44 protein-coding genes and 1 tRNA gene (2 of these 45 running past the window's edge) are annotated in these 57,671 nt (G+C 62.6%); 28 read left to right on the plus strand and 17 right to left on the minus strand.

What is annotated here, in order from left to right; all coding sequences use genetic code 11:
* Nucleotides 1–286 carry the beginning of an ROK family transcriptional regulator gene (locus tag NKI41_RS15390; protein WP_352470950.1) on the minus strand. The gene continues 944 nt to the left of window position 1, outside the view, so the window shows 286 of its 1,230 coding nt (coding positions 1–286); its start codon is at nt 284–286; the stop codon falls past the left edge of the window.
* A 267-nt stretch (nt 287–553) separates the two neighbouring features.
* On the opposite strand from NKI41_RS15390, the gene NKI41_RS15395 reads away from it, so the two are divergent.
* From NKI41_RS15395 to bglA, 10 genes are all read left to right on the plus strand, one after another.
* Entirely contained in the window at nt 554–1,531 is a 978-nt protein-coding gene (locus NKI41_RS15395; protein WP_502893787.1) for a sugar ABC transporter substrate-binding protein, read from the plus strand.
* A gap of 154 nt (nt 1,532–1,685) precedes the next feature.
* Nucleotides 1,686–2,747 carry an ABC transporter permease gene (locus tag NKI41_RS15400; protein ID WP_352503463.1) on the plus strand — a complete coding sequence of 354 codons (1,062 nt, stop codon included), beginning with the start codon at nt 1,686–1,688 and terminating at the stop codon, nt 2,745–2,747.
* Nucleotides 2,748–2,749: 2 nt separating this feature from the next.
* The gene (locus NKI41_RS15405; protein WP_352470952.1) at nt 2,750–3,532 is read left to right on the plus strand and encodes an ATP-binding cassette domain-containing protein; all 783 of its coding nucleotides are present in this window, start codon (nt 2,750–2,752) and stop codon (nt 3,530–3,532) included.
* A gap of 175 nt (nt 3,533–3,707) precedes the next feature.
* On the plus strand, nt 3,708–6,176 hold the full coding sequence (locus NKI41_RS15410) for a glycogen/starch/alpha-glucan phosphorylase (protein WP_352470953.1): 2,469 nt from the start codon (nt 3,708–3,710) through the stop codon (nt 6,174–6,176).
* 146 nt (nt 6,177–6,322) lie between these two features.
* Entirely contained in the window at nt 6,323–8,536 is a 2,214-nt protein-coding gene (gene glgB, locus NKI41_RS15415; RefSeq protein ID WP_352683813.1) for a 1,4-alpha-glucan branching protein GlgB, read from the plus strand.
* A 35-nt stretch (nt 8,537–8,571) separates the two neighbouring features.
* Complete coding sequence (gene glgC / locus NKI41_RS15420; protein WP_352470955.1) at nt 8,572–9,837, plus strand: glucose-1-phosphate adenylyltransferase; 1,266 nt, start codon at nt 8,572–8,574, stop codon at nt 9,835–9,837.
* A 3-nt stretch (nt 9,838–9,840) separates the two neighbouring features.
* Complete coding sequence (gene glgA, locus NKI41_RS15425) at nt 9,841–11,286, plus strand: glycogen synthase GlgA (protein ID WP_352470956.1); 1,446 nt, start codon at nt 9,841–9,843, stop codon at nt 11,284–11,286.
* Between the two features lie 3 nt (nt 11,287–11,289).
* Complete coding sequence (locus NKI41_RS15430; RefSeq protein ID WP_352490796.1) at nt 11,290–12,918, plus strand: alpha-D-glucose phosphate-specific phosphoglucomutase; 1,629 nt, start codon at nt 11,290–11,292, stop codon at nt 12,916–12,918.
* Nucleotides 12,918–14,951 carry a glycogen debranching protein GlgX gene (gene glgX, locus NKI41_RS15435; protein WP_352683816.1) on the plus strand — a complete coding sequence of 678 codons (2,034 nt, stop codon included), beginning with the start codon at nt 12,918–12,920 and terminating at the stop codon, nt 14,949–14,951. Before NKI41_RS15430 ends, glgX begins: the two co-directional genes overlap by 1 nt.
* Nucleotides 14,941–16,569: a beta-galactosidase BglA gene (gene bglA, locus NKI41_RS15440; RefSeq protein ID WP_352683818.1), complete on the plus strand. Its 1,629-nt coding sequence runs from the start codon at nt 14,941–14,943 to the stop codon at nt 16,567–16,569. The genes glgX and bglA overlap by 11 nt, the downstream gene beginning before the upstream one ends.
* 16 nt (nt 16,570–16,585) lie before the next feature.
* Here bglA and NKI41_RS15445 read toward each other — a convergent pair whose 3' ends face one another.
* Entirely contained in the window at nt 16,586–18,325 is a 1,740-nt protein-coding gene (locus tag NKI41_RS15445; RefSeq protein WP_352614960.1) for a pilus assembly protein TadG-related protein, read from the minus strand.
* Nucleotides 18,326–18,371: 46 nt separating this feature from the next.
* Entirely contained in the window at nt 18,372–18,851 is a 480-nt protein-coding gene (locus tag NKI41_RS15450; protein WP_084641571.1) for a TadE family protein, read from the minus strand.
* Nucleotides 18,852–19,232: 381 nt separating this feature from the next.
* Between NKI41_RS15450 and NKI41_RS15455 the strand changes: the two genes are divergently transcribed.
* From NKI41_RS15455 to NKI41_RS15470, 4 genes are all read left to right on the plus strand, one after another.
* A complete protein-coding gene (locus NKI41_RS15455) occupies nt 19,233–20,825 on the plus strand; it encodes a peptide ABC transporter substrate-binding protein (RefSeq protein ID WP_352614906.1) in 1,593 nt (530 codons plus the stop codon).
* 166 nt (nt 20,826–20,991) lie between these two features.
* Entirely contained in the window at nt 20,992–21,915 is a 924-nt protein-coding gene (locus NKI41_RS15460; RefSeq protein ID WP_352470962.1) for an ABC transporter permease subunit, read from the plus strand.
* The gene (locus tag NKI41_RS15465) at nt 21,908–23,026 is read left to right on the plus strand and encodes an ABC transporter permease (RefSeq protein WP_352614908.1); all 1,119 of its coding nucleotides are present in this window, start codon (nt 21,908–21,910) and stop codon (nt 23,024–23,026) included. The genes NKI41_RS15460 and NKI41_RS15465 overlap by 8 nt, the downstream gene beginning before the upstream one ends.
* Nucleotide 23,027: 1 nt before the next feature.
* Entirely contained in the window at nt 23,028–24,647 is a 1,620-nt protein-coding gene (locus tag NKI41_RS15470) for an ABC transporter ATP-binding protein (RefSeq protein ID WP_352683819.1), read from the plus strand.
* On the opposite strand, the gene NKI41_RS15475 is transcribed toward NKI41_RS15470, so the two are convergent.
* Together NKI41_RS15475 and NKI41_RS15480 are read right to left on the minus strand one after the other, a co-directional pair.
* Complete coding sequence (locus NKI41_RS15475) at nt 24,622–25,698, minus strand: site-specific integrase (protein WP_352683821.1); 1,077 nt, start codon at nt 25,696–25,698, stop codon at nt 24,622–24,624. The genes NKI41_RS15470 and NKI41_RS15475 overlap by 26 nt on opposite strands.
* A gap of 450 nt (nt 25,699–26,148) precedes the next feature.
* Nucleotides 26,149–26,225, minus strand: a tRNA-Pro gene (locus tag NKI41_RS15480).
* A 205-nt stretch (nt 26,226–26,430) separates the two neighbouring features.
* Between NKI41_RS15480 and NKI41_RS15485 the strand changes: the two genes are divergently transcribed.
* Together NKI41_RS15485 and NKI41_RS15490 are read left to right on the plus strand one after the other, a co-directional pair.
* Nucleotides 26,431–27,945: a phosphomannomutase/phosphoglucomutase gene (locus tag NKI41_RS15485; RefSeq protein ID WP_502901209.1), complete on the plus strand. Its 1,515-nt coding sequence runs from the start codon at nt 26,431–26,433 to the stop codon at nt 27,943–27,945.
* A 17-nt stretch (nt 27,946–27,962) separates the two neighbouring features.
* Entirely contained in the window at nt 27,963–30,233 is a 2,271-nt protein-coding gene (locus tag NKI41_RS15490) for an AGE family epimerase/isomerase (RefSeq protein ID WP_352614914.1), read from the plus strand.
* Here NKI41_RS15490 and betB read toward each other — a convergent pair.
* From betB to betI, 5 genes are read right to left on the minus strand one after another with little or no spacing between them, the layout of a single operon-like run.
* Complete coding sequence (gene betB, locus NKI41_RS15495; protein ID WP_352540730.1) at nt 30,197–31,660, minus strand: betaine-aldehyde dehydrogenase; 1,464 nt, start codon at nt 31,658–31,660, stop codon at nt 30,197–30,199. The two genes, NKI41_RS15490 and betB, sit on opposite strands and share 37 nt — an antisense overlap.
* A gap of 59 nt (nt 31,661–31,719) precedes the next feature.
* Nucleotides 31,720–33,372, minus strand: a complete 1,653-nt coding sequence (gene betA, locus NKI41_RS15500; RefSeq protein WP_352470968.1) for a choline dehydrogenase — start codon at nt 33,370–33,372, stop codon at nt 31,720–31,722.
* A 3-nt stretch (nt 33,373–33,375) separates the two neighbouring features.
* Nucleotides 33,376–34,383, minus strand: a complete 1,008-nt coding sequence (locus NKI41_RS15505; protein WP_502901210.1) for a threonine/serine dehydratase family protein — start codon at nt 34,381–34,383, stop codon at nt 33,376–33,378.
* Nucleotides 34,383–35,912: a choline-sulfatase gene (betC, locus tag NKI41_RS15510; protein ID WP_352470970.1), complete on the minus strand. Its 1,530-nt coding sequence runs from the start codon at nt 35,910–35,912 to the stop codon at nt 34,383–34,385. The genes NKI41_RS15505 and betC overlap by 1 nt, the downstream gene beginning before the upstream one ends.
* Nucleotides 35,909–36,499 (minus strand): transcriptional regulator BetI, encoded by a 591-nt coding sequence (gene betI, locus NKI41_RS15515; RefSeq protein ID WP_352454288.1) that lies wholly within the window; start codon nt 36,497–36,499, stop codon nt 35,909–35,911. The genes betC and betI overlap by 4 nt, the downstream gene beginning before the upstream one ends.
* 226 nt (nt 36,500–36,725) lie before the next feature.
* On the opposite strand from betI, the gene NKI41_RS15520 reads away from it, so the two are divergent.
* Both NKI41_RS15520 and NKI41_RS15525 read left to right on the plus strand, forming a co-directional pair.
* Entirely contained in the window at nt 36,726–37,892 is a 1,167-nt protein-coding gene (locus NKI41_RS15520; protein ID WP_352540731.1) for an acetyl-CoA acetyltransferase, read from the plus strand.
* Nucleotides 37,893–37,918: 26 nt separating this feature from the next.
* Entirely contained in the window at nt 37,919–38,923 is a 1,005-nt protein-coding gene (locus NKI41_RS15525) for an asparaginase (protein ID WP_352470972.1), read from the plus strand.
* On the opposite strand, the gene NKI41_RS15530 is transcribed toward NKI41_RS15525, so the two are convergent.
* Together NKI41_RS15530 and NKI41_RS15535 are read right to left on the minus strand one after the other, a co-directional pair.
* Complete coding sequence (locus NKI41_RS15530) at nt 38,916–40,292, minus strand: TIGR03808 family TAT-translocated repetitive protein (RefSeq protein ID WP_352470973.1); 1,377 nt, start codon at nt 40,290–40,292, stop codon at nt 38,916–38,918. The genes NKI41_RS15525 and NKI41_RS15530 overlap by 8 nt on opposite strands.
* A 92-nt stretch (nt 40,293–40,384) precedes the next feature.
* Nucleotides 40,385–41,170, minus strand: coding sequence for a TetR/AcrR family transcriptional regulator (locus tag NKI41_RS15535; RefSeq protein WP_352470974.1), 786 nt, complete (start codon nt 41,168–41,170; stop codon nt 40,385–40,387).
* Between NKI41_RS15535 and NKI41_RS15540 the strand changes: the two genes are divergently transcribed.
* Nucleotides 41,132–42,010: a class I SAM-dependent methyltransferase gene (locus tag NKI41_RS15540; protein ID WP_352540732.1), complete on the plus strand. Its 879-nt coding sequence runs from the start codon at nt 41,132–41,134 to the stop codon at nt 42,008–42,010. The two genes, NKI41_RS15535 and NKI41_RS15540, sit on opposite strands and share 39 nt — an antisense overlap.
* Before the next feature lie 142 nt (nt 42,011–42,152).
* Complete coding sequence (locus tag NKI41_RS15545) at nt 42,153–42,626, plus strand: GreA/GreB family elongation factor (protein ID WP_352683824.1); 474 nt, start codon at nt 42,153–42,155, stop codon at nt 42,624–42,626.
* Here the strand turns inward: NKI41_RS15545 and NKI41_RS15550 are convergent.
* The 4 genes from NKI41_RS15550 to NKI41_RS15565 form a co-directional block, all read right to left on the minus strand.
* Entirely contained in the window at nt 42,623–43,012 is a 390-nt protein-coding gene (locus NKI41_RS15550; protein ID WP_352683826.1) for a type II toxin-antitoxin system death-on-curing family toxin, read from the minus strand. The two genes, NKI41_RS15545 and NKI41_RS15550, sit on opposite strands and share 4 nt — an antisense overlap.
* Nucleotides 43,009–43,230 carry an AbrB/MazE/SpoVT family DNA-binding domain-containing protein gene (locus NKI41_RS15555; RefSeq protein ID WP_352470978.1) on the minus strand — a complete coding sequence of 74 codons (222 nt, stop codon included), beginning with the start codon at nt 43,228–43,230 and terminating at the stop codon, nt 43,009–43,011. Before NKI41_RS15555 ends, NKI41_RS15550 begins: the two co-directional genes overlap by 4 nt.
* A 73-nt stretch (nt 43,231–43,303) precedes the next feature.
* Nucleotides 43,304–45,427 carry a methylmalonyl-CoA mutase gene (gene scpA, locus NKI41_RS15560; RefSeq protein WP_352683828.1) on the minus strand — a complete coding sequence of 708 codons (2,124 nt, stop codon included), beginning with the start codon at nt 45,425–45,427 and terminating at the stop codon, nt 43,304–43,306.
* Complete coding sequence (locus NKI41_RS15565; protein WP_352683830.1) at nt 45,424–46,866, minus strand: methylmalonyl-CoA mutase subunit beta; 1,443 nt, start codon at nt 46,864–46,866, stop codon at nt 45,424–45,426. Before NKI41_RS15565 ends, scpA begins: the two co-directional genes overlap by 4 nt.
* A gap of 277 nt (nt 46,867–47,143) precedes the next feature.
* Here NKI41_RS15565 and NKI41_RS15570 point away from each other — a divergent pair, with 277 nt between their 5' ends.
* Nucleotides 47,144–48,676 carry a helicase HerA-like C-terminal domain-containing protein gene (locus tag NKI41_RS15570; protein WP_352470981.1) on the plus strand — a complete coding sequence of 511 codons (1,533 nt, stop codon included), beginning with the start codon at nt 47,144–47,146 and terminating at the stop codon, nt 48,674–48,676.
* 154 nt (nt 48,677–48,830) lie between these two features.
* On the opposite strand, the gene NKI41_RS15575 is transcribed toward NKI41_RS15570, so the two are convergent.
* Entirely contained in the window at nt 48,831–51,692 is a 2,862-nt protein-coding gene (locus tag NKI41_RS15575) for an ATP-binding protein (protein ID WP_352470982.1), read from the minus strand.
* Nucleotides 51,693–51,899: 207 nt separating this feature from the next.
* On the opposite strand from NKI41_RS15575, the gene NKI41_RS15580 reads away from it, so the two are divergent.
* The 7 genes from NKI41_RS15580 to NKI41_RS15610 form a co-directional block, all read left to right on the plus strand.
* Complete coding sequence (locus NKI41_RS15580; RefSeq protein WP_502901211.1) at nt 51,900–53,219, plus strand: epoxide hydrolase family protein; 1,320 nt, start codon at nt 51,900–51,902, stop codon at nt 53,217–53,219.
* A gap of 131 nt (nt 53,220–53,350) precedes the next feature.
* The gene (locus NKI41_RS15585) at nt 53,351–53,887 is read left to right on the plus strand and encodes a hypothetical protein (protein ID WP_352471106.1); all 537 of its coding nucleotides are present in this window, start codon (nt 53,351–53,353) and stop codon (nt 53,885–53,887) included.
* A gap of 47 nt (nt 53,888–53,934) precedes the next feature.
* On the plus strand, nt 53,935–54,582 hold the full coding sequence (locus NKI41_RS15590; protein ID WP_352501766.1) for a cysteine hydrolase family protein: 648 nt from the start codon (nt 53,935–53,937) through the stop codon (nt 54,580–54,582).
* A 222-nt stretch (nt 54,583–54,804) separates the two neighbouring features.
* Nucleotides 54,805–55,461 (plus strand): VOC family protein, encoded by a 657-nt coding sequence (locus NKI41_RS15595; protein WP_502896488.1) that lies wholly within the window; start codon nt 54,805–54,807, stop codon nt 55,459–55,461.
* 91 nt (nt 55,462–55,552) lie between these two features.
* A complete protein-coding gene (locus NKI41_RS15600; protein ID WP_352683835.1) occupies nt 55,553–56,305 on the plus strand; it encodes an SDR family oxidoreductase in 753 nt (250 codons plus the stop codon).
* 46 nt (nt 56,306–56,351) lie between these two features.
* Nucleotides 56,352–57,413 carry an alpha/beta fold hydrolase gene (locus tag NKI41_RS15605; protein WP_352470986.1) on the plus strand — a complete coding sequence of 354 codons (1,062 nt, stop codon included), beginning with the start codon at nt 56,352–56,354 and terminating at the stop codon, nt 57,411–57,413.
* 55 nt (nt 57,414–57,468) lie between these two features.
* Nucleotides 57,469–57,671: the beginning of an Ohr family peroxiredoxin gene (locus NKI41_RS15610; RefSeq protein ID WP_352470987.1), read on the plus strand. 217 nt of this gene lie beyond the right edge of the window; only the first 203 of its 420 coding nucleotides appear in the window; the start codon lies at nt 57,469–57,471; its stop codon lies off the right edge, out of view.

Below are 57,671 nucleotides of genomic sequence, written 5' to 3' on the forward strand. Positions count from 1 at the left end.
CGGGATTGAGCGCCATGGGTATCGAGGGCTGGCCGATCTTGCCGCGCAACGGCGCCTGGCGGACGAGCAGGTCGTCCTCCTCCAGCTCGCGCATGATGACCGACACTGTCTGCGCCGAAAGGCCGGTCATACGTGCGATGTCGGATTTGGCCAGGCTGCCGTGCTGGCGCACCAGCGACAGCACCAGCCGCTCATTGTGGTCCCGCATGCCGCTTTGGTTGGTGCCGCGGTGCAGGCGGCTTTCGGCCGCATCGGGCGAGCCGTGCCTCGTAATGCCGGTCTCCACCCTGTTCCTCCCGTCGTTTCCCCTCAATGCTTTTGGTCTAGAGTGAGTGAACAATCCTGCGTTGTCAATAATAAATAAGAGTGATTTAATTATTGACAGTGCTGCCGGACTGGTGTCTCTTGAGGTCGGCGCCGACACTGGGAGATTTCGTCGGACGCGCTGCAGATGCCGGTTGGCCGGCATCCTAAATGGTTCCATGGGAGGAAAATCGTGACCACGTCAAAACTGTTGAAATCCACCGTGTTTGCCGCGGCCGGACTGAGCCTGATGGCCTTTGCGTCGACGGCATCGGCCGCCGGGGTCGGCGCCTGCTTGATCACCAAGACCGACACCAATCCCTTCTTCGTCAAGATGAAGGAAGGTGCGGCGGCCAAGGCCAAGGAGCTTGGCGTCGATCTCAAGACTTACGCCGGCAAGATCGACGGCGACAGCGAGAGCCAGGTGGCTGCAATCGAGAGCTGTATCGCCGACGGGGCCAAGGGTATCCTCATCACCGCGTCCGACACCAAGGGTATCGTGCCGACCGTGAAGAAAGCGCGGGACGCCGGGCTGTTGGTGATCGCGCTCGACACCCCGCTTGATCCGATCGATGCGGCTGACGCGACCTTCGCGACCGACAATCTGGAAGCCGGCAAGCTGATCGGCGCATGGGCCGCCGCGACGCTTGGCGATAAGGCCAAGGATGCCAAGATCGGCTTCCTCGACCTGACGCCGTCGCAGCCCACGGTGGATGTGCTGCGCGACCAGGGTTTCATGATGGGCTACGGCATAGACGTGAAGGACCCCAACAAGATCGGCGACGAGGACGATCCGCGCATCGTTGGCCACGACGTGACGAACGGCAATGAAGAGGGTGGTCGCAAGGCGATGGAGAACCTTCTGCAGAAGGATAACACCATCAACGTCATCCACACCATCAACGAGCCCGCAGCTGTCGGCGCCTACCAGGCGCTGAAGGCCGTCGGTCTCGAAAGCCAGGTGCTGATCGTCTCGGTCGACGGTGGCTGCCCCGGCGTGAAATCGGTGACCGAAGGCGTGATCGGCGCTACCTCGCAGCAATATCCGCTGCAAATGGCGGCGCTCGGCATCGAGGCGATCGCCACTTTCGCCAAGGACGGGACGAAGCCGAAGCCGACCGAAGGCAAGAACTTCTTCGATACCGGCGTCAATCTTGTCACCGACAAGCCCGCCAACGGTGTGAAGTCCATCGACACCAAGGAAGGCCTCGCCAAGTGCTGGGGTTGAGCCTGGCCTGACCGGCAACAGATCGCGATCGGCCGGGGCTTGATCCCCGGCCGCTCCGGGTGGACGATGTGCCGATCTAAACGCAAATAGTGCCGGCGGCAGACCGGAAGGCGTGGATGGCGTCGGCGGTTGGCCGAAGCCCAGGGGAGGAAACATGGCTCAAGCACAAGAATTCGAAAAAGTTCTATCGAGCAGCGACACAAGCGTCGCCGCGTTCGACGACCATAAATCGGCCGTCAAGCGTGCCCAGCATTTCCTGCATTCCACGCCGGCAGCGGTGCCGCTTATCGTGTTGGTTCTGGCTATCATTATTTTTGGTATCACCATCGGCGGGCGTTTTTTTTCATCCTATACGCTGACGCTGATCCTTCAGCAGATCGCCATTGTCGGCATTCTGGGCGCCGCACAGACGCTGGTGATCCTGACTGCCGGCATCGACCTGTCGATTGGCGTGATCATGGTGATTTCGGCTGTGATCATGGGCAATTGCGCGGTCAGCTACGGTATGCCGGCCGTGCTCGCGGTGGCGATCGGGCTTCTCGCCGGTGGCGCGTGCGGCCTGCTCAACGGTGTGCTGGTCGCCTACATGAAGCTACCGCCCTTCATCGTGACGCTCGGCACCTGGAACATTGTCATGGCCACCAACTTCATCTATTCGGCCAATGAGACGATCCGCGACACCGACGTCGACGTCCAGGCGCCTCTGCTGCACCTGTTTGCCCTGAGCTTTAAGGTCGGCACGGCCGTGCTGACGCTTGGCGTCATTGCCATGGTCGTTCTCGTGTTGGTCCTCTGGTACGTGCTCAACCACACCGCATGGGGCCGCCATGTCTACGCGGTCGGCGACGATCAGGAGGCTGCGAAACTGTCGGGCATCCAGACGAAGAAGGTGCTGATGACCGTCTATGCCCTTGCCGGGCTGATCGCCGCCTTCGCAGCTTGGGTCTCCATCGGCCGCAATGGCTCGATCTCTCCTTCCGCCGCTGTCACCGACTACAATCTTCAGGCCATCACCGCGACGGTGATCGGCGGTATTTCTCTGTTCGGCGGGCGCGGCTCGATCCTCGGCACGCTGTTCGGCGCCATGATCGTCGGCGTCGTCTCGATGGGCCTCAACATGCTGGGCGCCGATCCGCAGTGGAAGGTGCTGCTCACCGGCGTGCTGATCATCGGCGCCGTGGCGATCGATCAATGGATCAGAAAGGTTTCGGCATAGCCATGACCCAGGAACCCATCCTCATCGCGCGCGGTCTGGTCAAGCGCTATGGCCGCGTCACCGCCCTCGACAACGCCGATTTCGACCTCTATCCGGGCGAAATCCTTGCCGTCATTGGCGACAACGGCGCCGGCAAGTCGTCGCTTATCAAGGCGATTTCCGGCGCGGTCGTGCCCGACGAAGGTGAGATACGACTTGAAGGCAAGCCCGTTGCGTTCAAGTCGCCGATGGAGGCACGGGAGGCCGGCATCGAAACAGTCTATCAGAACCTGGCTCTGTCGCCGGCGCTGTCCATCGCCGACAACATGTTCCTCGGCCGGGAGATCCGCAAGCCGGGGTTCCTCGGCGAATGGCTGCGCATGCTCGACCGCCCGGCGATGGAAAAGCGCGCCCGCGACAAGCTCACGGAGCTTGGCCTGATGACCATCCAGAACATCAGCCAGGCCGTGGAAACGCTTTCCGGCGGCCAGCGTCAGGGCGTGGCGGTGGCGCGCGCCGCCGCCTTTGGCAGCCGGGTGGTGATCATGGATGAGCCGACGGCGGCACTTGGCGTCAAAGAGAGCCGCCGCGTCCTCGAACTGATTCTCGACGTGAAGAAGCGAGGCCTGCCGATCGTGCTGATTTCACACAACATGCCGCATGTCTTCGAGGTGGCGGACCGCATCCACATTCACCGGCTCGGCCGTCGCCTGTGCGTCATCGATCCGAAGCAGTATACGATGTCCGACGCGGTCGCCTTCATGACGGGCGCCAAGGTGCCGCCGGAAGCGGCGCTGGCGGCTTGAGCAAGAACTTGAGGCCCATCGCCAAGGGTCCCAAATGCGCTGTTTCCAAATGCCAAATTGCCGCAGGGCAACCCGGCTTGCGATCACCTGAATCGATTGAACATCCGGTGGGATGCACTAGCATTGGCAGAGATGGTGAAAGCCGCATGATCCTGGCAACGTCACGAGAGGCAGCATGACGCGCGCGATGACAACCGAAGCTCCTCTGCCCACGCTCAAAAACCCGGATCCCAAGACGCTCGCCGAGGAAGTCTTGCAAGCCCTCAAATACAGGCTCGGCAAGGGCACCAACGTTGCAACCCAGTACGATTGGCTCACCGCCTCGATCAAGGTTGTACGCGACCGCATAGTCGATCACTGGATGCAGGCGACCCAAGAGGCCTACGCCCAGCAGGAAAAGCGCGTCTATTACCTGTCGCTGGAATTCCTCATCGGCCGCCTGATGCGCGATGCCTTCTCCAATCTCGGCCTGATGGACAATATGCGCGAGGCGCTTTCGTCGCTTGGCGTCGACCTCGACATCATTGCAGCGCTCGAACCGGACGCTGCCCTTGGTAATGGCGGGCTTGGCCGGCTCGCCGCCTGCTTCATGGAAAGCATGGCGACCGTCAATATACCCGCGCATGGCTACGGCATCCGCTACGCCAACGGCATGTTCCGGCAGGAGGTCCATGACGGCTGGCAGGTGGAGCTGCCCGAGACGTGGCTCGATCACGGCAATCCCTGGGAGTTCGAGCGCCGCGAACGCTCCTTCGAGGTCGGTTTCGGCGGCTCGGTGGAATCGATCACCTCGAAGGACGGCCGGCTCGAGCGGCACGTCTGGAAGCCGACCGAACATGTTCTGGCCGTTGCCTACGATACGCCAGTGGTTGGCTGGCGGGCCAACCGCGTCAACACGCTGCGTCTGTGGTCCGGCATGCCGGTCGACCCGATCCTGCTCGACAAGTTCAATGCCGGCGATCACATCGGTGCGCTCGCCGAAAGCAACAAGGCCGATGCGTTGTCGCGCGTCCTTTACCCGGCCGATTCCCACAAGGCCGGCCAGGAGTTGCGGCTCAGGCAGGAGTATTTCTTCTCCACCGCCTCGCTGCAGGACATCGTCCAGCGTCATCTCAGCCAGTATGGCGACCTGCAATCGCTGCCCGACAAGGCGGCGATCCATCTTAACGACACCCATCCGGCCATCGCCGTCCCCGAGTTGATGCGCCTGTTGATGGATGTCCACGGCATGGATTTCGACCAGGCCTGGAGCATCACCAAGCGCACCTTCGGCTACACCAACCACACGCTCCTTCCCGAAGCGTTGGAAAGCTGGCCCGTGCCGCTGTTCGAGCGGCTGTTGCCGCGCCACATGCAGATCGTCTACGCCATCAACGCCGAGGTGCTGCTCGAGGCGCGCGCCTCCGACCAGTTCTCGGACGAGCAGATCAGCCGCATCTCGCTGATCCAGGAAAATGGCGATCGCCGCGTGCGTATGGGCAATCTGGCCTTTGTCGGCTCGCACTCGATCAACGGCGTCTCGGCACTGCATACGGAATTGATGAAGGAGACGGTGTTTGCCGACCTCCACAGGCTCTACCCGGATCGCATCAACAACAAGACCAACGGGATCACACCGCGGCGCTGGCTGATACAGTGCAATCCCGGCCTCACTGCACTCACCCGAGAGGCGATTGGCGATGGCTTCCTCGACGACATCGACGAGATAAACCGGCTTGATCCTCTTGCCGAGGACGCCGCCTTCCGCGACAAGTTCGCCGCCGTCAAACGGGCGAACAAGACGAGGCTTGCCAATCTCGTTGCAGACCGGCTCGGCATCAAGGTCGACCCGTCGGCGCTGTTCGACATCCAGGTCAAGCGCATCCACGAATACAAGCGCCAGCTCTTGAACATTCTCGAAGCGGTCGCGCTTTACGACCAGATCCGCTCGCATCCGGAGCGCGACTGGATGCCTCGCGTCAAATTCTTTGGCGGCAAGGCGGCGCCCAGCTATCACAACGCCAAGCTGATCATCAAACTTGCCAATGACGTCGCCCGAGTCATCAACCGCGACCCGGCGGTACGCGGCTTGCTGAAAGTGGTATTCGTGCCGAACTACAATGTCAGCCTGGCCGAGATCATGATGCCGGCCGCCGATCTGTCGGAGCAGATATCGACCGCCGGCATGGAAGCGTCCGGCACCGGCAACATGAAGTTCGCGCTGAACGGCGCGCTGACCATCGGCACGCTCGACGGCGCCAATGTCGAGATCAAGGAATGTGTGGGCGACAACAACATCTTCATCTTCGGGCTGACCACAGAGGAAGTCGCCGAGCGGCGCAACAATGGTTACGATCCGCGCGCTGTGATCGAGGGATCGCCTGAATTGGCGCAGGCGCTTGCCGCGGTTTCGTCCGGGGTTTTTTCACCTGATGATCCGGACCGTTATCGCGACCTGATCAACGGCCTTTACCAGAGCGACTGGTTCATGGTCGCCGCGGATTTCGATGCCTACGCCGCCACCCAGCGCGACGTCGATGCCGTCTGGCGCAACAGCCCGGACTGGTACGCCAGAGCGATCCGCAATGTCGCGCGCGTCGGCTGGTTCTCGTCCGATCGAACGATTCGCCAATATGCGAAAGACATCTGGCACGTGCCCGCCTGATGTGATTGCATGAGACCAGGAACAATGTGGCCCTAGTGGAGTGATTTGACCCTCGCATCCCTTGGAGGGTAAGGCGGCATGGCGACTGTCGAACTCAAAACTTCACTAGAAACATACACTTGGTGCCCGGGGAGGGTCACTGCCTGATGAGCAAGCCGCGCGCGACCGTTGCGACAAGCGGGCCGGACGGACTGGCGCCAGCCGACGATGTCGCGGCGATTGTCGCCGGCACGCACGGCGATCCGTTTGCCGTGCTTGGCGTGCATGAGGCGGGGAAGGGCTTTGTCGCCCGCTGCTTCGTCCCTCATGCCGAGTTCGTCACCGCCTATACGCTGACCGGCAAGAAGGCCGGCGAGCTGTCGAGACACGACGACCGCGGTTTCTTCGAAGGCAAATTGTCGCTGCGCAAACGCCAGCCGCTGCGCTATCACGCCAGGAATTCCGGCGGTGACTGGTGGCTGACCGATCCATATTCCTTCGGTCCCGTGCTCGGCCCGCTGGACGATTATTACATCGCCGAAGGGTCGCATCTCAGGCTGTTCGACAAGCTCGGCGCCCATCTCATCGACCATGAGGGTGCATCGGGTGTGCATTTTGCGGTGTGGGCGCCCAATGCAAGGCGTGTCTCGGTGGTCGGCGACTTCAACGAGTGGGACGGCCGCAGGCATACCATGCGCATCCGCCGCGACACCGGCATCTGGGAGCTGTTCATTCCCGACATCGGCGCTGGCCGCCCGTATAAGTATGAAATCATCGGGCCGGATGGCGTGAGATTGCCGCTCAAAGCCGATCCGTTTGCCTTCAAGTCCGAACTGCGCCCGGCCACCGCCTCGGTTACGGCACTGCCGCCGGCGCATGAATGGGGTGACGAGGCGCACCGGAACTACTGGCGCAATGCCGACCACAGGCGCGAAGCCGTATCGATCTACGAGGTCCATGCCGGGTCATGGCGGCTTCACGACGACGGCAGCTTCCTGTCGTGGGATGAGCTCGCCGACAGGCTGATCCCTTACGTGGTCGAGACCGGTTTTACCCACATCGAATTCATGCCGATCTCCGAACACCCTTATGACCCGTCCTGGGGCTACCAGACGACGGGTCTTTATGCGCCGACTGCCCGCTTTGGCGATCCGGACGGTTTTGCCCGCTTCGTCGACGGCGCCCACCGTGCAGGCATCGGCGTCATCCTTGACTGGGTGCCGGCGCATTTCCCGGTTGACGAACACGGTCTGGCAAAGTTCGACGGTACCGCGCTCTACGAACATGCCGATCCGCGCAAGGGCTTCCATCCCGACTGGAACACAGCGATCTACAATTTCGGCCGTCGCGAAGTGATTTCGTTCCTGGTCAACAATGCGCTGTTCTGGGCCGAGAAATATCACGTCGACGGACTGCGCGTCGATGCGGTCGCCTCGATGCTTTATCTCGATTATTCGCGCAAGGCCGGTGAATGGATTCCCAACGAGAAGGGCGGGCGAGAGAACCTCGAAGCGGTCAGCTTCCTGCAGCGGATGAACAAGGAGGTCTACGGCCACCATCCAGGTGTGATGACCATCGCCGAGGAATCGACCTCGTGGCCGAAAGTCTCGCAGCCGGTGCATGAAGGCGGACTGGGCTTCGGTTTCAAGTGGAACATGGGTTTCATGCATGACACTTTGGAGTATTTCTCCAAGGAGCCGATCTTCCGCAAGCATCACCACAACGACATCACCTTCGGCCTGGTCTACGCTTTCAGCGAGAATTTTGTGCTGCCGCTGTCCCATGACGAGGTGGTGCACGGCAAAGGCACGCTGCTCAACAAGATGGCCGGCGACGACTGGCAGAAATTCGCGACGCTGCGGGCCTACTGCGCCTTCATGTGGGGTTATCCTGGCAAGAAGCTGTTGTTCATGGGCCAGGAGTTCGCACAGCGCCGCGAGTGGAGCGAGGCGCGCGCGCTCGACTGGAACCTGCTCGATTTCCGGTTCCACCGTGGCGTCTGGCAGACGGTGCGCGATCTCAACTATCTCTACCGCTCGCGCCCCGCGCTGCATGCCCGCGACTGCGAGCCGGAGGGCTTTTCCTGGCTGATCGTCGACGACAGCGCGAACTCGGTCTTTGCCTGGCTGCGCAGCGCGCCGGGCGGCAACCCGGTCGCCGTCATTTCCAACTTCACGCCGGTGCCGCGCGACAATTACCGCGTGCCGTTGCCGCAGGCCGGAAAATGGCGCGAGATCATCAACACCGATGCCACGGATTATGGCGGTTCCGGCAAGGGCAATAGCGGCGTCGTCGAGGCTCGGGCGGAAGGGGGAGGGATTTCGGCGACGATGCTTTTGCCGCCGCTGTCGACGATCATGCTCGAATTCGTCCCGGACTGAGCTATGTCTGGAGCATCTAACCTGGGAGGATAGGAATGGCTGAAATAAAACGAACACAGCCGCTGGCACGCGACGCCATGGCTTATGTGCTGGCAGGCGGCCGTGGCAGCCGGCTCAAGGAACTGACCGACCGCCGCGCCAAGCCGGCGGTCTATTTTGGCGGCAAGACCCGCATCATCGATTTCGCGCTGTCCAATGCGCTCAATTCCGGTATCCGCCGCCTCGGCGTCGCCACCCAGTACAAGGCGCATTCGCTGATCCGCCATCTGCAGCGCGGCTGGAACTTCCTGCGGCCCGAGCGCAACGAGAGTTTCGACATCCTGCCGGCCAGTCAGCGTGTGTCGGAAACGCAATGGTATGAGGGCACCGCCGACGCCGTGTACCAGAACATCGACATCATCGAGGCCTACGGGCCGGAATACATGGTCATCCTGGCCGGCGACCACATCTACAAGATGGACTACGAAATGATGCTGCGCCAGCATGTCGAGGCCGGCGCCGACGTCACCGTCGGCTGCCTCGAAGTGCCACGCATGGAAGCCACGGGCTTCGGCGTCATGCATGTCGATCCCAAGGACACCATCATCTCCTTCATCGAAAAGCCCGCCGATCCGCCGGGCATTCCCGACAAACCGGATTTCGCGCTGGCCTCGATGGGCATCTATGTGTTCAAGACCAAATTCCTGATGGAGCAATTGCGTCGCGATGCGGCGGAGCCCGGCTCGAGCCGGGACTTCGGCAAGGACATCATCCCCTACATCGTCGAGCACGGAAAGGCGATCGCCCATCGTTTTGCCAAATCCTGCGTGCGCTCGACCGCCGAGAACGAGGCCTATTGGCGCGACGTCGGCACGGTCGACGCCTATTGGGAGGCCAATATCGACCTGACCGACATCACGCCGGAACTCGACCTTTACGACCGCGATTGGCCGATCTGGACCTATGCCGAGTTGAAGCCGCCGGCAAAGTTCGTGCATGACGAGGATGGCCGCCGCGGGTCGGCCGTGTCGTCTCTCGTGTCGGGCGATTGCATCGTTTCGGGCGCTTCGCTGAAGCGAAGCCTGATCTTCACCGGCGCGCGCATAAATTCCTATTCGACGCTGGAGGAGGTCGTCATGCTGCCGGACGTCCATGTCGGCCGCAGCGCCAGGCTGAAGCGCGTGGTCATCGATCACGGCGTCAGGATTCCGGAGGGTCTGGTGGTCGGCGAGGATCCCGTCCTCGACGCCAAGCGTTTCCGCGTTTCGGAAAAAGGCATCTGCCTGGTCACGCAGGACATGATCAACAGGCTGGGATCGTAGTGCATGCAGGTTCTGTCGGTGGCGCCCGAGATCTTTCCGCTGGTCAAGACGGGCGGGCTCGCCGACGTGACCGGCGCCTTGCCCGTGGCATTGGCCGGCAAGGGCGTCACCATGCGCACGCTCGTCCCCGGCTATCCTCAGGTGATGGGCGCCTTCAGGAAAAAGAAGCCGGTTCAGCAATATCCATTGCTGCAGGGCGGCAAGGCTTCGGTGTATGCCGCCCAGATCGCCGGGCTCGACCTGTTCGTGCTTGACGCGCCGCATCTTTTCGACCGTCCCGGCGGCCCATACGGCAACGCGACAGGCGCCGACTGGCCGGACAATTGGCGGCGGTTCGCGGCCTTGAGCCAGGTAGGCGGTGATATTGCCGGCGGCGCGATCTCGGGCTACCTGCCCGATATCGTCCATGCCCATGACTGGCAGTCGGCAATGACGCTTGCCTACATGCGCTACGGCAAGGCGGTCGGCACGCCGTCGATGATCACCGTGCACAACCTAGCCTTCCAAGGCCAGTTCGGCGCCGGCATCTTTGGCGAGCTTGGCCTGCCGGCGGCGGCGATGGCGCTCGACGGCGTCGAATATTACGGCGGCGTCGGCTTCCTCAAGGCCGGCCTGCAGGCGGCGTGGGCGATCACCACGGTCAGCCCGACCTATGCGCAGGAAATCCGCTTGCCCGAATTCGGCATGGGCCTCGACGGCCTGATCAACATGCGCTCCGTCGATCTCCATGGCATCGTCAACGGCATCGATACCGAGATCTGGAACCCGGAAACCGACAAGCATCTGGTCTCCAACTACACCGCAAAGACGCTCAAGGCGCGAATGCCCAACAAGGCCGCGGTCGAGGACCGTTTCAGCCTCGATCGCGATGATAGCCCGATCGTCTGCGTCGTCAGCCGGCTGACCTGGCAAAAGGGCATGGACATACTGGCTGCGGCCATCGACGGCATCGTTGCAAGAGGTGCACGGCTGGCGATCCTCGGCTCCGGCGACGCTGGGCTGGAAGGCGCGTTGCTTGCCGCCGCAGCCCGCCATCGCGGCCGCATCGGCGTCGTCGTCGGCTATGACGAGGGACTCTCCCACACCATGCAGGGCGGCTGCGACGCAATCATTATCCCATCGCGCTTCGAACCTTGCGGGCTGACACAGCTTTACGGCCTGCGCTATGGCTGCGTGCCGGTCGTCGCGCGCACCGGCGGCCTTGCCGACACGATCATCGATGCCAACGAAGCCGCCATCTCTGCCGGCGTGGCGACCGGTTTCCAGTTTGCGCCCGCCAATGCCGGCGCCTTGCTGCACGCCGTCCGCCGCCTTGTCGAGGCGCATGCCAATCCCGCAGTGTGGACGTCGATGCAGCGGCAAGGCATGAAGGCCGACGTTTCGTGGGACAAAAGCGCCGAAAAATATGTCCAACACTATCGCTTGCTGCTTTCGAAAAGGGCTGCCTGACTGATGATCCGCACCGTCGCCACCAAACCCTATCCCGACCAGAAGCCCGGCACGTCCGGGCTGCGTAAAAAGGTCCCCGTGTTCCAGCAGGAGCACTATGCCGAGAACTTCATCCAGTCGATCTTCGACGCGCTGGACGGGTTCGAGGGCAAAACCCTGGTGATCGGCGGCGACGGCCGCTTCTATAACCGCGAGGTCATCCAGAAGGCCATCGCCATGGCCGCGGCAAACGGCTTCGGCAAGGTGATGGTCGGGCAGGGCGGCATCTTGTCGACGCCGGCCGCTTCGCATGTCATCCGCAAATACAAGACCTTTGGCGGCATCATCCTGTCGGCCAGCCACAATCCGGGTGGCCCGCATGAGGATTTCGGCATCAAGTACAATGCCGGCAATGGCGGCCCGGCGCCGGAAAAGCTGACCGATGCGATCTTCGAAAAAACCAAGGCGATTTCAAGCTTCAAGATCGCCGATATCGGGCAGGTCGACATCGACACGATCGGCACGGTCAAGACGGGGGACATGACCGTCGAAATCATCGATCCTGTCGCCGACTATGCCGAACTGATGGAAAGCCTGTTCGATTTCGACGCATTGCGGGCGCTGTTCAGGTCGGGCTTCCGCATGCGCTTCGACGCCATGCATGCGGTGACCGGCCCCTACGCCAAGGAGATCCTCGAAAACCGGCTCGGCGCGCCCAACGGCACCGCCCGCAATTTCATTCCGCTGCCGGATTTCGGCGGCCATCATCCCGATCCCAATCTGGTGCACGCAAAACACCTCTACGACGAGATGATGGGGCCGGATGCGCCAGACTTTGGCGCCGCCTCGGATGGCGACGGCGACCGCAACCTGATTATCGGCAAGGGAATTTTCATCACCCCGTCGGATTCGGTGGCGATGCTCGCCGCCAACGCCCATCTGGCGCCGGGCTACAAGGCGGGGCTGAAAGGCATCGCCCGCTCGATGCCGACCAGCGGTGCTGCCGACCGGGTCGCCGAAAAGCTCGGCATCGGGATCTACGAGACGCCGACCGGCTGGAAATTTTTCGGCAATCTGCTCGATGCCGGCATGGCAACGATCTGTGGCGAGGAGAGTGCGGGGACCGGCTCCAACCATGTCCGCGAAAAGGACGGCCTGTGGGCTGTGCTTTTATGGCTCAACATCCTTGCCGTTCGCGGCGAAAGCGCCAAGCAGATCGTCACCCAGCATTGGACGGCCTATGGCCGTAACTATTATTCGCGCCACGACTACGAGGAGGTCGAGACCGATCGTGCCAACGCGCTTGTTGGCGAGTTGCGCGCCAAGCTCGGCTCGCTGCCTGGCACCCGCGTCCGCGGCATGACGATCGCCAGCGCTGATGATTTCGCCTATCACGATCCGGTCGACGGCTCGGTCAGCGAGAACCAGGGCATCAGGGTGCTGTTCGAAGGCGGCTCACGCGTCGTCTTCCGCCTGTCCGGCACCGGCACCTCGGGCGCGACGCTGCGGCTTTATGTCGAGCGCTACGAGCCGGACAAGAACCGCCACGATCTCGACACCCAGGAGGCGCTTGCCGATCTGATCGCGGCGGCCGACGACATTGCCGGGATTCGCAGCCATACCGGCCGCGCCAAGCCGAGCGTCATCACCTGATGTCGTCGGGACTATCCGCCGGCTATCGTCCGCGATTTGGCGGGCTTGCCGGGGAGGGCGGTATCCGCTTCGCCGCATGGTCCTCGTCGGCTCGGCGCATCTGGGTTTCGATTTTCGACGAACACGGCAACCGCGAAGTCGACCGGCTGGAACTCCAGTCGGAAGACGAGGGCGTCCATGCACTTTTTGTTGCCGGTCTCGCCGCCGGGACCCGATACGGGTTCCGCGCCGATGGCGACTACGCGCCGGAACACGGTCTCTGGTTCGATCCCGACAAGCTGCTGGCCGATCCCTATGCCGTCGAGATCGACAGGCCCTATGCCTATGACGGCCGGCTCGCCGCGCGCCGAGGCGAGGGGGCCGACACTGCGCCGCTGATGCCGAAAGCCATCGCCGGCGCCTTGCCGGAACCCTTGCCCGCCTTGCCGCCGCTGTTTCGGCCCGGCGGCCTTATCTACGAAGTGCCGGTACGCGCCTTCACAAAGCTGCATCCCGACATTCCCGAGAAGCAACGCGGCACCATTGCAGCGCTCGCTCACCCCCTCGTTGTCGAGCATCTGCAAAAACTCGGCGTGGCAGCCATTGAGTTGATGCCGGTGACTGCATCGATCGACGAACGGCATTTACCGCCGTTCGGTCTGCGCAACGCCTGGGGTTATAATCCCGTGACCTTCATGGCGCTCGATCCGCGACTGGCGCCCGGCGGTCTGGCCGAGTTGCGCGGAACGGTCGCCGCGCTGCGCGAGGCCGGCATCGGCACCATTCTCGACCTGGTGTTCAACCACACCGGCGAAAGCGACCGGCTCGGCCCGACATTGTCGCTGCGCGGGCTCGACAGCCGCGCCTATTATCGGCACGAGCCGGACGGCGCTCTGGTCAATGACACCGGAACCGGCAATACGCTCGCCTGCGAGCATCCGGTCGTCCGGGAAATGGTCCTCCACACGCTTCGCCACTTTGTCCAGCGCGCCGGTGTCGACGGATTCCGCTTCGACCTGGCGCCGATCCTCGGCCGCGTCGACGGCGTTTTCGACGCCGATGCGCCGCTGCTGAACGCCATTCGCAACGACCCTGTTCTTGGCGACCGGGTGCTGATCGCCGAGCCTTGGGATATCGGACCGGATGGCTATCAGCTCGGCAATTTTCCGCCGCCCTTCCTCGAATGGAACGACAAATACCGCGACGATATCCGCCGCTTCTGGCGCGGCGACGGCGGCATGATCGGTGCCCTGGCGACGCGGCTTGCCGGTTCGTCCGACGTCTTTGCCAAAGCAGGCCAGACAACGAGCCGCAGCATCAACTTCATCGCCGCGCATGACGGCATGACGCTGGCCGATATCGTCGCTTATGGGCACAAGCACAACGAGGCCAATGGCGAACTGAACCGCGATGGTCACGACGACAACCTGTCCTGGAACGATGGCGTCGAGGGCGAGACCAGCGACCAGTCAATCGTTACGGCCCGTTTCGATGACCAGCGCGCGCTGCTGGCGACGCTCTTTGCCTCGCGCGGCACGATCATGCTGACGGCCGGCGACGAGTTCGGCCGCACGCAGCGCGGCAACAACAACGCCTACGCGCAGGACAATGACATCACCTGGCTCGACTGGGCCGGGCGCGACCTGGCGCTCGAGCATCATACGGCTCTGCTCGCCAGGATGCGTCGCGCCGTGCCGGCGCTCTTGGACACAGCATTCCTGACCGGAGAACAGCCTGCGGGTTCGGAAATCCCAGACGTAGCCTGGCTGACGGAAACCGGCGTGCCGTTCGAAGAGGCAGCCTGGGACGATGCCAGGCGGCACCGGCTGGTCATGGTTCTCGGTAGCGGTGAGAACAGTCGCCTTGCGGTGGTCATCAATGGCGACCGCCGGGCCTGCATGTTCACGCTGCCGGAACGGGCGGGTTTTCATTGGCGCCCAGCTATCGAACCGGATAGTAGCGATATCTCGCGGCCGGTGCCTGGGCGAACAGTCCTGTTCATGATCGAAAGCAGGACAGCGTGTGCGGGCGCAGGGGAGAGCCATGATGGCTGACAATGCCGAATGGTGGCGCGGCTGCGTCATCTACCAGATCTACCCGCGCTCCTTCCAGGACACGACAGGCGACGGCAGCGGCGATCTCAGCGGCATCACCTCGAGGCTGGCCCATGTCGCATCGCTCGGTGCCGACGCCGTTTGGCTGTCGCCTTTTTTCAAGTCGCCAATGGCCGATATGGGTTACGACGTTTCGGATTACTGCGCCGTCGATCCGATGTTCGGCACATTAGAGGATTTCGACGCACTGATTGCGGAGGCGCACCGGCTCGGCCTGAAGGTGATCATCGATCAGGTCTTGTCGCATTCGTCGGATCGGCACGAATGGTTCGTCGAAAGCCGCACGAGCCATGACAACCCCAAGGCCGACTGGTACGTCTGGGCCGATGCGAAGCCCGACGGCACCGCCCCCAACAACTGGCTGTCGCTTTTCGGCGGCCCGGCCTGGGAATGGGACGCAACGCGCAGGCAATATTACCTGCACAATTTCCTCGCCTCGCAGCCGGACCTGAATTTCCACAACCCAAAGGTGCAGGACGCCTTGCTGGAAACGGTGCGGTTCTGGCTCGAGCGCGGCGTCGACGGTTTCCGGCTGGATACGGTCAACTATTACGTCCACGACCGCTGGCTGCGCAGCAACCCGCCTTTGGCGGAAAGCGTCGCCGGCACCAATACGGCAACCAGCCCCTATCTCTATCAGGAGCATCTGTTCGACAAGAGCCAGCCGGAAAACCTTGCTTTCCTCAGGCGCTTCCGGGCCTTGCTTGACGAATATGAAGGCCGCGCCGCTGTCGGCGAGATTGGCGACGAAACGCGTTCCTTGCAGACACTCGCCGCCTATACCGGCGGTGGCGACAAGCTCCAAATGTCCTACACGTTCGACCTGCTCGGCCCGCAATTCTCGGCGTCGCATGTGCGTGGCTGTGTCGAGGCCTTCGAGAGTAAGGTATTCGACGGCTGGGTTTGCTGGGCGTTCTCCAACCACGATGTCGTGCGCCATGTCAGTCGATGGAAAAGGCCGGGCGGCGATCCGGACAGGGTGGCGAAATTCTCGATCGTGCTGCTTTCCTGCCTGCGCGGATCGATCTGCCTCTACCAGGGCGAAGAACTCGGGCTGGAGGAGGCCGAACTGGCGTTCGAGGATTTGCGCGATCCTTTCGGCATCCGCTTCTGGCCGGGGATCAAGGGGCGGGACGGGTGCCGAACGCCGATGGTCTGGGAGGCTGGCGCCGACGATGCCGGCTTTTCGACGGGCAAGCCGTGGCTTCCGGTCCCGGCAAGCCATCGCGCCCAGGCGGTCGACGTCCAGGACGGCGAGCAAACCTCCGTCCTGGCGAGCTACCGTGCGATGCTGGCCTTGCGCAAGCAGCATCCGGCGCTGGTTCGAGGCTCGATCCGGTTCCTCGATGCCGAAGGCGACGTCCTTGCTTTCATTCGCGAAGGCGGTGACGAAAAGCTGCTCTGTGTCTTCAATTTCGCCGACGAGCCGGCCGGCTGGCAATTGCCACCGGATCTGGAAGCGATAGAGCCGATAGACCTTGGCGGTGCTGCCGGCGTCTTGCAGGAAAGAACGCTGTCGCTGCCGCCGCTGGGCTGCTTCCTCGGCCGGATCGGCTGAGCTCTATTTCATTATCTCATTGAACGAGCACGGAGCGCCCGCAAGTCGCGCCGACAACCCGCACATCGGCCTCGCCGACATGCACGCCGACAGCTGCAAGCACGTTATAGACCAGTTCGTCGACCGGCGCCGTCACGCCGTTCAGAACCGTTACCACCGCCGGCTTAACCGTTCCGAGCAGGGCCGTCACGTCCAGCCCGAGGCCCAGTGCATTGACCGAGAGCGAGAGGCCGCTGACCAGCGATGTCGTGAGTGATTGCGTCAGGTTTTTTGTGGTGACAGTTTTAATCGTCTTGTTGGCGATATCGGTGCTGTCGAACGTCAATGTGGTCGGATCGTTGTTGGTGATGGCAAGTGATGAAGAACCCTTCACATCGAGCAGATTGAGGGTAAGCAGCAGAAGCTTCACGCTCACCTGGGCAATCGTGGCATCGGAGAACGATTGCGGATTGCTGAAATCGGCGAAGGCCGATGGGTTGTTGTCGGCGTCGCTGGTGGCAAGGTGCAGCGAGGCCACGCCAGGCTGCGCGGCGATCGAAACCTTGATGCTATCCGGCCGGCCCGTCGGGCAGCTGATGTCGGTTAGCTTGGCTTCCGCATAGGCGACTTCGACATGCAGAGGCAGGTTGACGGACAGCAGGCTGATGCCGCCGCCGAGATTGGAATTGCCGATGCCCACTGTGGTGACCAGCTTGATGCGCGTCTGCGCGGTGCGCACCACGGTGCCTTTTTCCCCGACGGCCAGCCAGGGTGAGTATTGCATCGGTTCACCGATGGCGATGGCGAGCGTGGTGGAGGTAAGTCCCGGAATAGTGGCGCCGAGATCGACCTGGACCTGGTTTGAGCCATTGGCCAGCGAGGCGGCGGCACCCAGCATGCCCATCGCGCTTGCGTCGACGGAAAAGCCGGGAGACTTTTGTCCGAGGCCGAGCCTGCCGATCGAGCCAAGATCGATAAGATGACTGAGGGGTATCTTGACCGTGTTGGTGGCCCTCGACGCGATCGTCTGCAGCACAAGTTTGCTGGCGCTGCCCGACCCGGACGCATTGGCCATGGCGGTCGCGATCTGGCCTACCGTCGCTTTTGACGCCAGCACGTCGGAATAGCTGACACCTGTCAGTTGCAACTGTACGGCAAGGGCATCGACGAACGAAAGCACGTTTACATCGGCCGAGATCAGCGCGTTGTAGTCCATGACGCTGAGCGAAATGTTGGCGCCCAGCAACTTGCTGAGAAGCGCGTTGAGGATGCCGCCATTGACGCTGAGGAGCCTGGACCCGACCGAGAACATCGCTTGCGGGGTCACGCTGGCAATGGCTTCGGTGCCGACAACCGGAGTAGGGATGAGCGAACTGGCAAAATACCGGGCGGGGATTTTTTGCAGGGTGACGCGAACGGCGTTGTAAGGCGTTTTACCGGCTTCGAAGCGCTTGTCGACGCCAACGGAGGACGCCGCTGAGTATCGGCCGCCGGTGACCGACACGACGGTTTTGCCAACCGTGGGAACGATTGTCTGACCTGCCTTTTGAACAATGATGCCGGGCATTCGGTTGTCACTGAGCGTGGTTACCGCCGCGGCTTCCATATTGTTGATGTTCGACGCCGCGGTGATCGCCGCCAGATCGGTCATCGCCTGGGCTTCCCTGCGCTCCGTGTAGATCGAACCTTCGTCGACAGCGAAGGCAGCCAGCCCCAGCGCGAATGGCGCTGTCAGCGCCGTCATGACGGCAAAGTTCGCCTTCTTGTCGCCAACCATCGAGCGAGCGATCCGCCCGATGCTCCTCAGCAAGAACTGCGACATTTCAAATGCCTCCAATCCTGATGGTAGATCTGCGCGACATCGTGGTTTGCGGCATCGCAAGGCTTGGTAATAGGTTCCAGATCGGCAGGTTGCTGGCATCGTACTGGATCGACACGACGAACTGATTTCCGTCGGCCGTGCTGTCCGTCGCCTGATAGGTCAGCTTGCCGGAATCGACGAACGGGTATCCACTGGCATTGTTTTTGACGAAACTCGCCACCAGCGCCTGGCGCTCGGTTTGATTCAATCCGGCAATTGCGGTGCGGGCGGCATCGGCGGCGATTTGCTGCAAGGAGTTGCTTGCACCAAAATAGATACCATACGCAACCATTCCGAGCAAAAGAAGGATAAAGATTGGGGAAAGCAGGGCGAACTCGACCGCGGAAGTTCCGGACTCTTCTCCAATTTTGCGTAGATTCGTCCGTATGTGGCGCAATATTTTACGCTTCAATGCGACAGTATTACTGTCTATCTTGTTCATTGCCCTTGCCCGTTGGAACCCAAGGTCGATGTGCCGATTCCATCGAAATTTGTAACCCTTGGTTGCCTAAGAACCAATTAATACATTCCGGTAAACTGAAATGATCGGCCAGATTATTTCCCAGATCGGCGTTCTGGCCAGGAAACCCAGTCAAACTCATGGTTTCGACCATTGATTGGCCGCCCGCAAAACGACTGCCCCGGCCCCCTTACTTTGGGTGACCCCGAGAGTCTGTTGAAATAAAAAATCTCCACGTTACTGTTTGGCCACCAGCTGCCGGAGAGGGAACCGGCTGCGCGCTCGAAAGGAACCAACCAATCGGTTTCGGGGCGTCAACACTTAGAGACGTGGCCGAAGGGCGACGTCATTAGGGAGAACTCCATGTTGAAACATGTGCTGAAGGCGACGGTACTCGCCACGACCATGGTCTTGGCCGCCGGTACGTTCTACACGCCGGCTTTCGCCGAGACCGTCTACAACCGCGGAGCCGCCGCCGAAGCGGAGACGCTCGATCCGCACAAGACCTCGACGGTCTACGAAGCCGATATCATACGCGACCTGTTCCAGGGCCTCGTGATGCATGACCAGAAGACGAATCTCATTCCGGGCGCCGCTGAAAGCTGGACGGTGTCCGACGACGGCACTGTCTACACCTTCAAGCTGCGCAAGGACGGCCTCTGGTCGGATGGCAGCCCGGTGACGGCGGACGACTTCGTTTATTCGTTCCGTCGGCTGGAAGATCCGGCCACCGCTGCGGAATACGCTTCCATGCTCTATCCAGTGAAGGGTGCCGAGGAAGTCAACACCAAGAAGGGCAAGCCGGAGGATATGGGCGTCAAGGCGATTGACGCAAATACCCTCGAAGTCACGCTCAAGGCGCCAACGCCTTACTTCCTGGAGATGCTGACCCATCAGGCGACCTATCCGGTTAACAAGGCGTCTATCGAAAAGCTTGGCGCCGACTGGATCAAGGCAGGCAAGCTGGTCTCGAACGGGGCCTTTACAGCGGCAGAGTGGATTCCCAACGACCATCTGAAGCTGGTCAAGAATCCGAAATTCTGGGACGCCGCCAGCGTCAAGTTGGACGTGGTCAACTACATCCCGACCGAGGATCGCTCGTCCGCGATGAAGCGCTTCGAGGCCGGCGAATTCGACAGTTACGGTGACCTGCCGACCGAACAGCTCGCCGATCTCAAGACCAAATTCGGCGACCAGGTCCGTGTCGGGCCATATCTCGGCATCTACTATTACGCGATCAAGACCGACAAGGCGCCTTGGGACAACGTCGAACTGCGCAACGCTATCTCGATGGCGATCGATCGCGACTTCCTCGCTGAAAAAGTCTGGCAGAATTCGATGCTGCCCGGCTATTCGATGGTCCCTCCGGGTATCCAGGGCTACACGCCGGCACTGGCCAAATACGCCGACATGCCGCAGATCGACCGCGAGGACGCTGCCAAGAAGATCCTCGAGAAACTCGGCTATACACCCGAGCATCCGTTGAAGATGCAGATCCGCTACAACACCTCTGAAAACCACAAGAACACCGCTGTCGCCATCCAGGAACAGTTGAAGCCGCTTGGCGTCGAGGTCACGCTGCTCAACACCGACACCAAGACCCACTACTCCTTCCTCGAGCAGAAGGGCGACTACGATGTGGCGCGTGCCGCCTGGATCGCCGATTACAAGGACCCGGAAACCTTCCTCGGCATATCTCGCAAGGCCAGCGGCAACAATTATTCGAGCTATAACAGCCCGAAATTCGAGGCGGCCATGGACAAGGCCGCCGCCGCCGGCGGCAAGCCCGAACAGCGCATGAAGGAGCTCGCCGAGGCCGAGCGCATCCTCGTCGACGACGTCGGCGAGATCCCGCTTCTCTACTACAGCTACCACGACATCGTTTCCTCGAAGCTGCACGGCTTCGACGACAATGTGATGGACATCCATCCGTCCCGCTTCATCAGCAAGGACTGATCCCTTAGCCAGGCCGCCGCGCGACTCAATGCGCGGCGGCGCCGGTTTGCCATCGCATCGGCCCGGGAACCGGACTCGATTTTCGACAATGTCGGTGCGAAAATTTGAAGGCTAGAGCGCAATCGTCCAGCCGGACGCGCGCTGCTCTGGATCAAGCGGGGCATCGATGCTGCGATTCGTTTTCCGGCGGCTCCTGACCGCCATCCCGACGCTGTTCGTCATCGTGACTATAGCGTTCTTCCTGATACGCGTCGCGCCGGGCGGCCCGTTCAACCAGGAGCGGGGCCTGAGCCCCGAGATCAGGGCCAATCTCGAAGCCCAGTTCGGGCTCAACGACCCGCTCTGGCTGCAGTACCTCCATTATTTAGGCAATCTTCTGCGCGGCAATTTCGGCCCCAGCTACAACATGCCGGATTTCACCGTCGGCGAGTTGTTCAGGGAAGGCCTGCCGATCTCGATCCAACTTGGCGCTTCGGCGCTCGTTCTGGCGCTGCTCCTCGGCAGCGTGCTCGGCACTGTTGCCGCGCTCAACCAGAACAAGCTTGCCGACTATTCGGTGATCGCGCTGGCGACCGCCGGCAGCACCATACCAACCTTCGTCATCGCCCCGATAATCCAGCTTGTATTCGGATTGACCTGGAAGCTGCTGCCGATCGGCGGCTGGGGCGATGGAGCCCTCATCAACAAGGTCGGCCCGGTACTGACGCTCGCTCTGCCGCAGATCGCCATCGTTGCCCGCCTGATGCGCGGCTCGATGATCGAATCGCTGCACTCGCATCACATCCGCACCGCGCGCGCTCTCGGCCTGTCCGACTGGTCGGTCGTCGTCAAGCATGCGCTGCGCGGCGCCATCCTGCCGATCGTCTCCTTCACCGGTCCGGCAGCCGCAGCCCTTCTCACCGGCTCGGTCATCGTCGAGACCATCTTCTCTATCCCGGGCATCGGCCGCCATTTTGTCGTTGCTGCACTCAACCGCGACTACACGCTGGTGATGGGGACGGTGGTGGTCATCGCGCTCTTCACCATTGTCTTCAACCTGATCGTCGACGTCCTCTATGGGGTCGTCGATCCGAGGGTGCGCTATGACTGATATCGCAGTTGCCGCACCGGTCGTCGGCCGGTCCCTGTGGGGTGACGCCTGGGCGCGCCTCAAGGCAAATCGCGCGGCCATGTTCAGCCTCTATTATCTTGCCTTCATCGCCGTCATCAGCGTGTTTGGGCCCTCTTTCGTGCCGCACCAATACACCACCATCTATGCCGACTATGTCCGTACGCCGCCGAGCTTCTCCGCCTATCCGAAGGCCGACATGATCGAAGGCGCTCTCGATGAGGCGATCAGGCGTATGCGCGTCGACATCAAGGAGTGGCGGCAGGAGGGCAGCCGTGTGTTCGTTACCGTCAAATCGTCCAAGCCGATCGACGACCGCAACATTCGCTACCTTGATCGTTCCGATACCTTTGATGACACAAAGATCGAGAGCAAATCGCCGGACGGTCTCGAAATGGTGATGAGTGCCTCAATCAAGCAGCAATATTTCCTGTTCGGCACCGACAATACCGGCCGCGATCTCCTGTCCAGAACGCTGATGGCCGGGCGCATATCGCTGGCCATCGGCCTGCTTGCCGGCATTGTGGCCGTGGTCATCGGCGTGCTCTACGGCGCCACCGCCGGTCTTGCCGGCGGCAGGGTCGACGAGGTGATGATGCGTGTCGTCGACGTGCTTTATTCTTTGCCGTTCATCTTCTTCGTCATCATGCTGGTGGTGTTTTTCGGCAGGAACTTCGTGCTGATGTTCCTGGCGGTCGGCGCGGTGCTGTGGCTCGACATGGCGCGCATCGTGCGCGGACAAGCGCTGTCGATCCGCCGGCAGGAATATGTCCAGGCGGCGGAGGCGATGGGCGTCGGCCAGCGCGGCATTCTGCTGCGCCATGTGATCCCCAATTTGCTCGGGCCGGTGGTGATCTACATGACGCTGCTGGTGCCGCAGGTCATTATCCTGGAGAGTTTTTTGTCGTTCCTCGGGCTCGGCGTCCAGGAGCCGATGACCAGCTGGGGCGTGCTGATCTCGGTTGGCGCCCAGAACATCGGCTCGGCCAACTGGCTGCTTCTGTTCCCGGCCTTCTTTCTCGTCTCCACGCTGTTCGCGCTGAATTTCGTCGGAGATGGGCTGCGCGACGCGCTCGACCCGAAGGATCGTTGAGATGGCTGCTTCCGATACCATCCTCAGCGTCAAGGACCTTCGCGTCCGCTTCCGCACCCTCGACGGTGTGGTGGAGGCGGTGAAGGGCATCAATATCCACGTCAAATCAGGCGAAACCGTCGCCGTCGTCGGCGAATCCGGTTCCGGCAAGAGCCAGACGATGATGGCGGCGATGAGCCTGCTCGCCTCGAACGGCGAAGCCAGCGGCACAGTCGATTATCGCGGCCGCAATCTTTTGACCTTGAGCAAACCCGAGCTCAACAAGATCCGCGGCCGCAAGATCAGCATGATCTTCCAGGAGCCGATGACGTCGCTAGACCCGCTTTATTCGATCGGCAACCAGCTGATCGAGCCGATCCGCAAGCATCGCGGACTTGGCGCCGCCGCGGCGCGCGAGGAGGCGCTCAAGCTGCTGCGGCTGGTCCATATTCCCGATCCGGAGCGGCGGATGAAATCCTATCCGCACGAGTTGTCGGGCGGTCAGCGCCAGCGCGTCATGATCGCCATGGCGCTGGCCAACGACCCCGACATACTGATCGCCGACGAGCCGACGACCGCGCTCGACGTCACCATCCAGGCGCAGATCCTCATGCTGCTCGCCGAATTGCAGCGCAAGCTCGGCATGGCGATCGTCTTCATCACCCACGATCTCGGCATCGTCCGGCGCTTTGCCGATCGGGTCTATGTGATGCGCTATGGCGAGGTGGTCGAGGAGGGCGAGGCGGAAGCGATCTTCGCCAACCCGCAGCACGGCTACACCAAGATGCTACTTGCCGCCGAGCCGACCGGCACCAAGGCGCCGCCGCCTCCGAATGCCCCTGTCCTGCTTGAAGGCAGGAACGTCGAGGTGACCTTCAAGATCGGCGGCGGATTTCTTGGCGGCGAGCCGCTGCTGCTGCGCGCCGTCGATCACATTTCGATACGGCTGAAGCGCAACCAGACGATCGGCATCGTCGGCGAATCCGGCTCGGGAAAATCGACGCTCGGCCGCGCCTTGCTGCGGCTCCTGCCCAGCGACGGTATCATCCGGCTTGGTGACCGCGACATTTCCCACGCCGACCGCCAGGCGATGAGGCCGCTGCGGCGCGAATTGCAGCTGGTTTTCCAGGATCCGTTCGGCTCGCTGTCGCCACGCATGACCGTCGGCCAGATCATCACCGAGGGGCTCCTGGTCCATGAGCCCAATCTGTCGGGCAGGCAGCGCGATCTCCGCGCGGTCGATGCCTTGCTCGAAGTCGGGCTCGACCCGAACACGCGCAACCGCTATCCGCATGAATTCTCCGGCGGTCAGCGGCAGCGCATCGCCATCGCGCGCGCCATGATACTCAAGCCTAAAGTGGTGGTGCTGGACGAGCCGACCTCGGCGCTGGACCGCTCCGTGCAGAAGCAGATCGTCGAATTGCTACGCAAGCTGCAGGCCGACCACGAACTGTCCTATCTGTTCATCAGCCACGATCTCGCCGTTGTGCGCGCCATGGCCGACTACATCATCGTCATGAAACAGGGCAAGATCGTCGAGGAGGGGCCGGCCGAGGCGATCTTCAGCAATCCGCTGGCAACCTACACACAGACACTGATGGCCGCGGCCATCGATGTCACGCGATTTCGCCTGAGCGCATAGCCTTGCTGGCGATCCGCCACATGTCGACGTCGCACAGCACAGGCCACATGGCGCGGGTATAGCGAAGCACATTCGGGGTGACATCGTCGCCGAGCCCGGCTTCCACGCGGCAGGTGCGGAACGCCTTCTCGATGCGCTTTGTCGGTTCGCCCAGGCTGTCATGGACGACCGGCCCGCAGTCGCAATCAATACGCTTCCAGCGGCGCATATGGGCGATCAGCCGTGACGGCAGTCGCGTCGGCGGACGCCATTTCTTGCTTTTTTTCGCGTGCTGATCTTTGCAATAGAGCACGCCGCGGCCTAGGTCCGGCCAAGCTTCTGCGGCCTCGCCATCCCAATTGAGTTGCAGGATTGAACGATGTCGGCAGCCAGTGTAGAGCCCCACAATGATAAAGCGGCAGAGATGAGCGTACTGACCGTGCTTCCGGCGCAGCCGCAATGCCGCGCGCAGCAGTCCCGCTGCTTCCTCGCGCGTCAGCCAGCGCTCGCGCGCTGCTGGTTTGTCTGGTAAGGTGACGGACGGCTTCGGATCGAGACCGTATTCCTTGGCCCAAAAGTTGATCGCCGAGCGGAGGTCCTCAAGATCGCGACGCGGGCCTGATGTAAAGTCCTTGTCTCGCCACGCCGGGAGTAACGCACGGCGGGTCTCCATCGCCGCAGCGTTGAGCTTGGCGATTCGCTCACGCTCTACCCGATTGCGCTCGCGCGAACGGTGCTCGACATAGGCGCGGCAGCGATCTCCATTGATGTTGGCGACCGGCTCGGTGCCGAAGAATTCGTTCAGAAAACGCATCCTGGCGAGAAATTCCTTGCGACCGGCAATCTTGGCCTGGCGTGCTTCGGTATAGGCGGCGAGGATGTCACCGACAGTCAGGCGGCGGGCATCGGCCCTGGAGATCGGGCGCTGATATTTGCCTGCGGCGGCAGGCCCGAGTTGAGGGCGCAGCATACCTGAAGCGCTAGACACCGCTCCCGTGCGGGCATGATGATGGGTCGTCACAATGGTCCCCTTTTTTGCTCCGAAGTTGTTCGTCCTGCGGACGGGGATCACTAGAAGAGGCGACAAGACCGGCTTTGCAACAAGCAAAATGGGCGATAGTGCCGTGAGATGCAAAGACTTGCGAAAGGCGGCGCAGAATCGCGCCGGCTTGGCTTTCCCGCCGGACGACGAGTCTTGGTGCATTCCCGGAAGGTAGCTGACAGCCGCATCAAAATGGTGGCTCGGGTTATCCCATGTTCCGGTTGCAACTGAGGTGTAAATCTCACGCCGGCCTTCACGGGACGATTTGGCGTTTCGAAGCGGGGGAGGTTTCCGGTGCCTTGGAAATCTCGCTTTTTTCGGTGAGGAACATGCGTTAGCAATAGCCGCGATCCGATGCCACTGCGGGCACCGCGTAGCCTCTCCTCGGCCAAACCTCTTTTTGTCGAATGTACAGGCGCAACTTGGAAGAGCCCCTACGAGCCCTGAGCCATTGCCTCCCGGGTTGGACAATGTTTTTTCTGGTCGGAGTGGCAGGATTTGAACCTGCGACCCCATCGTCCCGAACGATGTGCGCTACCAGGCTGCGCTACACTCCGTGACCAGACCGCGGGCTTATAGCCGCCGAGTTTGGTTACTGCAAGCGCCAATGGCAGCGCTTCTGTCGCATTTCTTTCGCTTTCGCCGCCACGTCATACAGGTTTCAGTTTCCTGTCGCACAAACACGGCTTAAAGGGCATCTGGGTAACCGTCCACTTGCCTCGAAGCACCTGATTCAGCCGCCTGGAGTTTGCAGCCTTGTCGATGAAGATCGTTAGCGATGCCAGACCAAACACATTCGAGTTCGAAACCTCGGCGCTCATCATGCCGTCCGGGTTTCGCGAATATGATGCGCGCTGGTGGTTCGGCCATCCCGGCTCGAACGAAACGCCGGAACTCAATCTAATCGGCGTCCAGGCGCTCGGCATGGGGCTCGGCACGCTGATCCGTCGCCTGGGTGCCGGACCCGACATCGTCACCGGTCACGATTTCCGCTCCTATTCGCTTGCCATCAAGCTGGCGCTGGTTTCCGGGCTGATGGCGGCCGGCGCACGGGTCAAGGATGTCGGGCTTGCCCTGTCGCCGATGGCCTATTTCGCCCAGTTCGCGCTCGACACGCCGTCCGTCGCCATGGTCACTGCCTCACACAACGAGAATGGCTGGACCGGCGTCAAGATGGGCGCGGCGCGTCCGCTGACCTTCGGTCCGGAGGAGATGAGCGCGCTGAAGGCGATCGTGCTGTCAGGCGATTTCGACCTTGTCGGTGGTGGCTCCTACGCCTTCGTTGCGGATTTCCGCAAAACCTACCTTGACGATCTGACCGCGGGAAAGCGTATCTCCAGGAAGCTCAAGGTGGTGGCCGCCTGCGGCAACGGCACCGCCGGGGCTTTCGCTCCCGAGGCACTGGAAAGTATCGGCTGCGAGGTCATCCCGCTCGACGTCGAGCTCGATCATACGTTTCCCAATTACAATCCCAACCCCGAAGACATGCAGATGCTGCACGCCATTCGCGACAAGGTGCTGGAAACGGGCGCCGATGTCGGGCTAGGCTTCGACGGCGACGGCGATCGCTGCGGCGTGGTCGACAATGAAGGCAACGAGATCTTCGCCGACAAGGTCGGCGTCATGCTGGCGCGCGACATTTCGCACCTCTATCCCGGCTCGACTTTCGTCGTCGACGTCAAGTCGACCGGATTGTTCATGACTGACAAGGTGCTGCAGGAGAATGGCGCGGTCACCGACTATTGGAAGACCGGTCACTCCTATATCAAGCGGCGGGTGGCCGAACTCGGCGCCGTTGCTGGTTTTGAGAAATCGGGCCACTTCTTCTTCAATCCTCCGATCGGCCGCGGCTATGACGATGGCCTGGTCACGGCCATCGCCATCTGCCAGATGCTGGATCGCAGCCCGCAAAGCAGCATGGCTGACCTCTATCGCGATCTGCCGCTGACCTTTGGCACGCCGACCATGTCGCCACACTGCGCCGACGAGCTCAAATACGGCGTCGTCGAGCGCGTCGTAGGCGACTTTCGCAAGATGAAGGACGAGGGCACGGTCTTCGCCGGCCAGAAGATAGGCGAACTGATCACCGTCAACGGCGTCAGGGTCGTGGCGGAGGATGGTACATGGGGGTTGGTGCGGGCATCATCGAACAAGCCGGAGCTTGTGGTGGTGGTGGAGAGCCCGGTATCGTCCGAGCGGCGGCGGCAGATGTTCGAAGCCGTCGATGCGGTGCTGCGCCGCAGCCCCGAAGTCGGCGCCTACAATCAGACTTTTTGAACGCGGGGCTTGTTTTCATGATCGAACGGATCGTCAGTTTTGTGATGAGCGGCGGCGTCGGCTCGCGGCTGTGGCCGTTGTCGCGCGAGGACAATCCCAAGCAGTTCCATGATTTCTCGGGCGACGGCTCAATGCTGGCCAAGACGCTGCGCCGGCTGACCGCGCGCCCGGCAGGCGAAACGCCGGTTTTCCTGATTGCCTCGGAAAGGCACGCCGACCGCGTTCATGCCGACATTGCCGGTCACGAGCTTTCCGGCGGCGGCCCGCTGTTCGAGCCGACCGGACGCAACACCGCGGCGGCCGTCGCTTTGGCAAGCCTGCGCACGCTGTCGGAATTCGGCGACAGCCTGGTGCTGGTGGTGCCGTCCGATCATGAGATCGCGACGCCACAGCAATTCTGGCGGAGCATCGAGGCCGGCACGGCGGCCGCGCGCCAAGGCAGGCTGGTTGTGTTCGGCATCAAGCCCGCCCAACCCGAGACCGGTTACGGCTACATCGAGGTGGCCGGCGAGCGCGATGGCATCTGCGATGTCTCGCGTTTCGTCGAAAAACCCGATCTCGCCACGGCGCAGAGCTATCTCAAGGCTGGCAATTTCTACTGGAACACCGGCATCTTCCTGTTTCGCGCAAGTGCCATGCGCGACGCGTTCATGGCCTTCCAGCCCGACATCTGGAGCGCCACAGAGGCTGCCTACCAGGCTGCGACATCGGATCTTTCCGGCCTCTACATGCCTCTGGATCTCTATGCCGCCATCCCATCGACATCGATCGACTATGCGATCATGGAGCGCGCCAGCGGCATCGCCATGGTGCCGGCCGGCTTTCGCTGGAACGATCTCGGCTCCTGGCAATCGCTGCTCGACGTCGGCCCCTCCGACACGCAGGGCAATGTCATCGTCGGCGATGTCGTCGCCATCGATTGCGAGAACTCCTATATCCGCAGCGACGGCCGCCTGCTGTCGGCCATAGGCCTGAAGGACGTCGCCATCGTGTCGACCGCCGACGCCACTTTCGTTGCGCCGGTCAGTCACAGCCAGAACGTCAAGAAGATCGTCGAGCAGCTCGAAAAAAGCGGCCGCCTTGAGACCAGGTTCACGCCCGCCGACGACCGCGTCATCGAAAGCGGCGCCTGGCAGCGCCGCGTGCACCATTGGCTGTTCGAGGAGACGGTGCCCTTGTGGTCGACGGTCGGCGTCGATGAGCGCCACGGCGGGTTCCACGAGGCGCTCGGCTTCGATGCCGCCCCTCTGATGAAACCCAAGCGCATGCGCACGCAGGCCAGGCAGATCTACGCCTTCGCCGTCGCCAAGGCGCGCGGCTGGAACGGCCCGGCCGATCGGCTGATCAGCCACGGCCTCGAATTCATGGCCAGGCACGGACGTACCGACAATGGCGGCTGGGTACGCACGCTCAACGTCGACGGCACCGTCGCCGACGCCGCCGAGGATGCCTATGACCATTCCTGCGTGCTCCTGGCGCTGGCGCATGCCCATATGTGCGGCAATCCCGATGCGTTGCGGCTTGGCCAGGAGACCTTTGCGTTCATCGACGCGCATCTCGAGGACGAACGCCTGACCGGCTTCCGCGAGACCTCGAGCGGCGAGGGCGAGCGCCGCTCCAACCCGCACATGCATCTGCTCGAGGCATTCCTGGCCTGGCATCAGGCGACCGGCGAGCGCGCCCATCTTCGTCGCGCCGCGCGCATCGTCGATCTGTTTCGCAGCCATTTCTTCGACCCGGAAAGCTGGACGCTGGGTGAGTATTTCGACCATGAATGGCGGCCGACCCCTGGTGAGAAGGGCACGTGGACCGAACCCGGCCATCATTTCGAATGGGCCTCGCTGCTGGTCGACTTCGCCGGCCGCAGCGGCCAGAGCGGCTTGACCGGCCTTGCGCGGAAGCTCTACGCGTCGGCGATCGCCAATGGCCTGAACCGCGCCACGGGCCTCGCCTACGGCGCCGTCTCGCGGCAAGGCCTGCCGCTCGACCGCGTCTCGCGCAGCTGGCCGCAGGCCGAAGCGATCAAGGCGGCGATCGCGCTGGACGGTTCGGGCGGTCCCGACCTGAAGCCGGAGATCGAGGCACGGGTCGGCCGGCTGTTCCGCTGGCACATCAATCCGGCGCCGCTCGGCCTGTGGATCGACCGCATCGACGAGCGTGGCCGCTCCTTGGCGAGCGAGGTGCCGGCCAGCATCTTCTATCATCTCGTCTGCGCGCTGACGCAGTATCTGGACGGCACGGCGCCCAAGGATCAGTACGGGCTGGCGACATCCCCGGTCTCGACATAGACCGACTTCAGCTGCGAATAGAGCGCCAGTGCCGCGAGCGAATTCTCGCGGCCGATGCCGGATTGCTTGAAGCCGCCGAAGGGGATTTCGACCGGCGTCAGATTGTAGGCGTTGATCCAGCAGGTGCCGGCCTGCAGTTCGGCGATGACACGATGGGCGCGCGCCAGGTCTCGCGTGAACACGCCTGCGGCGAGGCCGAATTCGGTGTCGTTGGCGCGCTCGATCACCTCGTCCTCGCTGTCAAACTTCAGCACGCTCATAACCGGCCCGAAAATCTCCTCGCGGGCGATGCGCATCGTGTCGGTGACACCGGTGAACACCGTCGGCTCGACGAAGAAGCCATCCTGGAAACCCTGCAGCGAAGGCACATTGCCGCCGCAGGCGAGCACCGCGCCATCCTGCTTGCCGGCCTCTATGTATGAGACGACCTTGTCGTGTTGCGCCTTCGAGACCAGCGGCCCCATCTGCGTGTCCGGATCGAGCGGATCGCCGATGCGGATTTTCTTCGTCCGTTCGGTCAGCCTCTCGACGAAACGGTCATGGATGCCGCTCTGCACGAAGACCCGCGTGCCGTTGGAGCAGATCTGGCCGGTCGAATAGAAATTGCCGAGCATCGCGCCGCCGATGGCATTTTCGAGGTCGGCGTCTTCGAAGACGATCAGCGGCGACTTGCCGCCGAGCTCCATCGTCGCGTGCTTCATCTTTGAGCCGGCGAGCGACAGCACTTTGCGGCCGGTTGGCACCGAGCCGGTCACCGAGACCTTGGCGACGACATTGTGGCCGACAAGGCCGGCGCCGACATCGCCAAAACCCTGCACCACGTTGAACAGCCCGTCGGGCAGCCCGGCCTCGGTATAGATTTCGGCGAGCGCCAGCGCTGATAGCGGCGTGTTTTCCGATGGTTTGAAAACCATCGCATTGCCCATGGCGAGGGCGGGTGCGGATTTCCAGCCGGCGATCTGGATCGGATAGTTCCAGGCGCCGATGCCGACGCAAACGCCGAGCGCCTCGCGCCTGGTATAGGCAAAGGGTCCGCCGAGATCCACGGCCTCGCCATTAAAGGCGGCGACCGCGCCGCCGAAATATTCCAGGCAGTCGGCCGCCGACGGGGCGTCCGCAACCAGCGTCTCCTGGATAGGCTTACCGGTATCCAGCGTCTCGATGCGCGCCAGATCGGCATTGCGCGCGCGCAAAATGTCGGCGGCGCGGCGCAGGATGCGGCCGCGTTCGACCGCCTTCAGCCGCGCCCAGGCCGGTTGTGCTGCACGCGCCGCCTCGATCGCGAGCTCCAGCACGTTCGGCGTCGCCGAGCGCAGCATGGCGATGGTCTCGCCGGTTGCCGGATAGATAACCGGCAGCGCTGAGCCGCGCTCGTCGTCGATATAGCGGCCGTTGACATAATGCGATGCCGTTGGCTGGGCGCGCATGACTGTTCTCCAAATCGTCTTGTCGCGGCATGCGGAATATGCGTCCGCCGGATCATGGCCTATCTGTCCGACACCTGCCAGCGCGGATTGATCCATGGTTCCTGGTTGGAAGGTGGCAGCGGCGTACGCCCGAGAATGTGGTCGGCGGCCTTCTCGCCGGTCATGATCGACGGAGCGTTGAGATTGCCATTGGTGACGCGCGGGAAGATCGAGGAATCGGCGACCCGAAGCCCTTCGACGCCAATGACGCGGCATTCTGGATCGACGACGCTCATCGCATCGTCGGCACGGCCCATCTTGCAGGTGCCGCACGGGTGATAGGCGCTTTCGACGTGGTCGCGGATGAAGGCGTCGAGCTCCTCATCCGATTGCACATGTGAACCTGGCGACAGTTCCTTGCCGCGGTACGAATCGAAGGCCGCCTGCCCGAAGATCTCGCGGGTCAGCCGGATGCAGTGGCGGAACTCCGTCCAGTCGTCCGGATGCGACATGTAGTTGAAGCGGATCACCGGCTTCGATTTGGGATCGGGCGAGCGCAGCGTGACCGAACCGCGCGACTTCGACCGCATCGGCCCGACATGCGCCTGGAAGCCGTGCGCCTTGGCCGCCGCCTTGCCGTCATAGCGGACCGCGGCCGGGATGAAATGATACTGGATATCGGGATAGTCGACGCCGGCGCGCGAGCGTACGAAGGCGGCCGCCTCGAAATGATTGGTGGCGCCGAGGCCGGACTTGAAGAACAGCCATTGTGCCCCGATCAGCGCCTTCGAGAACGGGTTCAAGACGGAGTTCAGCGTGATCGGCTTTGTCGATTCCTGCTGGATGTAAAGTTCCATATGGTCCTGCAGATTGCGGCCGACTCCGGGCCGGTCGGCGATCACCGGGATGCCGTTCTCCCTAAGGTGCTGGCCGGGGCCGATGCCGGACAGCATCAGGATCTTGGGCGAGTTGATCGAGGACGCGGCAACGATCACCTCGCGCCGCGCTCTGACCATCTGAATCCGTTTGCGCACTTCGATCTCGACGCCGGTGGCGCGTTGATTCTCGATAATTACCCGCCGGGCGAAACCCTTGACCAGGCTGACATTTTTCCGCCTCAGCGCCGGCCTCAGATAGGCGCTCGCGGCCGACCAGCGACGGCCGCCGCGGATGGTCTGCTCCATCGGCCCAAAGCCTTCCTGCTTCGCGCCGTTATAGTCGTCGGTCAGCTCGAAACCGGCCTGACGGCCTGCCTCGACGAAGGCGCCGTAGAGTGGGTTCGTCCTCGAGCCGCGCTGCACAGTCAGCGGGCCGCCGTGGCCGCGCCAGCCATTCTCGCCGCCATTGCTGTCCTCCATGCGCTTGAAGTACGGGAGCACATCGGCAAAGCCCCAGCCGGTCGCGCCCTGTTCGGCCCAATGGTCGAAGTCGCGGGCATGGCCGCGCACATAGACCATGCCGTTAATCGAGGATGAGCCTCCGATGACTTTGCCGCGCGGCGTCGCCAGCACGCGGCCGCCGAGATGCGGCTCCGGCTCGCTGGCGAAGCCCCAGTCGTAAAGGCTCATATTGAGCGGGATCGACAGCGCCGACGGCATCTGGATCAGCGGCCCGATATCGCTGCCGCCATATTCGATGACGATCACCGAATGCTTGCCGTCCTCCGACAGCCGGTAGGCCATGGCCGAGCCGGCCGAGCCGGAGCCGATGATGACGAAATCCGCTTCAAGCATGGTTCATGCGCGCCCGTGGTTCATATGCGCAATGAAATCGGCCAGCGAGACGTTGCCGCCGGTTGCCATCACCAGAACGGTCTTGCCGGTTATGTCGACCTTGCCGCCGAGCACCGCCGCCAGCGAGGCAGCGCCGGATGGCTCGAGCACCAGCTTCAGCCGCTCGAAGGCGAGGCGCATGGCGCGCCGCACCGAAGCATCGTCGACGGTGACGCCGCGAACGCCGGCGGCCTTCACCGCTGCGAACGGCGCGTCGCCGGGCCGCCGCGACATCAGCCCGTCGCAGATCGATTTCGGTCCGATCGGCATGGTTTCGATGGCGCCATGCGCGAGCGACGAGCCCATGCCGTCAAAACCTTCCGGCTCGACGCCGATGATCTCCGTGGCGGGCGACAGATAGTGGAAGGCCAGCGAAACGCCACCGATCAGCCCGCCACCGCCGACCGAACAGAACAAGCCATCGGCCTCCACTTGCCTGGCGGCGAGCTGGTCGAGTGCCTCCAGTCCGGCGCCGGCCTGGCCGGCGACGATCTCCGGATCGTCGAACGGGTGCAGCAGCGCCAAGCCATCGCTCGCGGCGATCTCACGCGCTCTGGCGGCGGCGACTTCCTCACGCGCGCGTTCGCCATGGTCAGTCAGCACCACGCGCGCGCCATACCCTGACGTGGCATCGCGTTTGGCGGCCGGCGCGTCGATCGGCATGACGATGGTGACGGGAATGCCAAGGGCTTGGCCAGCCGCCGCTAGCCCCTGCGCAAAATTGCCGGAGGAGTAGGCGACGACGCCCTTTTTGGTTTCGTCAGGCGAGAGCTTCTTCAGCCGCCAGTAGGCGCCGCGCACCTTGAACGATCCTGCCCATTGCAGCGATTCGGCCTTGACGAAGACGCGGGCGGCGCCGGTCTCGCGGGCAAGTGCCGCCGATTCCAGGAGCGGCGTGACCTGCGTCGCCTTGGAGGTGACGGCATAGGCCTGCCTGAGATGGTCGAGCGAGGGGACGAGACTATCTGCCATCATTCGCCTCGCGGAAAGCGCTTCTGCTCTTCGAGCAGGTCGAGGTTCATGTGGTTGCGCATGTAGCGCTCCGATGCCTTCTGCAGCGGCTGGAATTCCCAGGGATAATGGGTGCCGTTGCGCAGCGCCGGGTAGACCACCCAGCGGCGTGCCTGGCTGGCACGCACCGCTGCATCGAACGCCGCCATGTCCCAGCGCGCCCGCACCTTGTCGGAGAAAGCGGTCACCAAAGCCGCATTGGCCGGATCGGCGGCGAGGTTGGTCGATTCCAGCGGATCCGATTCAAGATCAAACAGTTGCGGCGGATCGATCTCGCAATGGATGAATTTGTAACGGCCCTCGCGCAGCGCCACCATCGGCGCGTTCGAGCCTTCGGCGGCATATTCCATCAGCACCGGCGCGGAGCGCTTCTTTCCATTCAGCAGCGGCAGCAGCGACTGGCCGTCGGTCCACGGCGCAATCGCGCTGATGTCGATGCCGGCGAGGTCGCAAAGCGTCGGCGTCACGTCGAGGTTGGAGACCGGCGTGTCGATCAGCCCGGCGGCGATGCCTTTGCCGGCGATCATCAGCGGCACCCGCGCCGAACCTTCGAAGAAGCACATCTTGAACCACAGGCCGCGCTCGCCGAGCATGTCGCCGTGATCCGAGCAGAACAGGATGATCGTGTCGTCGAGCATGCGCGTGCGCTCGAGCACCGACAGCAGCTCGCCGAGCTTGTCGTCGAGATATGAGATGTTGGCGAAATAGCCGCGCCGTGCGCGGCGTATCTGCTCAGCGGTGATGTCGAACCTGTCATAGTCGCTGGCGCGGTAGAGCCGCTGCGAATGCGGGTCCTGCCTGTCGTAAGGAATGAAGCCGACCTCAGGCTCGAGCGCCGGGCAATCCTCGTAGAGGTCCCAGTATTGCCGCCGTGCGACGTAAGGATCGTGCGGATGGGTGAAAGAAACCGTCAAGCACCAGGGCCGATGTGCGGCATCGTCGGAGACGCGGGCAAAATCATAAAGCTTCTGCACGGCATGGAAGGCGACCTCGTCGTCATATTCCAGCTGGTTGGTGATCTCAGCAGTACCGGCGCCGCTGACGGAGCCGAGATTGTGATACCACCAGTCGATGCGCTCGCCGGGTTTGCGATAGTCGGGCGTCCAGCCGAAATCGGCCGGATAGATGTCGGTGGTCAGCCGCTCCTCGAAACCGTGCAATTGGTCCGGCCCGACGAAATGCATCTTGCCGGAGAGGCAGGTGTGATAACCGGCGGCGCGCAGATGATGGGCAAAGGTCGGGATCGAAGACGCGAATTCGGCGGCGTTGTCATAGACCCCGGTGCGTGACGGCAACTGGCCGCTCATGAATGCGGCGCGGCCCGGCGCGCAGAGCGGCGAGGCCGTGTAATTGTTGCAAAAACGCGCCGAACGCGCGGCGAGCGCCTTCAGATGCGGCGCGTGCAGGAAGTCCGCCGGCCCATCCGGAAACAGCGTTCCGTTGAGCTGATCGACCATGACGATCAGGATGTTGGGTCGCTTGGATGTCACTGCTTCTGCCGTCCGCTGAGCTTCGTTTCGAGATAGTCCTCGACCAGTGCGATCGCGGTCGCGGCATCGGGAACACCGTCTTTCAGCGCGCGCCTGATATAGAGCCCGTCGATCAGCGCCGCCGTCGCTTCGGCGACTCGGTCGGCCTCGCTTCTCGGCAGGATCCCGGCCAGCCCGCTGAGCAGATTGGAATGCAGCCGCCGCGCATAGACCTTGAGCAGCCGTCGAAGCGCTGCCGATTTCTGCGCCTCGACATAGAAGGCGAGCCAGGCGGCGATCGTTTCGGGCTGGAACTGGATGTCGGAGAAATTGACCGCGACCACCGCCGAGACGCGCTGGCGCGCCGTGCCGGCCGCGCGAAGTGCACGGCGCGTATCGGCGGTGAGCTCGCTCAGGATGTGCCGCATCGTCGCCAACAGCAATTCGTCCTTGACGCCGAAATAATGGTGGGCAAGCGCCGAGGACACGCCGGCGCGCCCGGCGATTTCCGACATCGTCACATCAAGCGAACCGCGCTCGCCGATCGCCGAGATCGTTGCATCGATTAGCGCCCTGCGGCGCAACGGCTCCATTCCGAGTTTCGGCATTCTTGCTCCGGCCTGTTGGGGCAAGATTATTTTTTATTGACGCATCAATCAACAAAAATCCGGCCTGATTTGCTGGCAAAAGCCAGGCACTATGACCAGATGATCAAGATCAAGCGATTGTGCGGTTCTGGCCCCTTCACGAAGCCGGCGGAACGGTTCATGCTTGAACAATGCTGAGGCGCGCTGCAAGTATCGCGTAGCCCGGGTCCACAGGATGGAGATCGCCATGACAGCATGCATCGTCGGTTGGGCGCATTCGCGCTTCGGCAAGCTCGAAGGCGAGACGCTGGAGGGCCTGATCACCAAGGTGGCAGTCGAGGCGCTCGATCATGCCGGCATCGGTCCGGATGACGTCGACGAGATCGTGCTCGGCCACTTCAACGCCGGGTTTTCCGCCCAGGATTTCACCGCGAGCCTGGTCCTCCAGGCAGACGACCGGCTGCGCTTCAAGCCTGCGACCCGCGTCGAGAACGCCTGCGCCACCGGCTCGGCGGCGGTCAGGCAAGGCATCCGCGCCATCGACGCCAATGCCGCCCGTATCGTGCTGGTGGTCGGCGCCGAGCAGATGACGACGACGCCCGGTCCCGAGATCGGCAAGAACCTGCTCAAGGCCTCGTATCTGCCGGAGGACGGCAACACGCCGGCAGGTTTCGCCGGCGTCTTCGGCAAGATCGCCCAAGCCTATTTCCAGCGCTACGGCGACCAGTCGGATGCGCTGGCGATGATCGCCGCCAAAAACCACAAGAACGGCGTCGACAATCCCTACGCGCAGATGCGCAAGGATTTCGGCTACGAGTTCTGCCGGCAGGAAAGCGAAAAAAACCCCTTCGTCGCCGGTCCGCTGAAGCGCACAGACTGCTCGCTGGTGTCGGACGGTGCCGCCGCGCTTGTCCTTGCCGACACGGCCACGGCGCTGAAGATGCGCCGCGCCGTCGCCTTCCGCGCCAACGAGCATGTGCAGGATTTCCTGCCGATGTCGAAGCGCGACATTCTCGCCTTCGAAGGCTGCGAGCAGGCCTGGAACCAGGCGCTGAAGCAGGCGGGCGTGACGCTCGGCGACCTGTCCTTCGTCGAGACGCATGACTGTTTCACCATCGCCGAACTGATCGAGTATGAGGCGATGGGCCTGGCAAAGCCGGGCGAGGGCGCCAAGCTGGCCCTGGATGGCGAGACGGCGAAAAATGGAAGGCTGCCGGTCAATCCGTCCGGTGGACTGAAGGCCAAGGGCCACCCGATCGGTGCCACCGGCGTATCGATGCATGTGCTGAGCGCCATGCAGCTTGTCGGCGAGGCGGGCGGCATCCAGGTGCCGGGAGCAAAACTCGGCGGCATCTTCAACATGGGCGGTGCCGCGGTCGCCAACTACGTTTCCATTCTCGACCGGATCAGATAAACCCGCCCGCATTCGCGGGAGGTGACATGGCAAATCCGGTTCTGGTCGAAGTCTTGCGCGGCGCAATCGTCGAGAGTGCTCATCGCGGCGCTGTTGCCGTCTTCGACGCCGACGGCAAGCCTGTCTGGGAGATCGGCGACACGGCACAACCGGTGTTCCCGCGTTCGGCGGTCAAGGCGATCCAGGCGCTGCCGCTGGTCGAGAGCGGCGCTGCCGATGCCTACGGCTTCGGTGATCGGGAGCTGGCGCTGGCCTGCGCCTCGCATTCCGGCGAGCCGCCACATGTCGAGCTGGCGCGCGCCATGCTGGCGAAGGCCGGCTTGGACGAGACGGCACTCGAATGCGGCGCGCATTGGCCTTCGAGCCATGGAGCGACCCTGGCACTTGCCCGCGCCGGCAGCGTGCCGAACGCGCTGCACAACAATTGTTCCGGCAAGCACTCGGGCTTTCTCTGCACCTGCGTTCACAGCGGCATCGCCCATCGTGGTTACGTCAAGGCTGGCCACGCCTCGCAGGAGATGGTGCGCGAAGCGATGCAGGCGGTGACCGGTGCTGCCCATGACGCCGATCACCGCGGCACCGACGGCTGCTCGATTCCGACCTATGCCGTGCCCCTGCGCAGCTTTGCCCTTGGCTTTGCCCGCATGGCGACAGGTGCCGGGTTCGAGCCGATGCGCGCCCGGGCGGCGAAGCGGCTGCTTTCCGCCTGCATGGCCGAGCCGTTTTTCGTCGCCGGCACGGGCAGGTCCGATGTCGCGATGATGGAGGCCGCGCCGGGCCGGATTTTCGTCAAGGGAGGCGCCGAAGGTGTTTTTTGTGCAACCCTTCCGGAGCTTGGCCTTGGCATCGCGCTGAAGTGCGACGATGGCGCCGGCCGCGCCGCTGAAGTGATGGTCGCGGCCGTGCTGGCTAAGCTGCTGCACGCCGACCAGGCGCTCGCTGCGAAACTGACCGAACAGGCAAATCCGCCTATCGAGAGCCGGATCGGTGCCAAAGTCGGTGCGCTCCGGCCGACGGCCACCCTCAACTGACGTGGTTGCGCTCGACGGTCAAATGCGCGTAGCCGGCATTGCCTGATGCGGCGAGGTCACCGGTCACTCGCTCGGCCCAGCGTTGGCCGACGATCGCGCCGTTCTGGACTCCGTCGATGACATTGTCGGAGATGATTGCCGTTCCGGCACCTTCAACCACGCTGACGGCGATGCCGGTTCCGGCCTTGCGGACGATGTTTCCCGTGGCGACCACATTGCGCATGAACGGTCCCCAGCCGATCTGCATGCCGTAGAGCGGCGCATTCTCGATGACGTTGCCGGAAACGGTGGTGTCGGCCTCGACGCTGATGCCGACGCCGAAGCCGGGCGCGTCGGCAGGGTAGGGGCCGCTGGTCGACAGATTGCGGACGATGTTGCCGGAGCACACGCCCATGCGGCCGCCCTCATTGAAATTGACGATCGAAATACCGTTCGCGGCGCCATCGACGATGTTGTTGCCGATGACGGCGCCTTCGAACGAGAATTCGGAATACACGGCCGTCTCGCCCGAACGCGAGCAGGTGTTGCCGGTGATCTGCAAATTGCTGGAACTGTTGGCGCGGATCGCCGAGAACGCGCAGTCCGAGACAATATTGCCGGAGATGATGACGTTCCCGGCGCGGAACGCATTGATGCCGTTGCCGTTCTGGCCGGTTCCGCCGCTGCGCGCCTGGATGCGCTCGATCCGGTTGCCGCTGACGATGGTGCCGTCTTCAGCCGCCTGCCAGCGGTGCACGAGAATGCCGCCATTGGCGCAGTCGGAGACGCTATTGCCTGATATTTCCAGGCCATCGGCCTCGACCGAATAGATGCCGGCATCGGCCGCACCGGAAATCTCCAAGCGCTCGATGCGGCCCGAGGCGTGCTCGAGCGCCAGACCGTTCTTGCCGCTGCCGGTAAGCTGGCAATTGTCGACGACCAGATGGGCGATGCGGCGCAGATCGAGCAGGCCTTGCGTGTAGTCGCCCATCCAGCGTTTGCGGCCATCGAACACCAGCCCACTGAGTTCGATGTGCTCGGCCCGTTCGGCCATGATGAGATGGCCATTGCCGCCATAGACGATCCGCGATGCGCCCGGCACGCCGGACAGCCGCACGCGGCCGGGCAGCGACATGTTGGAAACGATATAGATCCCCGGCGGCAGGAACACCGGCATGTCGCGGTCGTGCGCGTCGCGCAGCAGCTTGGTGAAAGCCTTGCTCTGATCGTCAAGCGCACCGGGCCGGACGCCGAGCTCGGTCGCGTTGATCGCGCCACGCATCGCGGCTTTCTCGATGCTTGGCAGGTTTTTCGCCGCTGCCTTGCCGAGCGAAAGCCCCATGACGGCAAAGCCGGCGGTCTGCGCAAGCAGCGTTCGTCTGTTCAACATCGGCACAGATTCCTTGCGTTCAACGGTCGCGCCGCAGGATTCGTGCCAGACTAGCCCGGTCGAACTCGTGGTGAAAATCTGACGCTTGGCCCCTATTCGATCCTCGTTGGCTCGGCGATCACCGCATTTACCCCGTTGAAGGCAAGTTGCAGGAATGTCTGGTCGATCTCCGCCGGAGACAGCTTCGTATCCCTCTCAAGCCACCAGTGCATCACTTCAAAGAACGCGCCAACGATGAAGCGTGTGGCGATCTCAAGTCTGACTCCGCCTTGATCACCTTGGATATTCGGCAATTCATGGCGAACCTGCCTGCTTATCCAGCCGCGGATCTCTTCTGGCATTTCGCGCTTTTTCCCGCCCATCAGCGCACGGTGCATCTCCCGCATGGCATGAGCATGCTCGAACACCGGACCGCTGAAGGAAAAGCCCTTGGCGTTTCGCTGCGAATGGCGTTCGGCACCGTGTGCCTGCAGGGTCTTCAGATGGTCGTCGATCGTTGCTTTCCTCAAGCGGTCCTTGTCGGGATAGTGTGTGTAGAAAGTCGAGCGGCCGACATCGGCTTCCCTGCAGATATCCTCGACCGTGATCGCCGTATATCCCTTCTCGGCGGTCAATCTGAAAAGCGCCTGCTGCAGTCGGCTGCGGGTCCTGGCGACCCGACGGTCGATCGGTCCGGCTGGCATGGGCAACATCCTTTTCCGGCCAAAGGACACCAAATCGTCCAGTATTGGGCGCGTCGGTGCGATGTGGCCAGTAAAACTGATACTGGACACACTGTCCAGTATCCTATGCTCTTGCGGAAGGCCCGGCGCGATGCCCGGCTGGCCGGAGATAAAGCAATGCACCAACGTCTTTTCGGAACAATAGTCGGAGGGCATGCGTTAGTCGCGCTCGTCAAAGTGGCCGTGGTGCTCGCGGCATTTTTCTCGTTGGGACAGGCAAATGCGGTCTTTTCCTTGGGAGTTCCCGTCCTCCTGCTTCATGCTGGTGCACTCGTCGTAGTCGCGAGCTTATTGATATGGCAAAGCGCTCACGGGCGGCTGTCCGCCAAGGACCGCAGACCGGCCGCCGGCGAGGAGAAGGCGCTGCATGTCGGCATCACGCTTCATTCCGCCGCCCTGTACGATATGCTGGCGTGGCTTCTGACCTTCGGTCGCGAACGTGCTTTTCGCGAAAGGATATTAAGCTTTGCGGAGCTGAAACCGGGAGAAGTGGTCCTGGATGTCGGGTGCGGCACCGGCACCACCGCGCTCCTTGCCAGACAAAAAGTGGCGCCGGAGGGGCGCGTGCACGGCGTCGACGCCTCCGCCGAAATGGTTGCGCGCGCGACGGCAAAGGCCCGGCGAGCCGGGCTACAAGTCGGGTTCTCGACCGCCACCGCTCAGGAACTGCCTTTCAAGGATGGGGAATTTGATGTCGTCCTCAGCACGCTGATGTTCCACCATCTTCCAAAGAAGGGCCGCGAGGATTTCGGCAGAGAAGCCTTCCGCGTCCTGAAGGCGGGCGGTCGCGTGCTTATCGTCGATTTTGCAAAACCGCCGCGCCGGAAGAGCACCTTTCGGCTCCACCGGCATGGTTACGTCGATTTGGACAAAGTTGCAGCGGATCTCGGCCGGCACGGCTTCAATATCGTTGAGCAAGGCGACGTCGGAACCAAGGGGCTCCGCTACCTAGTTGCGCAACCGGACCTTAGCCTTGCGGCCCGCGAAGCGCGATAGTGCGCCAAGTTGAGGCATTCGCATGCTCAGCTTTATACCCCAAGCAGCTGTCTAATCTCGGGTACTGAACCCAGATCTTCACCATTAGCCTCTTCATCAGCAATGGCTTGTGGAGTCGCCATTCCAAGCCTAAGTTCGTCGGATGAGCAGGGCCTTCACCCGCGAGGAAGACAGCGAAAACGCCATTGCCGGCATCGGCGAGCGGCCGATCAGCCATCACCGCAATCTGGTCACGGAACGCGGCATGGCGCTGATCGATGCCGAGGTGGCCGCTCTGCGCGACGAACTGGGCAGAGCCGAGAAGAGGGCCGACCGCGAGCGCATCGCGCTGGTGTCGCGTGATCTCCGCTACTGGACGGCGCGGCGCGAAAGCGCCGAGCTTTCGGTGCCGGAACCGGGCAGCGACATGGTTCGCTTCGGCATGGGCGTCACGCTGGAAAGCCACGACGGCAAGAAGGTGCACTGGAAGATCGTCGGCGAGGATGAGGCAAATCCCGCCAAGGGGACAATTTCCCATATGTCGCCGATGGCGATGGCGCTGTTCGGCAAGAAGGTCGGCGAAGTTGCCGTGGTCAATGGCAAGGAATGGGAGATCGCCAAGCTCTCCGACAGTTAGTCTTCGAGCTTGACGACATGATCGCGGAAGAACGCTGCGGCGCCGGCCTCGTCGATTTCGCCGGCGGCGACGCCCATGACGAATTCGTAAAGCATGCCGTCATTGGCCGACAGGGCATAACCATTCACAATCAGAAATGCGCCGGCCGCGACAATGGCGGTGCGTTTGTTGCCGTCGACAAAGGCATGATTTCTGGCAATGCCGAAGACATAGGCGGCTGCGAGTTCCTCAACCGACCGGTCTCCGTAGTTGGCCTTGTTTTCGGCGCGAGCGCCCGCCGATTCGAGGGCATTTTCATCCCTCAAGCCTTGTGCTCCGCCGTGTCGGCGCAACTGCTCCGCGTGCATGGCTTCGACTGCACGCCTCGTCAGAAGTTCCCAGCTCATTCGGCGAGCTTCTGAAGCGCGACCTTGTATTTATCCATCACCTCGCGGGCGGCTTTCATTTGCCGCTCGAAGCTGTCGTCCACCGGCCTCAGCGCAAAACCGTCACCTGTTTCAACGATTTGAAGCTGGTCGCCGGCCTTCAGGTTCAGACGATCGAGAAGTTCCCTCGGCAGGATCACGCCTTCGGAATTGCCGATCTTGCGAATGGTCGTGTTCATGGTGAGGCATCCTGTTGCAACGCTGATTATAACGCAGTGTGTTTCTTGTTACAACAGACATTATAACAAGGCGTCAGCCGGCCTGCAGCAGCCGGTCCATCAGCCGCTCCGCCGCTTCCGGGATGACCGTGCCGGGCGGGAAGATTTCAGTGGCGCCTGCCTGCCGGACTGCGTCGTAATCCTGCGGCGGGATAACGCCGCCGGCGACTATCAGCATGTCGTCGCGGCCCAACTTCTTCAGTGCAAGCTTGAGTTCGGGAATGAGCGTCAAATGGCCCGCAGCCAGCGACGAGGCGCCGACGATGTGCACGTCATGCTCGACTGCCAGTCTGGCGATCTCGTCCGGCGTCTGGAACATCGGCCCGACGGTGACGTCGAAGCCTAGGTCGGCAAAGGCGGTGGCGATCACTTTCTGGCCGCGATCATGGCCGTCTTGCCCCATCTTGGCGACCAGAATGCGCGGCTTGCCGCCGGACCTCTCCTCGAACGCGACGATCTTGTCCTGCAGCCGGTCGACCACCGGATTGTCGCCGAGCGCGTTGCGATAGACGCCGGAGATCGTCTGCACCGAGGCGACATGGCGGCCGAAAACCTTTTCCAGCGCCAGCGAAATCTCGCCGACCGTGGCGTTGGCGCGTGCGGCCCGGATGGCGAATTCCAGCAGGTTTCCGTTACTCCCGGCAGCACGGGTCAGCGCATCGAGCGCGCTCTCGACGGCGGCGACGTCGCGCGTACCTTTCAGCCGCTGCAGCTTCGACAATTGCCGTGCCCTGACCTCGGCATTGTCGATCTTCAGCACGTCGACTTCGATGTCCGTGCCGGGACGGTGGGCATTGACACCGACCACGATCTGTTCGCCGGAATCGATGCGCGCCTGGGTGCGCGCGGCAGCCTCTTCGATGCGCAGCTTCGGTAGGCCCTTTTCGATCGCCGCGGCCATGCCGCCGAGGCTCTCGACCTCCTCGATATGCGCAAGCGCACGCGCCGCCAGATCATGTGTCAGCCGTTCGACATAGGCGGAGCCGCCCCACGGGTCGATAATGCGCGTCGTGCCGGATTCCTTCTGCAGGATGAGCTGTGTGTTGCGGGCGATGCGGGCCGAATGGTCGGTCGGCAGCGCCATTGCCTCGTCGAAGGAATTGGTGTGCAGCGACTGCGTATGGCCTTGAGTGGCGGCCATCGCCTCGATCATGGTGCGGATGATGTTGTTGTAGGGATCCTGCGCCGTCAGCGACCAGCCCGAAGTCTGGCAATGGGTGCGCAGCGACAGCGAGCGCTCGTCCTTCGGCGAAAAGTTCTTCAGCATTAGGCTGGCCCACAATACGCGCGCTGCTCTCAGCTTGGCGACTTCCATGAAGAAATTCATGCCGATCGCCCAGAAGAAGGAAAGGCGCGGCGCGAAACGGTCGATGTCGAGGCCGGCCGCGACGCCGGCGCGGGCATATTCGATACCGTCTGCAATCGTGTAGGCGAGCTCGAGATCCGCCGTCGCTCCCGCCTCCTGCATGTGATAGCCGGAGATCGAGATCGAATTGAACTTCGGCATGTGCTTCGACGTGTAGGAAAAAATGTCCGACACGATCCGCATCGAAGGTTTTGGCGGATAGATGTAGGTGTTGCGCACCATGAACTCTTTCAGGATGTCGTTCTGAATGGTCCCGGTGAGGTCCTTCTGCGCAACGCCCTGTTCCTCCGACGCGACGATATAGAGCGCCATGATCGGCAGCACCGCGCCGTTCATCGTCATCGATACCGTCATCTCGTTAAGCGGGATGCCGTCGAACAGCTGGCGCATGTCGAGAATGGAATCGATGGCGACGCCGGCCATGCCGACATCGCCGGCGACGCGCGGATGGTCGCTGTCGTAGCCGCGGTGCGTGGCGAGATCGAAGGCGACCGACAGGCCTTTCTGGCCGGCGGCAAGGTTGCGCCGGTAGAAGGCGTTGGACTCTTCGGCCGTCGAGAAGCCGGCATATTGCCGGATCGTCCAGGGTTGCTGGACATACATCGTCGGATAGGGGCCGCGCACGAAAGGCGGCAGGCCTGGATAGGTATCGAGGTGCGGCAAGCCCTTGAGATCGCCCTGGTTGTAGAGATGCTTGACGGCGATTCCTTCCGGCGTCATCCGCTGGCCTTTGATCTCGACCGGCGCCCGCCGTGGCGGCGACCAGGCGATCTGGCTGAAATCCGGGATCATGGCACGGCTCCGATCGACTGATCGATGCGGATCGGAAATAGCGGCTCGCACACCGCAACGCCTTCGGTGAAGGCAGGCCGCCGCTCCGCCGCCAGCGTCTCGACCGGACGCTCGGTCTTCGACGGGTGCAGCGTCGTGCCGACGATCGCCCGTTCGCCCGCCTGGTAGGCTGTGTAGCGGCGGGCGGAAGCTGCCTGGACGCGCCTCTGGATGTGGCCTTGCTCAAGGCTGGTCAGCACGCCGCCTTCCGCCTCGATCTGCTGGAACTCCTGCCAGGCCGCCGCGCAGAGCTCCGCAGTCAGCGCTTCGACGGCCCCCGAACCGCAAACCGGATCGGCGACGTGGTCGATATTGCTTTCATTGGCCATGATCAGTTGCGCGTTGCGGGCAACGCGGCGGGCAAAACCCGCGGGCAGGCCGTGCGCGATCGTGTGCGGCAGGATGGCGATCGAATCCGCGCCGCCGGCGGCAGCGGCAAAAGCGGCAATGGTGGTGCGCAGGATGTTGGTTTCCGGATCGGCCGCCGTCATCATCCGGAAGGATGTTTCGGCATGGATGCTGGCGGTGGAGGGCGGTATCGAGCAGGCCTCCTGGACACGCGCCCACAGCCTGCGCAACGCCCTGACCTTGGCCGTCGAAACGAACTGGTCCTGGTCGACGCTGAGCGCAAAACCGATATGCGGCGCCGCGTAGACGAGCGGCTGGCGCGCCTTCTCGAACAGCCTCAAATAGGAGACGGCCGAGGCGAGCATGGTGCCAAGCTCCTGCGCCTCGGTGGCGCCGGCATTGTGGAATACCCGCCCGTCGGCCTCCAGCAGCACGCCGGGCACACCCATCGAAAAGAAATGCGCCAGCGATTGCGGCATCGAAGCCTGCAAAGCCTCGATCGACATGCGCAGCCTGCCGGTCCCGGCAAAGATCGCCGCCGGATCGATGCCGAAGGAGAGGTTGAGCTTTGCCGGGTCGGAGCGGCGCTTGGTCAAAAACGCCACCAGCCAGTCGGCCACGGCACGGCTCCAGGGATGGGCGTCGATGCGGATCTGGATGCGGTTGAGCGGCACGCCGTCGAGCACGCCCTCCAGCGCCTCCGCCGTCCTCGGCAAGCCATAGCCGAAGGCGTTCGGCGCACCCTCGAAGACAAGCGACAGTCCGGTGGCACCCTGCGCGACGTCTTCCAGCGCCTGCGCACTGGCGCGGCCTATGTCCGGATCGTCGATGCGCTGGCTGACGATCCACGGTGATCCCGGGTTGGCGCGCACGACAGGCTCGGCGGTTACCGAACGCTCGTAGAGCGGCTCGATGCGGATGGCGTCGTCCGTATGCGAGACGAGCTTTTCCTCGAAGGACCCGCCGGCCAGCGCCTTCTCCGCCAGCGCCAGCCATCGTTGCCGGTCGACGTTCGGAAGTTCGGCATCCTGGGTCAAGGCACCGGCGCCCATCGGTTCTCCTCGTTCTAGCGGCCGCAGCGGCCGACTATGTCAGTCTACGGTCCCCGGCCCGATATCACAATGCAGCACACATGCGGTGCAACTCGCCTTCCGTGACGGTGACCGTCAACCGATTGCCAAACATGGGCAGGTTCCGCAAGCTCCAAAAGCCATTTTCGACGGTGCCCATTGTCGCTGCGCAATGGCCTCACTATACCTGCGGCGGGGCTCCCTTTTCTTCAAGGGATCAGGGCATTCAACCCTATAGGTTTGCGGAGAGACCGGACACATGGCCGACGATACCAGTATCTTCATAGGGGCCAGCCGCAAGCCGGACGACAGTTATCAGCGGCCCGAACAGCTTTTGCTGCAATATGGCAATCGTCATGGCCTGGTCACCGGCGCGACCGGCACCGGCAAGACGGTGACCCTGCAGATATTGGCCGAGGGTTTCTCAAATGCCGGCGTGCCGGTATTCTGCGCCGACATCAAGGGCGACCTGTCGGGTATCGCTATGATGGGCACAGCGCAGGATTTCCTGGTCAAGCGGGCCGAGCAGGTCAAGCTCGATCCCTATGAATTCCAGGAATTCCCGGTCATCTTCTGGGATCTGTTCGGCGAGCAGGGCCACCCGATCCGCGCCACCATCTCGGAGATGGGGCCGCTGCTTCTGTCGCGGTTGATGAACCTTTCCGAGGCGCAGGAAGGCATCATGAACATCGCCTTCCGCATCGCCGACGAGGAAGGCCTTCTGCTGCTCGATTTGAAGGACCTGCAGTCACTGCTGGCCAATATCGCCGACCGCGCCGAAGAGATCGGCGCCCGCTACGGCAATGTGACGAAGCCTTCGGTCGGCGCGATCCAGCGCACGCTGCTGGTCCTGGAGCAGCAGGGCGCTGCCAATTTCTTCGGCGAGCCGGCATTGCGGATATCCGACATCATGCGCACCACGCGCGATGGACGCGGCGCCATCAGCGTGCTCGCCGCCGACAAGCTGATGATGAATCCGCGGCTCTATGCGACGTTCCTTCTGTGGCTGATGTCGGAACTGTTCGAGGAACTGCCGGAAGTCGGCGACCCGGACAGGCCGAAGCTGGTCTTCTTCTTCGACGAGGCGCACCTTCTGTTCGACGACGCCCCGAAGGTGTTGGTCGACCGCGTCGAGCAGGTGGTCCGGCTGATCCGCTCGAAGGGCGTCGGCGTTTATTTCGTCACGCAAAATCCGCTGGATATCCCCGAAACGGTGCTGGCCCAGCTCGGCAACCGCGTGCAGCACGCACTCCGTGCCTACACGCCGCGCGAACAGAAGGCCGTCAGGACGGCGGCCGAGACGTTCAGGCCTAATCCCGACTTCGACTGCGCAACCGTGATCACGCAGCTCGGCACCGGCGAGGCGCTTGTCTCGACGCTGGAAGCCAAGGGCGTGCCGTCCATGGTGCGGCGAACGCTGATCCGCCCGCCGTCATCGCGCCTTGGCCCGATCACGCCCGACGAGCGCCGCAAGCTGATCACCGAGAGCCCGGTTGCGGGACAATACGATCAGACCATCGACCGCGAATCGGCCTTCGAGATGCTGCAGAAGAAGGCCAAGGACGCCCAGGAGGCACAGGCGCAGCAACAGGAAAGCGGCCGTTCGCGCTGGACCATTCCCGGCTTCGGCAATGACGATCCCCAGCCGACCGGCGGCCGCCGCGCGCCGCGCCCCTCCAACCGTCAGACCGTTGCGGAGGCGGCGATCAAATCCATCGTGCGCTCGGTCGGCTCGTCGGTCGGACGGGCGATCGTCCGCGGGATTTTGGGGAGCTTGTCCAGGGGCAGGTGAGGGGCATCGCACCGAAGGGCGGGCATCTGTGTTGGCAAATTCTGTCTTGCACATCAAGTGCCGGTGGCCAGATCTGAAGGACAGCGGACGGCGGCTATGCGCCCATAGCTGCCGTCGGACCGTCTGCAAAAGTGTAAACGCGTATCGGCGGTAGCTAGTTCAGCGTCGCCAACAGGCGCGCGGCAGCCTTCAAATCTTCCGTACTCGCGCCTTCTACGAAATGCTCCGCAACCGATTGCAAGAGCTCGCGAGCGCCGTCGATCTCGCCTCGCCCAGCCATCAACGTTGCCATATCAATTGCGGTTCGCAGCTCCCATGCCCGCGCGCCTTGACTCCGGCTCAACTCCAGTGCCTGCATTAGGGATGCGCCGACCTCGTCGCGATTGCGTTCCGACAGTTGTTGGAGAAGAAGGCCTCCCTTCATCCGCAGCAACTCCGGAAGGTACAATTGGTCACCGTTCTTTTCGACTTGACCAACTGAATCACCGATCAGCGCGACTGCTTCGTCGACCCGACCGATCGCGGATAGTCCTCTAACCAGCGAGAGGTTGAGCTCGGTCGTGAGCAATTCGTAAGGTGCTGCGTGGAGGTTTTGGAGAGAACTCTGGAGGCCCCCGACCCCACCTGTCGCATCCCCGTGCCGGATTGCGACTTCGCTTTTGAATCCCCGACCGACCAGCAGATAAGGGGCCATGGAATGGGACTCGGCGCGGGAAATCAGCATGTCGATGTGTGCCTCCGCGCTCTCCAGTTCCCCGGCCCACAGGAACACCGATATTCCCCAGATCAGGGCGATCGCCAGAGTCAGCGAGTGGTCCATGGCGGCGGCCTCTTCGACGGCCTGTCGAGCACGTTCCATGGCTTGGTCCGGATGGCCTTGCAGCCAAAGGTTCCTCGCCAGGATAGCCTTGGCCAGGATTTTGCCCTCGAAACCGAGATAGACCGTTGTGGTTCGCTGAGAGCGTGGCCCACGATCCAGCGCTGCCTCAAGCTCCGCGCGGGCTTCGGCCAGGTCACCACGAAGGTGAAGCGATATCCCCAGAATGGTATGCGCCAACGCAATCGCGACCGGATCCTCCAGGGTCGCGGCTATGGCTGAACAGCGTTTTGCAAACTGGAGGGCGGTCACGAAGTTGCCTGTCCGCAGGTGGAACATGTTGAGCGGACCCAGCAGGCGCACTTGATCCAACGTATCACCGCGTTCTTCGGCGATCGCCAGGCTTTTCTCCAGGGCGACGCGCGCCGCATCACGCCCTCCCCGCATGAACATCAGGGACACACCCAAGGCTGCCTGGAGATGCATCTCGTCAAGTCCGCCAAGAGCGGCATCGTCGAGAGCGAATATCGCGCGTTCTGACCAGCGATGACACTCCGGCAACAAGGACATCGCCAGGAAAACAGGCGCGGCAGCAGTGGCAAGTCCGATGCCGATATCGGCGTTTCCGCCCTCGCCGAAGCACCATTCCAGAGCGGCCCGCACATTGTTGATGGCGGCGAAGTGAGGAGCCCGCTCCTCGCCGGTCGCCAGACCTGGCCACTCGATACCTGTTTGCTCAAGCCATCTTCGATAGTAGGCGGCGTGGCGCACCGCCAGATCGGCGGCCTCGGCGTCATCTATGCTGATATCGAGGACGTAGGCGCGCGTGGTATCCAGGAGCCGATAGCGCATCATCGCTCCGAGCGGGCGCGTCGCTATGATCGACTTGGCAACAAGACTATCCATGGCATTAAGAACCGTCGATCTGTCGAGGGCAGCGCTTGTGACGACTTCCAAGACCGCATCGAGCGTGAAATGGCCAAGGAATACAGCGAGCCTGCGAAGCACTGCGCGCTCCAGGTCGGTAAGTAGCCCAAAGCTCCAATCCAGCGTGGCCTGCAGGGTCTTTTGACGCGGTGGCGCGGTCCGCGATCCCAGCCACAGCAAAGTCAGACGTTGATCGAGAAGCGCGGCGGTTTGTTGCAATCCATAAGACTCGACCCGCCGGGCCGCCAACTCGATTGCAAGCGCCACACCGTCAAGCTTTCGACAGATGCTTGCGACGATCAGGGCCTCCGCATCGCTGACATCCAAGCGCGCGCCACTTGCCACCGCGCGCTCCACGAACAGTTGAATGGCCGGGAACGTCTGGACAACCGCCGCCGTAAGCCTTGGGTCGTCTGGCGGACAGGCAAGGGCATCCAATCGGTAGATATGCTCGCCTTCGACCCGAAGCGCTTCGCGACTTGTTGCCAGAATGTGGACCTGCGACGCCGCGTCGATGATGCTTGCGGCCAGAGGCGCCACCGCATCGACGAGATGCTCGCAGGTGTCGAGGATCAAAAGCATCCGCTTGTTGCGCAGGTAGGCGATCAGACTGGGCGTCGCGTCACTCGATTGAACCGACAGCCCAAGCATGGAGGCGACGGCTGTCGTCACCAGGTCGGGATCGCCGAGCATTCCCAGGTCGACGAACAGCACAGCGCCCGCGAAGCCGTCAATGAGGTGATGTCCGACCGCGATCGCGACGGTGGTTTTGCCGACGCCGCCCGCGCCAACGATTGTGACGAAGCGCGACGCATTCAGTCGAGCCGACAGCTGAAGAACGTCGTCGTCCCGGCCAACCATTCGGCCCAAGCGGCTCGGAAGATTCGCGTGCGGAAAACTGGCGGCAGCTGCAGGCTCTTCATCGCGCGGACCGCCGATCTGCGAGACGGGCGCGATGAAGCAATAACCCCGCCCTGGTAGTGTCGCGATGTATCGTGCGCCGTCCTTTCCGTCACCCAGCGCCTTGCGGAGCCTGGTCATGTGAAACCGCAGGCTGCCTTCCTCGACTACGACATCGGGCCAAACCCGCGACATCAGATCCTTTTTGCCGACGATTTCATTCGGCGTGGAGATCAGGGCAATGAGAATGTCCAGTGCACGCGAGCCCAGCGCCAAGGGAGCGCCGTCTTTTGTGACGAGCCTTTCGCGCGCAACCAGATGGAAAGGACCGAACGACAGTCCGTCCTTGGCCTGACCTGCCACTATCGTCATGGCGCTTCTCTCGGAGCCGCCCGCCACCAAGCCGATAGTCTAAGTCAAGTACAACACCTGCACCATAGGCGAACGGTGGCAGGACCCCGCTGCCCGGAGCCACCAGCGCTGACAGCCACTAACAGGGGGCTCACAACACATAACGGGCGATTCTCGTCCTGCGGGCGTAAGTTTTCGGCAGCACCGAGCACCCCCCAGGAGAGACCCATGAATACGACCAAGACTCCCGAACTAATCGATCAGGACCGCCGCCTGGTTTTGAGCACGGCCGCAATGGGCATTGCCGCCGTAGGTACTGCCAGCCTGCTCCCATCGGTCGCCGCAGCCGCGGGCGATGCGATCCGGCCCTTCAAGGTCAGCTTTCCTCAGGAGGAAATCGACGAGCTTAGCCGACGCGTCGCCGCGACCCGCTGGCCGGACCAGGAGAATGTGGCTGACGACACCCAGGGCGTGCAGCTCGCCACAATGCAGAAGCTCGCGAAGTACTGGGCGACGGATTACGACTGGCGCAAGATGGAGACCCGGCTCCATGCCCTGCCGCAGTTCATCACCGAGATCGACGGGCTGGACATCCACTTCATCCATGTCCGCTCCAGGCATGAGAATGCATTGCCGGTAATTATCACGCATGGCTGGCCTGGCTCGATCATCGAGCAGTTGAAGGTCATCGAGCCGCTCACCAATCCAACCGCCAACGGCGGGAGCGAAGCGGACGCATTTCATGTGGTGATCCCCTCGCTGCCTGGTTACGGCTTCTCAGGCAAGCCGACCGCACCGGGATGGACACCTGTCCGCATCGCCAAAGCGTGGGCGATGCTGATGCAACGCCTCGGTTACACGAGATACGTCGCGCAGGGCGGCGACTGGGGCAACGCCGTGTCGGAGACGATGGCGCTGCAAGAGCCTCCGGGCTTGCTTGGCATCCACACCAACATGGCTGCCACCGTGCCCGCCGACATCTCGAAGGCGCTTGCCGCCGGCGGCCGGGCGCCCGCCGGCCTCTCGCCCGACGAGAAGCGCGCCTGGGACCAGCTCGACGATTTCTACAAGAACGGGCTGGGCTACGCGATCGAGATGAACAATCGCCCGCAGACGCTCTACGGCATCGTCGACTCGCCGGTTGGTCTCGCAGCCTGGATGCTCGACCACGACATCCGCAGCTACGAGCTGATCGCACGCGTCTTCGACGGGCAGCCGGAAGGGCTGACGAAGGACGATATCCTGGACAATGTCACGATGTACTGGCTGACCAACACGGCGATCTCCTCGGCGCGTCTTTACTGGGACAACGCGCACCACCCGACGGGAGGCTTCTTCGACCCCAGGGGCATCAAGATCCCGGTCGCTGTGAGCGCCTTCCCGGACGAGATCTACCAGGCGCCGGAGAGCTGGGCTGAAAAGGCGTATCCGAAGCTTATCCATTACAACCGGCTCCCCAAGGGCGGCCATTTCGCAGCCTGGGAGCAGCCCGCGGCCTTCACCGCCGAACTCCGGACGGCATTTCGTCCGCTGCGCCAGCAAATCTGAACCCCTCACAGGGTTCCGCTTGCAGTCACACCTGCTCGACTGTCCAAGGCAACCCGATTGAACCCGGGACAAAGGAGAACGCCATGTCAGCAATCGCGCACTCTTCCGCATCGCACGAACCCATCACGAAGATGGCAGCCCCCGTCGAGGACCATGAAATCGTCGATTCAAGCTTTACGGCTATCATCAACGCGCCGATCGAGAAGATTGACATTCCCAACTGGTGCTTCGCGCTGTCCGAACATGAATATCAGGGGTGTTCGCCTGCCCACATAGCGGCGGGTTTCACGACGGCGCCGGATGGCAAGCGCATGTCGATCAATGTCGAGATCATCGGCGGCAGCCTGATGGTGCAACACTATGTCGAGACGCTTGGCCGCAAGGATCACCTCATCCTGGAGTCGGTTTCAGACCTCTTCACGCCTACGGGCCGCACCACGATCCATGTGCGTTGGGAGCTGAGCGTCAAGGCTATCGACAGTCGCCGATGTGAGTTTACCAACCACGTCCGGTCCTGGGCCACGAAGGAATTCATGGCCTTCTTCGAGCGCCAGGGCATCCCGTTCGAGGTGCTTCGGTCACAGCGCCAGCCCATGTCGATCGCTCACAACAAGGGCGAGACGCCGCTTTTTGCGGCCAGCATCGAACGAGCCGCGCTCAGGAACTGAGCGGCAGCATCTTTCTTGTGATGTAGCCGCTCCATGGAGGAGGCACAATGACGAGGCACGCACATGACCGGGAGGTCACCGCACTTTTGGTGATCGATCCGTACAACGACTTCATTTCCGATGGGGGCAAGATATGGCCCCGCATCCGGGCTGTCGCAGAGGCGAACGGCTGCGTGCCTCACATGCTGCAAGTCCTGAATGCCGCGCGTCAAGCTAAGCTTCGCGTCTTCTATGCAATGCATCATCGATACCGTCCGGGCGACTATGAGACATGGACTTACGTCGCGCCCGTCCAGAAGAGAGCATGGAAGAGCAAGAGCTTTGAATACGGCACCTGGGGCGGCGAGATTCGGTCCGAGTTCGAGCCCAAGCCAGGCGAAACTGTCGCGACCGAACATTGGTGTTCCAGTGGGTTCGCCAATACGGATCTGGATCTGCAGCTGAAAAGGCACGGAATCCAGAAACTCATTGTCATCGGACTGATCGCACACACCTGCGTCGAAGCGACCGTTCGCTTCGCCGCCGAGCTCGGCTACGACGTAACCATGGTGAGGGACGCGACGGCAGACTACTCGGATGAGGAGATGCACGCGGCTCTCGACATCAACATGCCGAACTACGCCAGCGCGATTGTCACGACAGACCAAATCATCGACTCGATTTCTGCCGTCCAGACCTCGGCCGCCGAGGCGTAGGTGATGATCGATCTCACACGCGAGGGAATGGCCAACCGTGCGCATCTCACTCTGCACTCCGGCGGACCGTTTCCGTGCGCTCGACGCGTCAAAATACGTCGAAGAGAACTTGGCTCTGGCCGACATGCAGCAGAGAGATCCAGAACAGGCTCGGTCATTACGTGGCAACGATCGGGCAGGACCAGGTCCCACCCAACTGGAAAGAAAACGACCATGTCAGACATCGCAACGGCCCGTCAGGGCGAAAAGACCTCCGACACCGCAAGCGCACGTCCCGTCGACCTGAAGTTCGAGGTTGTCGTTATTCCGGTCGCAGACGTCGACCGCTCCAAGCAGTTCTACGAGGGCCTCGGCTGGCGGCTCGATGCCGACTTCGCGGTCGGCGACATGTTCCGGGTTGTGCAGTTCACGCCTCCGGGCTCGCCTGGCTCGATCCACTTCGGCAAGGCTGTCACCTCGGCCGCGCCGGGGTCGACACAGGGTCTCTATCTCATCGTGTCCGACATCGTAGCGGCGCGCGCCGAGCTCATCGCTCACGGTGCAGATGTGAGCGAAGTGTTCCACCGTGCCGGTCCGGGACAGCCTGCTGTCAATGGTCGGGACCCGGAGGGACGCAGCTACGTCTCCTTTGCAACGTTCAGCGATCCCGACGGGAACGGCTGGCTGCTCCAGGAGATCACCACCCGGTTTCCGGGCCGGATCGACTCGAAGGCGACGAGCTTCGCCTCCGAGGGCGACCTGGCCGCCGCAATGCGGCGCGCGTCGGTCGCCCACGGAGAGCACGAGAAGCGGACCGGCGGCCAGCGTGACGAGAACTGGCCGGACTGGTACGCCGAATACATAGTGGCCGAGCAGTCTGGCGAGGAACTGCCGCAGTAGGAAGAGCTTCCAGACGGCGGCACACTGGCGCCGTATTCGTTCGCGGCCTGCGGAGATCGTGGCGACCTGACGGCCTTTATCGGAGGAAATCATGAGTACCGCAGCCATCCCCACTCAGCGCGAACCTGAACTTCTTGGCCAGACCGTCGTCGTCATCGGCGGTAGCGCCGGCATCGGTCTGGAGACCGCCCGGCGTGCCCGCGCCGAAGGCGCCCGCGTCATCCTCACCGGACGCAATCGCGACCGCCTCGATCAAGCAGCGTGCGAGATTAGCGCTGAGGGCACCGCCGCCTTCGACGCCAATGATGCGACCCAGCTGAAGTCGTTCTTTCAAGATCTGCCGGACTTGATCGACCATGTGATGGTTACTGCCGGCGCTCCCCATTATCGCTCTCCCCTCGAAATTCCTCCCGAGGAGGCACGACACGATCTCACGGACCACCTATTGCTCGCGCTCAATGTGGCACGCAGCGCCGCTGGCAAGGTCGGGTCGGCCGGCTCATTGATATTCATGGGCGGCACGGGCGCACGCCGCCCAAAACCAGGCCTCGCGATCGTCTCGACGGTTACCGTCGCGTTCCCCGCGCTCATCGCCAATCTCGCGCTCGAGCTCGCGCCGATACGCGTCAACCTGATCGCCGCAGGCTTCGTCGACACGCCACTGTCGGCGTCGCTGCTCGGCGACAACCTCGACAAGCGGCGCGATGAACTGCGCGCGACGCTGCCAATCCGACGTGTCGTCGGACCGGCTGATGTCGCCGCGCTCGCCGTTCACATCATGAGCAACCCGGCGCTGACGGGCGCGACATACGACCTCGACGGCGGCCAGCAGCTCGTCTCGTGACTACGCAGGAACAAAGCACATTGCCTCATCACAAAGAGACATCACTATGAACACGATCAGTGTTTGCGACAAAATCGATGAGCGCCGCCGTCGCCTGATCGGTGCAGCCGCAATGGGCATGACGCTTGCCGAACTCGGCATGACCGCGACAGCGAAGGCGGCGCCCATTGGAGTCGACCAGACGACGGCGTCTGCGATGCACACGGCAAAGAACTCGTTCGGCGAACCCAGGCAGATCGATGCCGGTGTCCTTAATGTCGGCTATGCAGAGGCCGGCCCTGCCGACGGTCCGCCCGTTATCCTTCTCCATGGCTGGCCTTACGACATCCACACATATGTCGACGTTGCGCCCATTCTGGCGGCGAAAGGCCGCCGCGTGATCGTGCCCTACCTGCGCGGATACGGCACGACGCGGTTCCTGTCGGACGAGACGATGCGCAATGGTCAGCAGTCGGCCATCGCTGCCGACATCGTCGCGCTGATGGATGCGCTGGGTATCGAGAAGGCGACGATTGCCGGCTGCGACTGGGGCGCTCGGACGGCGAACATCATCGCCGTCCTGTGGCCGGAACGCTGCAAGGCGATGGTCTCGGTGAGCGGCTATCTCATCGGCAACCAGCAAGCCGGCAAACTGCCGCTGCCGCCGAAGGCCGAGCTGCAATGGTGGTACCAATATTACTTCGCTACCGATCGCGGCCGTGTCGGCTACGAGAAATATACGCGCGATTTCGCCAGGCTGATTTGGCAGCTCGCCTCGCCGCAATGGAATTTCGATGAGCCCACGTTCGAGCGGAGTGCTGCGGCCTTCGACAATCCGGATCACGTCGCGATCGTCATCCACAATTATCGCTGGCGGCTCGGCCTGGCAGAAGGCGAGGTGCAATATGATCCACTGGAGCAGCGGCTTGCTCAGGCACCCGTCATCTCCGTGCCCACGATGACGCTCGAGGGCGACGCCAATGGCGCGCCGCATCCGGACGCCAGCGCTTACGCCAAGATGTTTTCAGGCAGATATAGCCACCGGGTAGTCATGGGCGGCATTGGACACAACCTACCTCAGGAAGCACCACAGGCCTTTGCCGACGCCGTTGTCGAGGTCGACGCGTGATCGAGTTCGCGGCGCCGCCCCTCCGGCAGGTACGACAACCACCAAAAGAATGCCTATGAACCCGATCGCAAGGGTTGTTTACACGGCCAGGACCGCAACCACAGGTGGCCGCGAGAATGGCGCCTCGCGCAGCTCTGATGGCCTTCTGGACATCAGGCTTTCCATACCCGGATCGGCGCGCATCGGCACCAACCCGGAGCAACTGCTTGCAGCCGGCTGGTCGGCCAGCTTCGCAAGCGCGGTTGCGTCTGTGGCTCA

This window comes from Mesorhizobium sp. M0601, assembly GCF_040320845.1.
Classification (GTDB): domain Bacteria; phylum Pseudomonadota; class Alphaproteobacteria; order Rhizobiales; family Rhizobiaceae; genus Mesorhizobium.

Excerpts from the sequence above, each read along its gene's own strand:
- NKI41_RS15395 (WP_502893787.1), top strand. The coding sequence starts at position 554 with ATGGCCTTTGCGTCGACGGCATCGGCCGCCGGGGTCGGCGCCTGCTTG.
- NKI41_RS15400 (WP_352503463.1), top strand. The coding sequence starts at position 1,686 with ATGGCTCAAGCACAAGAATTCGAAAAAGTTCTATCGAGCAGCGACACA.
- NKI41_RS15405 (WP_352470952.1), top strand. The coding sequence starts at position 2,750 with ATGACCCAGGAACCCATCCTCATCGCGCGCGGTCTGGTCAAGCGCTAT.
- NKI41_RS15410 (WP_352470953.1), top strand. The coding sequence starts at position 3,708 with ATGACGCGCGCGATGACAACCGAAGCTCCTCTGCCCACGCTCAAAAAC.
- glgB (WP_352683813.1), top strand. The coding sequence starts at position 6,323 with ATGAGCAAGCCGCGCGCGACCGTTGCGACAAGCGGGCCGGACGGACTG.
- glgC (WP_352470955.1), top strand. The coding sequence starts at position 8,572 with ATGGCTGAAATAAAACGAACACAGCCGCTGGCACGCGACGCCATGGCT.
- glgA (WP_352470956.1), top strand. The coding sequence starts at position 9,841 with ATGCAGGTTCTGTCGGTGGCGCCCGAGATCTTTCCGCTGGTCAAGACG.
- NKI41_RS15430 (WP_352490796.1), top strand. The coding sequence starts at position 11,290 with ATGATCCGCACCGTCGCCACCAAACCCTATCCCGACCAGAAGCCCGGC.
- glgX (WP_352683816.1), top strand. The coding sequence starts at position 12,918 with ATGTCGTCGGGACTATCCGCCGGCTATCGTCCGCGATTTGGCGGGCTT.
- bglA (WP_352683818.1), top strand. The coding sequence starts at position 14,941 with ATGATGGCTGACAATGCCGAATGGTGGCGCGGCTGCGTCATCTACCAG.
- NKI41_RS15445 (WP_352614960.1), bottom strand. The coding sequence starts at position 18,325 with ATGGTTGGCGACAAGAAGGCGAACTTTGCCGTCATGACGGCGCTGACA.
- NKI41_RS15450 (WP_084641571.1), bottom strand. The coding sequence starts at position 18,851 with ATGAACAAGATAGACAGTAATACTGTCGCATTGAAGCGTAAAATATTG.
- NKI41_RS15455 (WP_352614906.1), top strand. The coding sequence starts at position 19,233 with ATGTTGAAACATGTGCTGAAGGCGACGGTACTCGCCACGACCATGGTC.
- NKI41_RS15460 (WP_352470962.1), top strand. The coding sequence starts at position 20,992 with ATGCTGCGATTCGTTTTCCGGCGGCTCCTGACCGCCATCCCGACGCTG.
- NKI41_RS15465 (WP_352614908.1), top strand. The coding sequence starts at position 21,908 with ATGACTGATATCGCAGTTGCCGCACCGGTCGTCGGCCGGTCCCTGTGG.
- NKI41_RS15470 (WP_352683819.1), top strand. The coding sequence starts at position 23,028 with ATGGCTGCTTCCGATACCATCCTCAGCGTCAAGGACCTTCGCGTCCGC.
- NKI41_RS15485 (WP_502901209.1), top strand. The coding sequence starts at position 26,431 with ATGAAGATCGTTAGCGATGCCAGACCAAACACATTCGAGTTCGAAACC.
- NKI41_RS15490 (WP_352614914.1), top strand. The coding sequence starts at position 27,963 with ATGATCGAACGGATCGTCAGTTTTGTGATGAGCGGCGGCGTCGGCTCG.
- betB (WP_352540730.1), bottom strand. The coding sequence starts at position 31,660 with ATGCGCGCCCAGCCAACGGCATCGCATTATGTCAACGGCCGCTATATC.
- betA (WP_352470968.1), bottom strand. The coding sequence starts at position 33,372 with ATGCTTGAAGCGGATTTCGTCATCATCGGCTCCGGCTCGGCCGGCTCG.
- NKI41_RS15505 (WP_502901210.1), bottom strand. The coding sequence starts at position 34,383 with ATGGCAGATAGTCTCGTCCCCTCGCTCGACCATCTCAGGCAGGCCTAT.
- betI (WP_352454288.1), bottom strand. The coding sequence starts at position 36,499 with ATGCCGAAACTCGGAATGGAGCCGTTGCGCCGCAGGGCGCTAATCGAT.
- NKI41_RS15520 (WP_352540731.1), top strand. The coding sequence starts at position 36,726 with ATGACAGCATGCATCGTCGGTTGGGCGCATTCGCGCTTCGGCAAGCTC.
- NKI41_RS15525 (WP_352470972.1), top strand. The coding sequence starts at position 37,919 with ATGGCAAATCCGGTTCTGGTCGAAGTCTTGCGCGGCGCAATCGTCGAG.
- NKI41_RS15530 (WP_352470973.1), bottom strand. The coding sequence starts at position 40,292 with ATGTTGAACAGACGAACGCTGCTTGCGCAGACCGCCGGCTTTGCCGTC.
- NKI41_RS15540 (WP_352540732.1), top strand. The coding sequence starts at position 41,132 with ATGCACCAACGTCTTTTCGGAACAATAGTCGGAGGGCATGCGTTAGTC.
- NKI41_RS15535 (WP_352470974.1), bottom strand. The coding sequence starts at position 41,170 with ATGCCCTCCGACTATTGTTCCGAAAAGACGTTGGTGCATTGCTTTATC.
- NKI41_RS15545 (WP_352683824.1), top strand. The coding sequence starts at position 42,153 with ATGAGCAGGGCCTTCACCCGCGAGGAAGACAGCGAAAACGCCATTGCC.
- NKI41_RS15550 (WP_352683826.1), bottom strand. The coding sequence starts at position 43,012 with ATGAGCTGGGAACTTCTGACGAGGCGTGCAGTCGAAGCCATGCACGCG.
- NKI41_RS15555 (WP_352470978.1), bottom strand. The coding sequence starts at position 43,230 with ATGAACACGACCATTCGCAAGATCGGCAATTCCGAAGGCGTGATCCTG.
- scpA (WP_352683828.1), bottom strand. The coding sequence starts at position 45,427 with ATGATCCCGGATTTCAGCCAGATCGCCTGGTCGCCGCCACGGCGGGCG.
- NKI41_RS15565 (WP_352683830.1), bottom strand. The coding sequence starts at position 46,866 with ATGGGCGCCGGTGCCTTGACCCAGGATGCCGAACTTCCGAACGTCGAC.
- NKI41_RS15570 (WP_352470981.1), top strand. The coding sequence starts at position 47,144 with ATGGCCGACGATACCAGTATCTTCATAGGGGCCAGCCGCAAGCCGGAC.
- NKI41_RS15575 (WP_352470982.1), bottom strand. The coding sequence starts at position 51,692 with ATGACGATAGTGGCAGGTCAGGCCAAGGACGGACTGTCGTTCGGTCCT.
- NKI41_RS15580 (WP_502901211.1), top strand. The coding sequence starts at position 51,900 with ATGAATACGACCAAGACTCCCGAACTAATCGATCAGGACCGCCGCCTG.
- NKI41_RS15585 (WP_352471106.1), top strand. The coding sequence starts at position 53,351 with ATGGCAGCCCCCGTCGAGGACCATGAAATCGTCGATTCAAGCTTTACG.
- NKI41_RS15590 (WP_352501766.1), top strand. The coding sequence starts at position 53,935 with ATGACGAGGCACGCACATGACCGGGAGGTCACCGCACTTTTGGTGATC.
- NKI41_RS15600 (WP_352683835.1), top strand. The coding sequence starts at position 55,553 with ATGAGTACCGCAGCCATCCCCACTCAGCGCGAACCTGAACTTCTTGGC.
- NKI41_RS15605 (WP_352470986.1), top strand. The coding sequence starts at position 56,352 with ATGAACACGATCAGTGTTTGCGACAAAATCGATGAGCGCCGCCGTCGC.